The sequence below is a fragment of the Roseisalinus antarcticus genome (assembly GCF_900172355.1).
Classification (GTDB): Bacteria; Pseudomonadota; Alphaproteobacteria; order Rhodobacterales; family Rhodobacteraceae; genus Oceanicola; species Oceanicola antarcticus_A.
In genome coordinates this window covers 166,886-224,556 of record NZ_FWFZ01000005.1, presented here as the reverse complement: position 1 = coordinate 224,556, position 57,671 = coordinate 166,886, and the positions used below count along the sequence as shown (strand labels likewise).

Sequence of the window (57,671 nt, the reverse complement as noted above, 5' to 3'; positions counted from 1 at the left end):
GATCGTGATGGCCGAGCACGCCCGGAAACTCATCGGCGATGCGGGCGATGCCGCGCAGGGTCTCGGGGTCGGCCGCGCGATCCATCAGCGCGTCCCAGGCCGCCCGCCCGATGCGGACCGCGCCGAGGACCATCAGCATCGCGGCGACCAGCGCCACGACGGAATCGATCTGCGCAAGGCCCAGCCGGGCCGAGGCCAGCAGCGCGATCAGCGCCCCCATGTTGGGCAGCAGGTCGCCGAGGTAGTGCAGGGAATCCGCCGCGACCACGCGGCTGCCCGTGCGCCGCGCCACGTGCCGCTGCCAGAGCACGAGGATCAGCGTCAGGACCACCGAAAAGAGGATCACCGCGATCCCCGCACCCTCCGACGTCAGTGGCGCGGGCGTGTCGGACAGCAGGCGGCGCACGGCGGTGACGGTGATCACCCCGGCCGAGACCAGGATGAACGCGGCCTGGCTGAGGGCTGCCAGATCCTCCGCAGAGGTATGGCCGAAAGCGTGGTCGTCATCCGCGGGCTTGGCGGCATAGGCGATGGCCGCGAGGCCCCCCGCCGACATCATCAGGTCCAGCGCGGAATCGGTGAGCGTCGCGGCAATCGCCAGCGACCCGGTCTGATCCAGCGCCCAGAGCTTGGCCGCGACCAGAACGAGCGCCACCGTCACGGAAAGCACTCCGGCGGACAGGTTCAGGTGGTAATGTTCGGGCCGGCTCATGGCGTTGCGCATAGCCGAAGCTCGCGGTCCTCGGCAAGCGCTCGCCGCGCGGCGCGGTCCCGCGGGCCGGTGTCAGTCGAAGACCTCGTCCGGCTCCACCCCCCAGTAATTGCCCTTCGGCGCCCAGCCGCGATAGCCGTCGGCCACCAGACGGCACCAGTCTTCGGTGCATTCGTCGACCCGGGCCACGACCCCGCGCTCCAGCCGCGCGATCTCGGTGGTCCGGCTGTCGGGGCGGGCATGCAGGCTCAGGGTCTCGGCATCGACGATCACGGTGCGGTTGCCGGAGAGCAGCGTGTAGTAGACCCAGCCCCCCACGCCGTCCCGGTCCACCACCCGGCGCCAGTTGTCGTATTCCGCCGTCACCCGAAGGGGCATGCCGCGGCGCATCAGCACCCAGTCGATGCGCTGGCTGAACGACGGGCCGCGCCGCAGGTTGCCGGGGGAGGATTTCAGCGAGACGTAGCGCGGGATGGGGAGTTCCGTGACGGGCCCGACCTCTTGCGGTGACGCGGCCGTTGCACAGATAAGCAGAAGCCCGACGATCTTGACTAGACGGATCATGGTTGTTGCCTGCCCTTGGCTGACATTGCGCATTATGGCTGCGCAATTTTGTTGCGCGGTTCTTGTAGACCGCCCTTTTGCCAGTCAAGGTGCCAGAGATACCTCGGCAGAGGAAGCGAGGGAGCGCAGACCATGCCCACCAAACGATTGAGTGTTGTCGTCACGCGACGATTGCCCGAAGCGGTCGAGACACGCATGAAGGAGCTGTTCAACGTCGAGTTGAACGAAGAAGATGTGCCTATGGATCGGGAGGCGCTGGCCGATGCGATGCGACGGGCCGATGTGCTGGTGCCGACGATCACCGACCGGATCGATGCCGGCCTGCTGGGCCAGGCGGGAGAGCGGCTGAAGCTGATCGCGAACTACGGCTCCGGGGTCGATCACATCGACGTCGCCACGGCGCGGCAGCGCGGGGTCCTGGTGTCGAACACGCCGGGCGTCCTGACCGAGGATACCGCCGACATGGCCATGGCCCTGATCCTCGCGGTGACGCGGCGGATCCCCGAGGGGCTTGCCGTGATGCAGAGCGGCGACTGGCCCGGCTGGTCGCCGACGGCGATGCTGGGCGGACGGATCGCGGGGCGCCGGCTGGGCATCCTGGGCATGGGACGGATCGGCCAGGCCGTGGCCCGCCGCGCGGCCGCCTTCGGCATGCAGGTGCATTACCACAATCGCCGTCGCCTGCGCACCGAGATCGAGGATGCGCTTGAGGCGACGTATTGGGAAAGCCTCGACCAGATGGTCGCGCGCATGGATGTGCTGTCGATCAATTGCCCGCACACGCCGTCGACGTTTCACCTGATGAACGCGCGGCGGCTCAAGCTGATGAAACCCTCCGCCGTGATCGTCAACACCTCGCGCGGGGAGGTGATCGACGAGAACGCCCTGACGCGGATGCTGAGGGCGGGCGAGGTCGCGGGCGCGGGTCTCGACGTCTACGAAAACGGGGCGGATCTGAACCCGCGCCTGCGCGAACTGCCGAATGTCGTGCTGCTTCCGCACATGGGCTCGGCCACGCGCGAGGGGCGCATCGAAATGGGGGAAAAGGTCCTGATCAACATCAAGACCTTCGATGACGGGCACAGGCCACCGGACCTCGTCGTGCCGGCGATGATCTGACCGCGGGCCCTTTGGGGCACGCGAAGGGCGGTGCATTTTCGCAACACGGGCCTTGCGAACTGGCCCGTCTCCAGGCGCGGCGCCGTATCAGGCGTTGTTTCGCATCGGTCCCTGCCAACGCACCGAGGCGCGGCCCTAGCGCGGGCCGGTCGCCTGCAGATCCGGCACGAAGACCGGCGACATGTAGTTGCGGCTGGAGACGACATCGCCAGATGTCGCACACCCCGCAAGGAGCGTGGCGCCGCAGAGCGCGGCGAAAATCAATCGGGACATACTGCTCATCCTCGTGTGTGCCCCGGTTTTCCGGGGTCATTTGAAAACACTAGCAGAATCCGGTCCGCCTGACCAGCGGGCGTGAATCCGTGCCGGAGGCCCACCGTCCCGCCCCGGCCTGCCGACTTTCTTTGGGGGCGATGTCGGTTTTCGGTGCCGAGGCGTCGGGTCATTGTGGCGGCGGCGGGCCGAATTGCGCGATGGAGGGGCGTCAGCCGCAGGGAGTCGCGCACCATGAAGACCCAAGTCAAAGCCCTTGTCGTTGGCGGCGGCGCCGTCGGCACTTCGATCGCCTATCACCTTGCCCGGCACGGCTGGACCGACGTGATGCTGCTTGAGCGCGACGAGCTGACCAGCGGCTCGACCTGGCACGCGGCGGGGCTTCTGCCCTATTTCAACATGTCCTATGCCACGACCCACATCCACGACTACTCGATCAAGTTCTACAAGACGCTGGAGGCCGAGACCGGGCTGAACGCCGGTTTCTCGGTCGTGGGCAACCTGCGCATGGCCCAGAGCCGGGCGCGGATGGACGAATACATGCTCTATGCCGCGACCGCCGAGACCTGCGGGGTGCCCTACGAGTGGATGACGCCCGATCAGATCAAGGTGCGCTGGCCGCTGGTGCGCACCGACGATCTGGAGGGCGCGATCTATCATCCGACCGACGGCTATATCAATCCGGCCGATGTCACGATGGCGATGGCCAAGGGCGCCCGTCAGCGCGGCGTGACGATCGAGCGCAAGTGGCAGGTGGACGGCTACCGCTGGGACGGCACGGTCTGGCATGTGACCTGCACCAAGATGGTCGAGAAGGGCGGCAACCTTGTGCCGTCGGACGAGCAGGTGGTGATCTCGGCCGAGCATGTCGTCACCGCGACCGGCAACCACGCGCAGCGCACTGCGGGCCTGCTGGGCATCAAGATCCCGGCGATTCCGGTGGAGCACCAGTTCATCGTGACCGAGCCCGACCCGGCACTGGTCGCCTATCGCAAGGACCATGGCGAGCATCCCGTCCTGCGCGATGCCGACGCCAAGTGGTACGTGCGCGAAGAGCGCGGCGGCTGGATCCTCGGCCCCTACGAGCGCAATGCGCCCGCGCGGTTCGAATATGCCGTGCCAGACAGTTTCCGCGCCGACCTCTTTCCGCTCGATCTGGACCGGATCGAAGAGGAATACATGTCGATGATCCACCGGATTCCGTCGTCGGAAGAGGTGGGGCTGAAGGACGATTACAACGGGCCGATCTGCTATACGCCCGACGGTAACCCGCTGCTGGGGCCGGCGCCGGGGCTTCGGAACATGTGGCTGGCCGAGGGCTTTTCCTTCGGCATCACGGCTGCCGGTGGCGCCGGGCATTACCTCGCGCAGGTCATGGTCGGGGGCGAGGCCGAGATCGACATGGCCTCGCTTGATCCGCGGCGCTACGGCAGCTGGATGACGACGGAATATGCCGCCCGCAAGAACGAGGAGGCCTATGAGCACGTCTACATCCTGCACCATCCCGACGAGGAGCGGCCCGCCTGCCGGCCCCTGCGGACCTCGCCGGCCTATGACCGGCAAAAGGCGCGAGGGGCGCAGTTTGGCCACGTGAACGGGTGGGAACGGCCGAATTACTTCGGCCCCGTCGATGCGCCCGAGAGCTACGACCACGATGCGCGGTCGTTCCGGCGGGGCGGCTGGTGGCAGCATGCGGTGGACGAGGCGAGGGCGGTGCGCGAGACGGCGGGGCTGATCGACGCGACCGCGTTCACCAAGCATCGGCTGACCGGGCCGGGCGCGACGGCTTTCCTGGACTGGTTTACCTGCAACAGGCTGCCGAAGATCGGCCGTATCAATCTGACCTATGCGCTGACCGCCGCCGGGACGACGCGGACGGAATACACCATCGTGCGCAATGGCGAGAACGACTATTACCTCGTCTCGGCCGGCGCCTGGCACGCCTATGACGAGGATTTCCTCTATCGCGCGATCTGGGACAAGGAAGACGAATTCGGCCGGATCAACGAAGAGGATGTCACCACCCGGTGGGGGGTCTTTGCGCTGGCGGGGCCGAAGTCGCGCGACATCCTTAAGACGCTGATCCGCGATGCAGAGCCCGAGACGGCGCTGTCGAACAAGCGGTTCCCCTGGCTGTCGGCGCGGCAGATCGAGCTGGGGATGGTGCCGGTGAATGCCATCCGGGTCGCCTATACCGGCGAGCTGGGGTGGGAGCTGCACCACCCGATCGAGATGCAGAACCACCTCTTTGACCGGCTGATGGAGGCGGGCGAGCCGCTGGGCATGAAGCTGGTCGGTGCGCGGGCGCAGAACTGGCTGCGGCAGGAGAAGAGCTATCGCGCGTTCGGCAACGAGCTGGGCCGGGATGCCACGCCGCTGGAGGCGGATCTGCCGCGCTTCGTGGACCTGTCGAAGGACTTTCACGGCAAGGCGGAGATGGAGGCCATCGGCATCCGGTCGAAATGCGTGACGCTGCTGATCGACGGGCCCGAGGATGCCGATCCCTGGGGGCGTGAGGCGCTTTATGCTGGGGACCGGCGGGTGGGGCGGCTGACCTCGGGCGGCTATTCGGTGGCCTTCGGCAAGTCCATCGGGATGGGGTATGTGGCACCCGATCTAGCGGTACCCGGCACTGCGCTTCAGGTGAAGATGTTCGACACGCTCTGGCCCGCGACGATCGTCGAGGACAGTCCTTACGATCCTGCCAATGCCCGGATCCGGGCGGATGGCTGAGGCCGTCGGACGACGCTCGTCCCGGCCCTGACGGGCCGGAACATCGCCCCGCCCGCCGTCCCAAAGCAAGGGCGCGGCCTGGGGACAAAGGCCTGCTCGGCGCCACATTCTTTCCCGGCCAGCGACATTCTTTGGCGCGGGACTGCCGTTAACCAATTGGGCAATCCTGCTGGGGAGCGGCGGTCGCATGGCCTTTGTTTCGGAGATTCACTACAGGACCTCGGTCGCCGATGGGGCCGGGGTGCCGGACTACGTTGAAGTCACGGTGTCTGCCGCCGAGATGTCGCGTCTGGCGGATTTCCGGGTGGCTACCTACCAGGCGGACGGTTCCCTGGCGCAGATCGTGGAGCTATCGTCGGTCACCTCGGTGGAGGATCCCGCGACCGGCTTTCATGTGTTCGAGGTGCCGGTCCGCGTGACCGAAGCCGATTTCGGCGGTTCGACGAATGAGGCCGAGGCGGTCGCCCTGGTGGACGGGGGCGCAAGGGCGCCGGTGCTGAGTTTCCATGATATCGGCGTGGGCACCTCCGGGACAACGGCGCTCGACGGTCCGGCGGCGGGCGCGACATCTGTCAAGATCCCGCCCGCTTCTGGGGACACGATCCAGTTCGACGCCTATGGCAACCGCCTGGACGGGCCGATGACGCGCGACAGTTCCGTGATCTGTCTGACCGAAGGCACCTTGATCGAGACCCCTGGCGGAGAGCGGCCGATCGAGACCCTCTGGATTGGAGATCTGGTCCGGACAGTCGATAACGGGGACCAGCCGATCCGGATGATCCACGCGCGGCGGCTGTTCGGAACCGCGTTCCGCAGAGCCCGCCATCTGTGGCCGGTGCGCATCGGAAAGGGAGCGATGGAGTTCGGCCTGCCGCGGCGGGACCTATGGGTCTCGCCGCAGCATCGGATGCTGTTCAGCCATATCCGCATCGGGCTGATGTTCGAGGAGGACGCCGTGCTGGTCAGGGCCAAATCGCTGGCGGCCTCCATGGACCGGGTGCACGTGGATTCGGCGCTCGCCGAGGTGACTTATTACCACCTCGTCTTCGACCGGCATGAATTGATCCGGGCCGAGGGTGCCGCGACCGAGAGCTTTCACCCCGGAGAAGAAGGGCTGGCCTCGCTCGACGGCGCGGCATTGGCGGAGCTTTACGAGATTTTTCCGGACCTGCGCCGCGGAGTTGCCCGGCCCGAGGCGGACTACATGACCCTCCGCAGTTGGGAATTGATGGCGGCCGTTGCGTGACGCCCCAGAAAATTCGCGAATTTTCTGGCGCCTAGCGGACGGACCGCCGCGCCAGCCAGGATTGGAACGCCACAGGTGACCCGTTGAAGGCGTTCAGGTCCGTAGACCCGTCGAAGCCCGGCAGCGTGCCGGTGCCGGAGTATTGCCAGAAGGTCCACGGCCCCCCCGGATAGCGGTCAGTCGGGTGCGCCGCGGTTGAGCGGAGCCAGTATTCGTAGCCGGCAAAGCTGCCCAGATCATTGTCGTCGTAGAAATCCGGCACCGTGTAGATCACCGGTCGCGTGCCGTAATGGGCCGTCAGCATCCGCAGGAAGATCGCCATCCCGGCGCGGACCTCCGCCGCCGGTGGGCGGGCGGTGCAGGTCGGAGAGAACGGTGTCCACTCCATGTCGAGGACCGGCGGCAGGCTGCCCGGTTGCCGCGGGACGTTCCGAATGAACCAGCGGGCCTGATCCTCGGCCGGGCGGCAATGGTAATAGACGTGATAGGCGCCGCGGGGGACGCCCGCATCGGCGGCGGCATTCCAGTGCCCGGAAAAGCTGGGGTCAAGCAAGTCGCCGCCTTCGGTCGCCTTGATCCAGGCGAAGGAGACGCCGCTCTGGGCCGCGCCCCGCCAGTCCGGGTTCGGATCGTAGCGCGACGCATCCACCCCATGGACAGGCAGCCCGTATGGCCGACGCCCCGGCCAGTCATGCGGATCCTCGTCGCCCCAGCCGCGGGGTGGCCCGGCGTAGGCGCGGGGCGACACAGGGCTTGCCAGAGGCGGTGCCGATGCAGGCTCGGCCGACCGGCGGCCACAGGCCCCGACGACAAAGGGGACGGAGAGGCTCAGGAAGGTGCGGCGGGTCAAGTCGGTCACGTGGCAAACCTCTCCGGGCTCAGGCTGGAGACGACATCGACGGGCAGTGCCGGCGATCGGCCCGCCACGAGGTCGGCAAGCAGGGCGCTGGCCGCGGGGCAGGACTGGAAGCCATAGCCGCCCTGGCCTGCGCACCAGACAAAGGCGGGATCGGTCGGCGCAGGCCCGAGGACGAGGTTGCGGTCCGGGGCGAACGTCCTCAGCCCGGCCCAATTGGCCAGCATCCGGGTGACGGGCACGGTCACATGCGCCTCATACCGCGCCAGACCCTCGGCCAACACCATGTCATCGGCCCAGGCGTCCTGCGGCTCGACCGGGTCCTCCTCGGCCGGAGAGACGATCAGCGCCCCCGCGTCCGGCTTGGCATACCAGCCCTCACCGATGCCGAAGACCATCGGCCATCGCGACACGTCGTGGCCTTCCGGCGCGGGGATCCGGGCCATGGAGCGGCGCAGCGGCGTGAACCCGATCGGGGCGATCCCCGCCATTGTCGCGACGTTGTCGACCCAGGCGCCGGCCGCGTTGACCAGGATGCGTGCTGCGTGGGTCTCGCCGCCCGCGTCGACTTGCCAGCCGGCGGATGTGCGGCGGATCGCGGTGACCCCCGCGTCGGTATGGAATTCGGCGCCGTTGGACCGCGCCTCGCGTGCGAAATTCTGTAGCAAGCGGTCGGTGTCGATGTCTCGGGCGCTGTCGTGAAAACCGGCGCGGTCCACATCCGCGGCGAGGATCGGCCAGAACGCCCGCGCCTCCTCGATCGTGATCTGGTCGAGGCCCATGGTGCGGATATCTTCGGCGAAGCCTGCGGCATCCACGGCGGTTCCGATCAGCATCAGCCCGCGCGGCGACAGGACGCCGCCGTTGGCCGTCTCGTGATAGGCTTCGCTGGCCGCGTTCAGGGCGACGACCGGCGGCTGGCCGTAGTTGGCCTCGAACAGCGCGGCGGACCGGCCCGATGCGTGAAAGGCGAGCGCCGATTCGCGTTCGAGCAGGATGACAGAGCCCAGGTGCGACAACCGGGCCGCCGCGGACACGCCGGCGATGCCGCCGCCGATGACCAGGAAATCCCTCATGCTTCCTCCAGCCGGTCCGTGGCCGGCGGCGGCGCCGGCCCGAGGGCCGACAGGCGGGCATAGAGGTCCGGTGTCATGGCATATCCCTGCGCGGCGAGCGACGGTGCAAGCTGCGCCACCGACCGGGCCGAGATGATGGGCGAGGGCTGCGCGGGATGCGCGGCGGTCCAGGCCACGGCGAGTGTGGCGGGATGGGTCCCAAGCTCCGCGGCCAGGTCCGTCAGCGCCTGCGCCGCACGGCGCATCCAGTCGGTGTCGTAGCGCTGGCGATACATCTCGCTTTCGGTCAGCCGGCCCACTTCGCCGCGGGCGTATTTGCCGGTCAGAAGCCCGCCGCCGAGGGGCGAATAGGCGTGGACCGAGATGCCCTGATCCTGCGCCATCGGAAAGATCTCGACCTCGGCCTGGCGTTTGACCAGCGAATACATCGGTTGGATCGCGTCAATCCGGGTGCCCAGGGTTCGGGCGATGGACTGCGCTTTCATCACCTGCCAGGCGGCGTAGTTCGACACGCCGATATGTCGGATCAGGCCCTGATCCTGCATCTCGGCCAGAGTCGAGAATGTCTCCTCCGACGGCGTGTCACCGTCCCAGCGGTGGATATAGAGCAGGTCGACCCAGTCGATTCCGAGCTGCCTGCGGGAGGTGTCGAACTGGGCGCGGATATTGGCGCGGCCCGCCCCGCCGTCGAAGGCGACCTTTGTGGCGAGGAAGACCTCCTCGCGCTCGGGGCGGGCGAAGATGCCGGTGAGGGTCTCGCTCGCCCCGTCGGTATAGCCGACCGCGGTGTCGAAATGGGTAACGCCGGCGGCGCGGGCGGCGTCGTACATCGCGCGGCTGGCGGCCTCGTCGGCCGCGCCGCCGAATTGCATCGTGCCGAAGGTCAGTGTCGAGACGGGCGTGCCGGAGAGGGTGCGTAGGGTCTGTGTCATCGCGCGACGCTGCCACGATGCGGGATCGTGCGGAAGGGCAAAGATGGGCGCGGAGAGGCGCGGCGGCGCTCCTTCGCCTGTCCCGGCGCTGTTGCCGGGCAGGATGCGAAACGGCCCGCCCCCGGTCAGGGGCGGGCCGATCCAACGGTTGCCGAAACGCGGGCGTTTACTGCGGAATGTCGCCCGTGATGCCCTCGACATAGAAGTTCATGCCGAGAAGCGTGCCGTCATCGGCGGTCTCGCCTTCCTCCAGCCAGACCGAGCCGTCCTGCTTGTTCAGCGGCCCGGTGAAGGGATGGTACTCGCCCGCGGCGATGCTGTCCTTGAGCGCGGTCGCCGAGGCCCGGATCTCTTCCGGGATCGCGTCGGTCATCTCGCCGATGCCGACCATGCCGGGGCCGATGCCGTCCCAGGTGTCGTCACTCTCCCAGGTGCCGTCGATCACCGCCTGCACGCGGTCGATGTAGTAGGGCGCCCAGTTGTCGATGATCGACGAAATCCGGGGCATCGGCGCGAACTCGGCCATGTCGGAGGCCTGGCCGAAGGTATAGACATTGCCCGCCTCGGCCGCGGCCGCCTGGGGCGCGGTGGAGTCGGTGTGCTGCAGGATCACGTCCGCGCCCTGGTCGATCAGCGTGCGGGCGGCCTCGGCCTCCTTGGCGGGGTCGAACCACGTATAGACCCAGACGATCTTGAACTCGACGTCGGGGTTCACTTCCTGCGCGTGGATGTAGGCCGCGTTGATGCCGCGGATCACCTCGGGGATCGGGAAGGATCCGATGTAGCCGATGATGTTGCTCTCGGTCATCTGGCCGGCGATGTGGCCCTGCACAGCGCGGCCCTCGTAGAAGCGGGCGGAATAGGTGCCCACGTTGTCGGTGCGTTTGTAGCCGGTGGCGTGCTCGAACATCACGTCCGGGAACTGGCTTGCGACCTCGATGGTCTGGTCCATGTAGCCGAAGGAGGTGGTGAAGATCAGATCGGCGCCGTTGAGCGCCATCTGCTGCATCACCCGCACGGCGTCCGGGCCCTCGGGCACGCTTTCGACAAAGACTGTCTCGACGGCGTCGCCGAAATGCTCTTCGACGGCGAGGCGGCCCTGGTTGTGTTCATAGGTCCAGCCGCCGTCTCCGACGGGCCCGACGTAGACGAAGCCGACGGTCAGCGGGTCGTCCTGGGCCACGGCCATCGTGGCAAGGCCGAGGGTCGCGCTGGCAAGCAGATGTTTCAGTTTCATGCGATTTCCCTTGTTGGTGGAGGTTTGGCCTCAGGTCGAGGCATGGAAGGTCTTGCCCAGGCTGCCGGGTGCACGACCGGCAGACATGACGACAAGAACCAGAATGGTCACGAGGTAGGGCGAGGCCGACAGCCAGAACGCCTGGTCGATCCGCATGTCCGGAAAGAGCCGGTTGAGCCCCGCAAGCACGATGCCGGCGGCAACAAGAAGCTGGCCAGTGATCATTGTGCGTCTGGCGACAGGGCCGCCGCGCAGGTGGCGGAAGAGTTGCACGAGAAGCGTCACGATCCCCACGCTGATGAGGATCGCAGGAAGGATGTTGAGCAGCGACAGCCCGCCGGCCTGGATGTTGAGCTGAAGCCCGGTGATGCCGCCAAAGAGGTAGGCCCCCAGCAACAGCCTCCATGGCCGCCAGGAGGCGAAGACGACGATGGCGAGCGCGATCCATCCCGCGCCGGCTGTCATGCCTTCGGTCCATTGCGGCACGCGCACGAGGCTGAGATAGCCGCCGCCCAACCCCGCACAGGCGCCGCCGAAGGCGATGGCCGCGGTCCGCACCGCGACGACATTGTAGCCCAGCGCATGGGCCGCGGCATGGTTCTCGCCGACCGCGCGCAGGATCAGCCCGGCCCTCGTGTATTTCAGCACTGCCCAGACGGCGGCGACGAGCGCCAGCGAAATATAGACCATGAGGTCCTGCCCGAAGACGATCCGCCCCACATAGGGCAGATCCGACAGGGGGCCGAGGTCGACGCGGGGCAGAGAGGGGGCTCTTACGCCGATATAGCCCTGTCCCAGCAGCGCCGAGAGACCGAGCCCGAACAGCGTGAGCGCGAGACCGGTGGCCACCTGGTTGGACAAAAGGATCTGGGTCAGCAGGGCGAAGAGCAAGGACAGAAGGGCGCCGCCCAAGGCCGCGCCCAGAAAGCCGACCCAGGGGTTGCCGATTTCGACCGCCAGGATGAACCCGCAGACCGCGCCGGTGATCATCATGCCTTCGACGCCCAGGTTCAGGACGCCTGCCCGCTCGGCCACAAGCTCTCCAATCGACGCGAGCAGGATGGGGGTGGCCGCGACCATCAGCGACGCGATCAGAAGGACAGGGCTGAACGTTCCTAGATCCATGCGGCTGGTCCCTTGCAACTGGACGGCGGGACGACGCTCGCCTTCGGCATCGCCCCGCCCACCGTCCCTTTGTTTGCGTTCCGGCTCATTCGGCGGCGACCCGGGCAGAGGCGGGCCGCCTCCACCGCACACGGTAGTGGGTGACAACGTCCACCGCGAGCAGGAAGAACAGAAGCATCCCCTGGAACAACTGGATCGCTGCCGCCGGCATCTGCAATTGCGACTGTGCGATCTCGCCGCCGATGTAGGTCAGGGCCATCAGCCCTCCCGCCAGCATGATTCCGATCGGATGCAGCCGCCCAAGAAATGCAACGATGATCGCCGTGAACCCGTACCCTGCATTGAAATCGATGCTGATCTGCCCCGCGGGGCCGGTGACCTCGAACATCCCCGCCAGCCCCGCCAGGGCTCCCGAGACGCCGAGACTGACCAGCACCAGCCGGGCGGGGTTGACGCCGGAAAATGCCGCGGCCCGGGGGCTCTGCCCCGTAAGCCGGATCTGGAACCCGAGCACATGGCGCGACATCGTCACATAGGTCCCGATCACCGCGAGAAAGGCGACGACCACCCCCCAGTGCATGCCGGAGCCCGCCACGATCTCCAGGTTCTGCGAAGAGCTCCATTGCGCCAGGTTCCGACTGCCTGGAAAGCCGAAGCCCTCGGGGTTCTTCAGCGCTCCCAGCGCCATGGACGCCAGCAATTGCTCGGCTACATAGACCAGCATCAGCGAGACCAGGATTTCGTTGGTCCCGAACCGTACCTTCAGGATCCCAGGGATCATCGCCCACAGAAACCCGCCGAACGCGCCCGCCAGCACCATGAGCGGAAAGATCAGCCATCGCGCTTCCATCGGGTAGAGCGCCAGCCCCGCCGCGGCCGCGAAGATCGCCCCGACGATGTATTGGCCCTCGGCGCCGATGTTCCAGATGCCGGCCCGAAACCCGTAGGACAGACCGATGGCGATCAGCACCAGAGGCGCCCCCTTCACCAGCAGTTGCGGCCGATAGAAGAACGCGAATTCGGAAAACAGCGGATCCCAGAAGATCGTCCGGATCGCCACGAAGGGATCCTTGCCCAGCGCCATGAACAGCAGCCCGCCAAAGACCATCGTCAGCAACACCGCGATCACCGGCGTCGCATAGCTCCAGACCTCCGAGGGCCTCTGCCGCTTCTCCAGCTTCAGCATGTCGCCCCGCCCTTCATCTTGGCGGAAAAACTCCCGCCGGAGGCTCCCTCATTCGGCAACATGCGCGACCTCCATATCATGGGCGCCGCCCAGCATCAGGCCGATCTCGTCCACGGTCAGCCCCGGCGCGGGCCGCGGCTCGGACAGCCGGCCCTCGTTCAGGGCCGCGAACCGGTCCGAGATTTCCATCAGCTCATCGAGGTCCTGGCTGATCACGATCACCGCCGCCCCGTTCGAGGCAAGATCCAGAAGCGCCTGCCGGATCGCGGCCGCCGCCGAAGCGTCGACGCCCCAGGTCGGCTGGTTCACGATCAACACCTCGGGCCGCTGCAGGATTTCGCGGCCGATGACAAATTTCTGCAGGTTGCCGCCCGACAAGGACATCGCGGTGTTGTCCGCCCCCGGGGTGCGCACGTCGAAGCGTTCGATCACGCGTTCCGCGAAGGTCTTGGCCCGGCCCCAGTTCAGAAAGCCCCGCCGCGAGAGGCCTTCGCGCACCCGCCCCGTCAGGATCGCATTCTCGGTCAGGCTCATTTCGGGCGCCGCCGCATGGCCGTTGCGTTCCTCGGGCGCGGCCAGCAGACCAAGCGCACGGCGCAGGTCCGGCCCCTCGGCCCCGACATCGCGCCCCTCGAAAAAGATCATGCCGGGCGCCACCCGCAGCTCTCCCGAAAGGGCGTCCAGCAATTCGTCCTGGCCGTTTCCCGCCACCCCGCCGATCCCCAGGACCTCTCCGCGACGCACATCCAGCCGGATCTCCTTCAGCGAGGTCCCGAAGGCCCGCGGTGACGGTGCTGACAGCGATTCGAGCCGCAGCGCCACCTCTCCGGGCGCTGCGGCCTCGCGCTCGGGCACGTGCAGGGTGCCGCCGACCATCATCTCCGCCATTTGCCGCGCCGAGGTCTCGCGCGGGTCGCAGGTGCCGACATTGCGCCCCAGCCGCAGGATCGTCGCGGTCTCGCAAAGCGCCCGGATCTCCTCCAGCTTGTGCGAGATATATAGGATCGCCGTCCCCTCGGCGGACAGCTTGCGCAGGGTCTCGAACAGGATCGTCACCTCCTGCGGCGTCAGTACCGAGGTCGGCTCGTCCATGATCAGAAGCTTCGGATCCTGCAGCAGGCAGCGAATGATCTCGACCCTCTGGCGCTCGCCCGCCGAAAGGTCGCCGACCACGCGGAACGGGTCGAGCGGCAGCCCGTAGGTCTCCGACACCTCTTCGATCCGTGCGGCAAGGTCGCGTTGGCTCGGCGGGTTTTCCATTCCCAGGGCGATGTTCTCGGCCACGTTGAGCGCGTCGAACAACGAGAAATGCTGGAACACCATCGCGACGCCCGACGTCCGCGCCGCCCGCGGCTCGGCGGGCTCGAACCTGGCGCCGTTCAGCACCATCCGGCCGCGATCGGGCTTCACCAGGCCGTAGATCGTCTTGACCAGCGTCGACTTGCCAGCGCCGTTTTCCCCCAAGAGCGCGTGGATTTCCCCGCGGCCGATGGTGAACGACACGTCCTCATTGGCGACCACGCCGGGATAGGCCTTGGTCAACCCCTCGAGGGCAAGCAACACGTCTCTCATCCGGTTCTGTCTCCGTGATCCCTGTCCGCCGACCGCAGTAGCGCGGCCGCAACCCCCACCGCAATCGCCTGGGGGTGTTTGCCCAGCATAGGGTCGCCTATCGGGCAGGCAATGCGCAATATCTGAGCATTCGAATGACCGAGCGCGGCGAGCCGAGACCGGAACCGCGCCCATTTGGTGGCCGAGCCGATCAGCCCGCAAGAGGCAAATCCGTGCGACAGAAGCGCGTGACAAAGGCGCAGGTCAATCTCGTGCGAATAGGTCAGGATCAGGTGATGCGCGTCCCGGGGTGCATGGGGCACCAGCCGCTCCGGCGCCACCGCGATCAGCCGCGTCTCTCCGTGATCTGCCTCCGGAAACCGGTCCGCCGCGGTATCCACGAGGGTCAGCGCGTGATGGGGAAGGGGCGCGAGGGTCGCCACGATAGCGCGCCCCACATGGCCAGCGCCCCAGATCCACAAGGGCGTGCGCTCCGGCGCGGGCAGATCCTCCGCCCGCGTGAAGGCCAGCGTGACGGAGCCACCGCAGCATTGCCTCAGGCCGGGGCCAAGCGGCAGCGTCCGCTCCAGCGCCGTCTGCCCCTGGGCGAGCATCTCGCGGGCGATCCGCATCGCCTCCCATTCCAGGGCTCCGCCGCCGATCGTGCCTTCGATCGTCTCTTGGCGCACCAACATGGCGGTGCCCGCCTCGCGCGGGACGGAGCCTGCGGTGCGCGATACGGTGACGCGGACGGCGGTCATCCCCGCGCCCGCCCCACCGCGGCCAGAACCTCCTCTGCCGTCGCGGGTGCGTTAAGGGCCGGATCGTCGGGCCCGCAGGCCGCGCAGGCGTCCATCAGCGCCAGCCACGCCGAGATGCCCAGCATGAACGGCGGCTCGCCCACAGCCTTGGACCGATAGATCGTGTCCTCCCGGTTCTCGCCGTCGAACAGGCTCACGTTGAAGATGTCGGGCCGGTCCGAACAGGCCGGGATCTTGTAGGTCGACGGCGCATGGGTCCGCAGCCGGCCCGCGTCGTCCCAGACCAGCTCCTCCGTCGTCAGCCAGCCGGCGCCCTGGACGTAGGCGCCCTCGATCTGGCCGGTGTCCAGCGCGGGGTTCAGCGACGCGCCGCAATCGTGCAGGATATCGGTCCGCAGAATGCGGTTCTCGCCGGTCAGCGTGTCGATGACAACCTCGGTCACCGCGGCACCGTAGGAGAAATAGAGGAAGGGCCGCCCCTTTCCGGCGACACGGTCCCATGACAGCTTGGGCGTGCGATAGAACCCGGTCGCCGACAGGCTGACCCGGTTCTGATAGACAAGCGCGGCGGCCTCGGCAAAGGACATGGACTGCGCCCCCACTATGACCTGCCCGTCCTCGAAGCGCACCTCCGAGGGGTCGGACTGGTGCAGCTCGGCCAGGCACGCGGCCATGCGGTCGCGGATCGTGTCACAGGCGATCCTGGTGGCCATCCCGTTCAGATCCGACCCCGAAGAGGCCGCCGTGGCCGAGGTGTTGGGCACCTTGGCGGTGTCGGTCGCGGTGATCTTCACCATCTCCAGCGGAATGCCGAACCGGGCCGCCGCGACCTGCGCCACCTTCTGGAACAGACCCTGGCCCATCTCCGTGCCGCCATGGTTCAGATGCACCGACCCGTCCTGGTAGACATGGACCAGGGCCCCGGCCTGGTTCAGGTGCGTCAGGGTAAAGGAAATCCCGAACTTCACCGGCGAATAGGCGATGCCGCGCTTCAGCAGAGGATTGTGCGCGTTCCACTCCGCCACCGCCGCCTTCCGCGCGGCGTAGTCGCTGGAGGCCAGAAGCGCATCCGTCATCTCGTGCAAGATGAAATCGGTCACCCGCATGCCGTAATGCGTGGCGTTCTCGGCTTCTTCCTGCGCGGGGGAATGCGCCCCGCCAAAGGCCCGCGCCCGCCCGGTCCCCGACGACACCTTGACCGCCCCGCGCGAGGCGAGGTCCGTCTCGGGAAGCCGCCCTCCCGGCTTCATTGCCTCGTCAATATCCCCGCCGGAGGCACCCGCCGTCCGGGCCGCCGCTCGGTAGAAGTTGAGGCGCCGCAGCGCCGCCGGGTCCGTCCCGAGGTCCCGCGCGACCGCATCCATCACCCGCTCGATCCCGACCATTCCCTGCGGCCCGCCAAAACCGCGATAGGCGGTGGCCGACTGGGTATTGGTCTTCAGCCGGTGCGAGGTCACCCGCATCGCCGGCAGAAGATAGGCATTGTCCGCATGCAGCATCGCCCGGTCGGCCACGGGCAGGGACAGGTCCATGGACCATCCGCAGCGGGCGTATTGAACGAAGTCCACCCCGTGCAGCCGGCCGCTCTCGTCGAAGCCCACGTCGTACTCGATCCGGAAATCGTGCCGCTTGCCGGTGATGATCATGTCGTCGTCGCGGTCATAGCGCATCTTGCAGGGCTTGCCCGTCCGCTGCGCCGCCACGGCACAGGCCACCGCCAGCGCGTTGCCCTGGCTTTCCTTGCCGCCGAAGCCGCCGCCCATCCGGCGGCTCTCGACCCGGACCGCGTGCATCGGCACGCCCAGCGCCTCGGCGACCTTGTGCTGGATCTCGGTCGGGTGCTGGGTCGAGCTCGACACCAGCATGTCGCCGCCCTCCTGCGGCAGCGCCAGGGCCGCCTGGCCCTCGAGGTAGAAATGTTCTTGCCCGCCCAGCTCCAGCCGCCCGGTCAGCCTGCGGGGCGCCCCGGACAGCGCCGCGGCGACGTCGCCCCGGGACCAGACGACGGGCCCGCCCTCGAATCGGCTGTCTTCGGCCAGGGCCTCGTCCACGGTCAGGATCGGCGTCTCTTCGGCGATCTCCACCGCGCCGAGACGGGCGGCGGCCCGCGCCGCCAGATGACTGCGGGCAACCACCAGAAAGATCGGCTGGCCCACATAATTCACGGTCCCGTCCGACAGCAAAGGCTCGTCGTGGACCGAGGGCGAGACGTCGTTGGCGAAGGGCAGGTCCCCGGCGGTCAGGACCGCAATGACACCGGGGGCCGACCGCACCGCGTCAAGATCCAGCGCGGTGATCCGCCCTCGCGCGACCGTGGACAGCCCAAAGGCCAGATGCAGGCAATCGGCCGGCATCGGCACATCGTCGATATACCGCGCGGTCCCGGCGACATGCAGCGACGCGGCGTCATGGGGCAGGGGCTTTGCAACGCTCATGGCCGCACCTCCAGAACCGACACCGTCTCGCCGGCGAGATCCCGATGATACCTTTGCAACAGCCCCTGAGCGACCTCCAGCCGATAGGCCGCCGAGGCGCGCATGTCCGACATCGGTGTGAAATCCTGCGCCATCATAGGCGCCGCAGCGGCGATGGTCTCGGCCGTCCAGGGCTGTCCCACGAGGGCGGCTTCGACATGGGCGGCCCGCTTGGGCACGCCGGCCATTCCGCCGAAGGCGATCCGCGCCGCCGCCACCAGGCCTGCCTCGACCGTGACGTTGAAACAGCCGCAGAGAGCCGAGATGTCCTGGTCGAACCGCTTGGAGATCTTGTAGCAGCGCAGCGCCTCCGCCCCGAGCGGCATGGTCACGGCCTCGACGAACTCGCCCGGCTGCCGGTCCTGCTTGCCGTAGTCGAGGAAGAAATCCTCGATCGGCAGGTCCCGCCGCACGTCGCCGCGCCGAAGGTGCAGCACCGCATCCAGCGCTATCAGGGCCGGCGGGTTGTCCCCGATGGGCGAGCCGTTGGCGATGTTGCCGCCGATGGTGGCCGCGTTGCGCACCTGGTCCGAACCGTAGCGCCGGATCAGCTCGGCATAGGACGGGTAATGCGGCGCCACCAGCTGCAGCAGATCGGACATGGGCACTCCGGCCCCGATCCGAAGCCCGCCGGGCACCTCGTCGACGTGTCGGAGGTCGGCGCAGCGATTGAGAAAGGCGACATCGCCAAGCTCGCGGAACTCCTTTGTGACCCACAGGCCCACATCGGTCGCCCCGGCGATCAGCGTGGCGTCGGGATGGGCCAGATACCAGGCCGCCAGCTCCTTCACCGTCTCGGGCGCGACCGGCCCTGACGCCGATGCGCCGCCGCCCTTGGCCACCAGATCCGCGTCGCCTGTCATCCACTGCGGCACCGGGGCCGTGGCCGAGGCCTCGGCGGCCCGCACGATCGGGGCATAGCCGGTGCAACGGCAGAGATTGCCCGCGACCACGTCGTCGTGATCCCGCCGCCCGTTGAGATGCCCGACCGCCATGGAGACGATGAACCCCGGCGTGCAGAACCCGCACTGGCTGCCGTGCAGCGCGACCATGTTCTCCTGGACGGGATGTATCTCGCCCGCGGGCCCCGAGATCCCCTCGACCGTGCGGACCGCCTTGCCCTCGAGCTGTGGCAGGAACAGGATGCAAGCATTCAGCGCCCGCGATCCGGCCGTGTCGGTGACCATGACCGAACAGGCGCCGCAATCGCCCTCGTTGCAGCCCTCCTTGGTGCCTTTCAGCCCCTGCTCTTCGCGCAGCCAGTCAAGCAGGGTCAGCGTCGGGCCGCCCTCTGCCGAGACCGGCTTGCCATTCAGCCAGAAAGAAACTGTCATCCGAAGGACCCAACCGCGTTACATGTCTCTACGGGATCGGCGCGCCGTCGATGCGGTGTAGGCCGCGCGCCCCCGGTTTGAGATGCGATGAAACCGGGCAGTTGCCGGTTTTGCAAGCCCGGGTTGCGTCGCACCTGGCGTTCCGCGGTGGTCCGAGGTCCCGTTGCGCCCGATCCGACCGCCGCCGCACCGGGGCGCGCCGGGTTTTCGGGCGGTTTGACTTCCGCGCAAGGGCCCCCGGCGGACCGACGACATCTTGGCGCTTCACCCTTGTCGCGCCCCGACATACGGTAGGCGCATGACCCAGAGCCCCCGATTCATCCACCTGCGCACCCATACCGAATACTCGCTGCTCGAAGGCGCGGTTCCGGTCAAGAAACTGTCCGATCTGGCCGCCGGCATGGACATGCCGGCCGTCGCCGTGACCGACAGCAACAACATGTTCTGCGCGCTCGAGTTTTCCGAATATGCCACCAAGGCGGGCGTGCAGCCGATCATCGGGTGCCAGATCGACCTCGCCTATATCCCGCCCGAGCCGGGCAAGCGCCCCGAGGCGCCCGCGCCGGTCGTGCTTCTGGCGCAGGACGACGCCGGATACCAGAATTTGATGAAGCTGAATTCCTGCGCCTATCTCGACGGGCGCGGAGAATGGCCGCAGGTAATGCTGGAAGAGCTCGCTGCCCATGCGGCGGGCGTGATCTGCCTGACCGGCGGCCCCGATGGCCCGGTCGGCCGGCTGTTGCGCGGCGGTCAGCGGCCGAAGGCGCAGGCGCTGATGGAACGTCTGGCGGCGATCTTCGGCGACCGCCTCTATGTCGAGCTTCAGCGCCACCCCGGCGACGATGGCCTGCCCGAGGCAGAACGCCTGTCGGAACGGGGCCACGTGGAGATGGCCTATGCCATGGGCCTGCCGCTGGTCGCGACCAACGACGTCTATTTCCCGAAATCGGCCCTCTACGAGGCCCACGACGCGCTGATCTGCATCGCCGAGGGCGCCTATGTCGACCAGCAGGAACCGCGCCGCCGGTTGACGCCGCAGCATTACTTCAAATCGCCGCAGGAAATGGCCACGCTGTTCGCCGACCTGCCCGAGGCGCTGGAGAACACCGTCGAGATCGCCCGCCGCTGTGCGGTCAAATCGGTCAAGCGCGACCCGATCCTGCCCCGGTTCGCCGATGACGAGGTGGAGGAACTGCGCCGGCAGGCCAACGCCGGCCTGCAGGACCGGCTGGCTGTCATTCCGCATGCGGCCAGCGTCGAGGACTATCAGAAGCGCCTCGATTTCGAATTGGACATCATCGAGGGCATGGGCTTTCCGGGCTACTTCCTGATCGTGGCCGATTTCATCAAATGGGCCAAGGATCACGACATCCCCGTCGGGCCGGGCCGGGGGTCTGGCGCGGGGTCTCTCGTGGCCTATGCGCTGACGATCACCGACCTGGATCCGCTGCGCTACGCCCTGCTGTTCGAACGGTTCCTGAACCCCGAGCGGGTGTCGATGCCCGATTTCGACATCGACTTCTGCATGGACCGCCGCGAGGAGGTCATCACCTACGTGCAGCGGAAATACGGCCGCGACCGGGTGGCGCAGATCATCACCTTCGGGGCGCTCTTGTCGAAAGCGGCCGTCAGGGACGTCGGCCGTGTGCTGCAGTTGCCATACGGTCAGGTCGACAAGCTGTCGAAGATGATCCCTGTCGAGGGCGTCAAGCCGGTCAGCATCGAGAAGGCGTTGGCGGACGAACCGCGCCTGCGCGATGCCGCCAAGAACGAAGAAGTCGTGCAGCGGCTTCTGACCTACGGCCAGCAGGTCGAGGGCCTGCTGCGCAACGCCTCGACCCACGCCGCGGGCGTGGTGATCGGCGACCGGCCGCTGGACGAGCTTGTGCCGCTCTACCAGGATCCCCGGTCCGAGATGCCCGCCACCCAGTTCAACATGAAATGGGTGGAACAGGCCGGGTTGGTGAAGTTCGACTTTCTCGGCCTCAAGACGCTGACCGTGATCCAGAACGCGGTGGACCTGATCCTGAAATCCGGCCGCAACCTGCACGAGGCCGCCGACGGCACGCAGCTTTATCAGCCCGCGCCCGGCGGCGAGAATCAGATGAACCTGATCCCGCTGGATGACGAGCCGACCTACGACCTCTATTCCGCCGCGCGGACGGTCGCCGTGTTCCAGGTGGAAAGCTCGGGGATGATGGACGCGCTGCGGCGGATGAAACCGACCTGCATCGAGGATATCGTGGCGCTGGTCGCGCTCTACCGGCCCGGCCCGATGGAGAACATCCCGAAATATTGCGAGGTCAAGAACGGCATCTCCGATCGTGACATGCTGCACCCTTCGGTGGATCACATCCTGGACGAGACCCAGGGCATCATCGTCTACCAGGAACAGGTGATGCAGATCGCGCAGGAGATGGCGGGCTATTCTCTCGGCGGCGCAGACCTGCTGCGCCGGGCCATGGGCAAGAAGATCCAGGCCGCGATGGACGCCGAAAAGCCCAAGTTCCTCGAGGGCAGCGCGAAGAACGGCGTCGAAAAGAAGAAGGCGCAAGAGGTCTGGGACCTTCTCGACAAGTTCGCCAACTACGGCTTCAACAAGTCCCACGCGGCGGCCTACGCGGTCGTCAGCTACCAGACGGCGTGGCTCAAGACGAACCACCCGGTGGAGTTCATGGCCGGGGTCATGAACTGCGACCTGCACCTGACCGACAAGCTTGGCGTCTATTTCCAGGAGGTCAAGAAAGGCCTCGGCCTGCCCTGGGCGCCGCCTTGCGTGAACCGCTCGGACGCGACCTTCGATGTTCAGGACGGCACTCTGGTCTACGCGCTGGGCGCGCTCAAGAATGTCGGCGTCGAGGCCATGCGCCTGATCGTCGAGGCCCGCGCCGCGGAGGGCGCCGCCCGCCCCTTCCGCAATTTGTTCGACTTCGCCCGCCGCGTCGACCTCAAGCGGGTGGGCAAGCGCAGCCTCGAGATGCTCGCCCGCGCCGGGGCCTTCGACGAGCTCGACCCGAACCGCCGCCGCGTGTTCGAGAGCCTCGACGGGCTGACCAACTACTCCGCCGCGATCCACGAGCAACGCGCGAGCAACCAATCCTCGCTCTTTGGCGATGCGGGCGACGACCTGCCAGAGCCGCGCCTGTCTTCGGTGCCCGACTGGCTGCCCGCCGAACGGCTGGCCGAAGAGTTCAAGGCGGTCGGCTTCTACCTTTCCGGCCACCCGCTTGACGATTACCTCGGCCCCCTGCGGCGCAAGCAGGTCATGACCCTGGACGAGGTGATGGCCAGGGCCGAACGGGGCGCGGCGATCGTCAAGATGGCGGGCACCGTGGCCTCCAAGCAAGAGCGCAAGTCGGCGCGGGGCAACCGATTTGCCTTCGTCGCGCTGTCGGATCCGACGGGCCAGTACGAGGTCACCATGTTCTCGGACACGCTGGAGGCCGGGCGCGATTTCCTCGAAAGCGGCTCGCAGGTGGTTCTGCAGGTCGAGGCGACGATGGAATCCGACCAGCTCAAGCTGCTGGCCCGTTCTGTCTCGCCGATCGACGTGGTCGTCGCCGAGGCCGGCAGCACGGGCTTCAAGGTCTATGTCGAGGCGGCCGAAGCCGTTGCCTCGGTGGCGGCCGTGCTTGAAAATGCCCGGGCGGACGGGACGCGGGGCGGGCGGGGCCCAATCCTGTTTTGCCTGATGGATCCAAGCTTGCCGGGCGAGGTGGAGCTGGACCTCGGCGGCGAGTTCCCGGTCACCCCGCAGATCAAGGGGGCGCTGCGCTCACTGCCCGGTGTGCTCGAGGTGCACGAGGTCTGAAAGCGCCCCCCGGCCGCGCACGTTGCGCCGGAGACTCGGTCGCTGGCGAACAAATGCCGACCGTGGGTCACCCGTTTACCCACAGGCGGCGCTGCGATACACGGGGCGAAACCGGGCCGGGGACAGGACCGAACAGATGCGATACACACTAATTCTAGCGGCCTTCGTGGGGCTGGCAGGCTGCGGCGATCCGTTTCGCGGCATAGATCGGCTGAGCGACACGGACATCGGCGGCGGCCCGCAGGCGAGCATTTCGGCCAGCAGCGGCGAGGCGCCGATGCTGGCCGAGGTCGGCGACCAGCTTGGCGCGGTCGAGCAGGCCGCTGTCGATGCCGCCGCACAGCGTACCGACGCGCGGCCCCCGCGCGGCCTGCTGGCCATGCTCGGGTTCGACCGCAATGGCGGGGCACGTCCGGCGAACCGGTCCGCGCCCGTGGTCGAGGCCAGCGCGGATGTCACACCTCCGCCGGCGGCTGCGGCACCGCGGCCTGGCGGCGGCCTCTTCGGCCTTGCCCCCGCCCGTCGCTCGGGACCTGATGCGATGGACGTGGAACCCGGGACCGTGATGCCTTACGGCACAATCGCGCGGGCCTGCAACGTCCCGCAGCGGCGCCTCGGGACCCGGATCGCCCGGGTGTCCGGCTTTCAGATCTATGACACGATCCCCAATTCGACGGCGCCGCGGCCCCATTACATCACCGGGTTCGCCGACGGCTGCCCCCGGACCTTTACCGGGGCGCTGGTCCTGACCGGTGACGTGGGCACCTACGAGGCGGTGCATTACGAGACCGAGAACGCTCGGCTCGAGACCAACGAGACCGACATCGCCTATGAGGCGATCAAGTCGCGCGTCTGCCGGGTCCGGAGCGGCCAGCCCTGTGGCTCTCAGATCGACCGGCTGGATCGCAACACGACCTTCGTGACCGTCTATGACCGGTTCGGCGGGGGCGATCGGTGGGTCGAGATCCTGCTGCACGACCGCGCGGTGGCGGCGATAGATTTCAAGGGATAACGCCCGGCGGATCTACCAGACCCGGCCTATTTACCAGTGCGGCGGCTTCTGGTCGGCTAGCGGTATGCTGCCGGGTTGATCCGCTTCTCGGCCGGCCTCGCGTTCCATCAGCAAGGCCACCCGACGGGTCAGCACGTCGATCTCGCGGGCCTGCCGGGCGACCACATCGGACAGGTCGGCCAGGTCGCGCTCCAGGTGGGCGATGCGTTCCTGGGTGTCTTGGCTCTCATCGTTCATGCGGGCCTGATAGCGGGTTCGACGGCGCGGGCCAATGGCCCTTGAATGGCCCTTCGCGGTGCGTTGCCCTTCGGGCGGACGCGGGCTAAACGGCGCAGTGAGCGGCAGTCGAGGAAGACCATGGCCAAGGACAAGAAACAGCCCCGCCCGAAGGCCGAAACGCCCAAAGGGTTCACCGATTATTTCGGCCAGCAGGTCGCCGAGCGCACCGAGATGCTCTCGAGGATCGCCGCAGTCTATCACCGCTACGGCTTCGACGCGCTGGAGACCTCGGCGGTGGAGACGGTGGAGGCACTGGGCAAGTTCCTGCCCGACGTGGACCGCCCGAACGAGGGCGTCTTCGCCTGGCAAGAGGACGCCGAGGGCGAAAAACCCGGCGACTGGCTGGCGCTGCGCTACGACATGACGGCACCCTTGGCCCGCGTCTATGCCCAGCACCGCAACGACCTGCCCACCCCCTACCGCCGCTACACCTTCGGCCCCGTCTGGCGCAACGAGAAGCCCGGCCCGGGCCGCTTCCGCCAGTTCTACCAATGCGACGCCGACACGGTGGGGACCGCGTCGATGGCCGCAGATGCCGAAATCTGCGCCATGCTGGCGGATGCGCTGGAGGAGGTGGGGATCGCGCGGGGGGACTACGTGATCCGCATCAACAACCGGAAGGTTTTGAATGCAGTGCTTGAGGCAATTGGTGTCGATAACATTTTTGAAGACGAGCGACGCGAGCATGTTCGCGGAATTACTTTGAGGTCCATAGATAAGCTTGACCGCTTGGGTTGGGAGGGCGTGGAGCAGCTACTTACCACTGGACGAAAGGACGAAAGTGGCGATTTCACAGCTGGCGCGGGCTTTAGGCAACATGCTGTTGACACGATAAAGGCAGTTTTTGTTGACGCTAGGGACTCAAGTAATCTTGAAGCGGCCAGAGATTATGCTCGGAGCGTCGGTGATCGATCTTGGTGGACCGACGACGACAGGTTGGTACTCTACAATATCTATACCGTTCTGGGGAACACATCGGCCGGCATCGATGCTATGCAAGAGCTTATCCAAATCGTTGATCTGTGTCGCAAGCAAGGCTACGGCCCCGACCGCATCGTCATCGACCCCTCCGTCGTGCGCGGGCTCGGCTACTACACCGGACCCGTCTACGAGGCCGAGCTGACCTTCGAGATCAAGGACGAGAAGGGGCGGCCGCGGCAATTCGGCTCCGTCGCGGGCGGGGGGCGGTATGATGACCTCGTGAAGCGGTTTACCGGCCAATCCGTGCCTGCCACCGGCATTTCCATCGGGGTGGACCGGCTGCTGGCAGCACTTCGGATGCGGCGGCAGGGGCAGGCGCAGGCGGACGGCCCCGTGGTCGTCACCGTCATGGATCGCGACCGGATGGCCGACTATATGGCGATGGTGGCGGAGCTTCGCGGCGCGGGCATCCGGGCGGAGGTCTACCTCGGCAATCCGAAGAACTTCGGCAACCAGCTCAAATACGCAGACAAGCGCGGCTCTCCGGTCGCGGTGATCGAAGGTGCGGACGAAAAGTCCAAGGGTGTGGTCCAGATCAAGGACCTGGTCCTGGGCTTGCAGATCGCCGAGAACGCGACGCTCGAGGAATGGAAGGACCGCCCCTCGCAATACGAGGTGCCGCGGTCCGAGCTGGTGGCGCGGGTGCGCGGCATTCTGGACGGTCTGGCGTGATCCAGTCAGAGGTGAAACGCGCCGCGCGGGACCGGGCCACGCTGCTGCTGGGGCTGTTCCAGTCCGGCGGCGCCATGCCGGTCGAAACCGGGTTGTTGCAGCCCGCCGAGACACTGCTCGACCTTTACGGCGAGGATATCCGGGGCCGCGCCTTCGTCACCTCCGACCCGCTTCGGGGAGAGATGATGCTGCGCCCGGATTTCACGGTTCCGGTGGTCCAGATGCACATGGCGGGCGGGGCCGACCCGGCGCGTTACACCTATGCGGGCGAGGTCTTCCGCAAGCAGGAGGCCGACCCCGCGCGGCCGATCGAATACCTGCAGGTCGGGCTGGAGCTGTTCGGCGGCACCGATCCGGCCGCCGCCGATGCCGAGGTCTTTGCCGCGATGGCCGAGGTCCTGGCCCCGTTGCCGCTGCGGGCCGCGACGGGCGATATCGGGATTCTCGTCGCCGCCGTCCAGGGCCTCGACACGACCGAGGTCCGCAAGGCCGCGCTGCTGCGTCACATCTGGCGGCCCCGGCGGTTTCGGCAATTGCTCGACCGCTTCGGCGGCCGCACCCCCACGCCTCCGGGTCGGGCCATGCTGTTGAGCACCAAGGACCCGCTGGCCGACGCGGGGCCGCTTCTGGGCAAGCGCACCGAGGCGGAGATCGCAAAACGGATCGAACGCCTGCGCCAGGATGCCGAGACGCCGCCGATCTCCGAGGTGCAGCTTGCCCTGATCGACGCGATCCTGTCGCTGCGCGAGACCGCGCCCAATGTCCTCGTAGCCTTGCGCGACATGTCCGCGGACCTGCCGCTGCTCGAACCCGCGGTGGACCGGCTTGCCGCCCGCCTCGATGCCCTGGTGGCGCACGGGATCGCGGTCGACGATCTGGCATTCGAGGCCAGTTTCGGGCGCACCTCGATGGAATATTACGACGGTTTCGTCTTCGGGTTCTCATTCGACGGACGGCCCGATCTGCCGCCGGTCGCCACCGGCGGGCGCTACGATGCGCTGACACGGGTGCTTGGCCAGGGCAGGGGCATTCCGGCGGTGGGCGGCGTGATCCGCCCCGAAGTTCTGATCGCGGGAGAGACGTCATGACCCTGCGCCTCGGCGTGCCGTCCAAGGGGCGGTTGATGGAGAAGACGTTCGAGTGGTTCGGCACGCGCGGGATCGCCTTGCGCCGGGCGGGCAGCGAACGGGAATATTCCGGCCTGGTGGAGGGGATCGACGGCGTCGAGATGGTGCTTCTGTCCGCCGGCGAGATTCCCCGCGAACTCTCCGCCGGGCGCATCCACCTTGGTGTGACCGGGTCCGACATGGTGCGCGAAAAGCTGGCCAACTGGGACCAGCAGGTGCGGGAGATCGCCCCCATGGGCTTCGGCGGCGCGGATCTCGTGATCGCCGTGCCGCAGGCCTGGGTCGATGTCGAGACGCTGGATGATCTCGACGCCGTCGCCGCGCAGTTTCGCGCCGGCCACGGCCACCGGCTTCGGATCGCCACGAAATATCATCGGCTTGTCCGCGAGTTCCTGCGCGAGCACGGGGTCGCCGATTACGCGCTGATCGACAGCCAGGGCGCGACCGAGGGCACCGTCAAGAACGATTCCGCCGAGGCCGTGGCCGACATCACCTCGACCGGCGAGACCTTGCGGGCCAATTTCCTGAAGGTCCTGTCCGACGGTCTGGTCCACGCCAGCCAGGCCACGCTCTTCAAATCCCGCGCCGCGGACTGGAACGACGCGACGCGCGGAACGCTTCGCGAAATCGAGGCCCGGATCGGCGCCTGAGGCCGCCGTTGCTTCGGATCAAATCACGCCGATGGCCGCCAGCTCTGCCGCCAGTTGCGGCGGCAGCGCCTCCTCGGCCTCGCGGCCGGCCGGCAGATCCCGGGGGGCGTCTTCGCCCTTGAGATAGCGCCAGCCCTGGAACGGGCGGCGCTGGGTTGCCGTGGTGCGGATGATCTGCGGGTCCAGCACGATGGCGCAGCGCCGGATCTCGTCCGCGCCGATGTATTCGTCGAGCCGCTCGATCCGCTGGCGGCACAGCACCAGCCCCTTGATCACCCAGTAGATCGAGCCGCCGTTCAGCAATTCTGACTCGCGCTTGGGCCACATCCGCGTGACATGGCGCGGCAGACCGTCGGGCGTCTGCGCCCGGCGCGTCGCCTGCCAGGCGGCGAGGTCTTCGACCGTTTCGGTGCCGACCGACAGCTTTTGTAGATTCAGTGTACTGTTCACGTTTTCCCCCAAGATATGGTAGGATAAGCCTCTGCCTGTGATTCTGCCAGACCGCCGCCTGTCACGTTGCCGAAAGGATGCCCATGACCCGCTTTGCCGCGCCCATCGCCGATCAGATCTGGGACATGAAGTATCGCCTCAAAGAGGCCGACGGCACCCCCATCGACCAGAGTGTTGAGGACACGTGGCGCCGAATCGCCAGCGCCCTAGCCTCAGTCGAGGACGACCCCGCGGCGTGGGAAGCGAAGTTCTATGGCGCACTGGAGGATTTCCGTTTCCTGCCTGCCGGGCGGATCACGGCCGGGGCGGGCACGGAGCGGTCCGTGACGCTGTTCAACTGCTTCGTGATGGGCACGATCCCCGACACCATGGGGGGCATCTTCGACATGCTGAAAGAAGCCGCGCTGACCATGCAGCAGGGCGGGGGCATCGGTTACGACTTCTCGACGATCCGGCCCAAGGGCGCGGCGGTCCATGGCGTGGCCGCGGATGCCTCGGGCCCGTTGTCGTTCATGGATGTCTGGGATGCGATGTGCCGCACGATCATGTCCGCAGGCTCGCGCCGGGGCGCGATGATGGCGACCATGCGCTGCGATCACCCCGATATCGAGGGCTTCATCGCCGCGAAATCCGACCCCGCCCGGCTGCGCATGTTCAACATGTCGGTGCTGGTGACTGATGCCTTCATGACCGCGGTCAAGGCCGACGGCCCCTGGGATCTGGTGTTCGATGGCAAGGTCTATCGCACTTTGCAGGCACGGGAACTGTGGGATGCCGTGATGCAATCCACCTATGATTACGCCGAGCCGGGCGTCATCTTCATCGACCGCATCAACCAGATGAACAACCTCGCCTATTGCGAGACCATCGCCGCCACGAACCCCTGCGGCGAACAGCCCCTGCCGCCCTACGGCGCCTGCCTCCTGGGGTCGGTCAACCTCGCGCGGCTGGTGGCGGAGCCGTTCGCCGACGGCGCACATCTCGACGAGGCCGCCCTGGAAGACCTCGTGGGGCTGGCCGTGCGGATGATGGACAACGTGGTCGACGCCTCGCGCTTCCCGTTGCCGCAACAGGCCGCCGAGGCCGCGGCCAAGCGGCGGATCGGGCTGGGCGTGACGGGCCTGGCCGATGCCTTGCTGATGGTCGGCCTGCGCTACGGCTCGCCCGAGGCCGCGGCCCAGACCGAGGCCTGGATGAAACAGATCGCGCGGGCCGCCTATCTGACCTCGGCAGGGCTGGCGGCCGAAAAGGGCGCGTTCCCGCTGTTCGAGGCTGAGAAGTTCCTGGCCTCCGGCACGATGCAGAACATGGACGATGACGTCAGGGAGGCCATTCGTCAAAATGGCATACGAAATGCTCTTCTGACCTCGGTCGCGCCGACGGGCACGATCTCGCTCTACGCGGGCAATGTCTCCTCGGGGATCGAACCGGTCTTCGCCTATTCCTACACCCGCAAGGTGCTGCAGAAGGACGGGACGAAGACCCAGGAAGAGGTCGTGGACTACGCGGTGAACCTGTGGCGCGATCTGCACGGCGACGCGGAACTGCCCGACTATTTCGTCAACGCCCAGACGCTGGAGCCGATGGCCCATGTGCGGATGCAGGCGGCGGCGCAGAAATGGGTGGATTCGTCGATCTCCAAGACGATCAATGTCCCCGAGGATATCGGCTTCGAGGCGTTCAAGGACGTCTACATGGAGGCCTGGGACACCGGCTGCAAAGGCTGCACGACCTACCGGCCGAACGATGTGACGGGCTCGGTCCTGTCGGTGAGTGAGACTACCAAGGGGGACCCGAGTGTCGCCGAGCGGTTGGCTGACCTGATGAAGGCCAAGGACATGAACGCCGCCACAGCGTCTATGAAGGCAGGCCTGAATGCCCGCGCGGTTGCGGAGATCCTGGAAGGGCGCGTCAAGAGCCCAAAGGTAGAGACCGTTCAGAAGCTCGCATTGGCGCTTGGCGTGTCGCTGACTGACCTGGTTGGCGGGCCCGCCGAAGATGAAAGCCCGGATGTGGTGCCGTTGAAAAGCGCGGGATCTCAACGGCAGGATGGCGACGTCGTCTACATGTCAGAGCCGCTCGACCGGCCCGAGGCGCTGGAGGGCAATACCTACAAGGTCAAATGGCCGGGCAGCGAGCATGCGCTCTACATCACGCTGAACGACGTGGTGGTGAACGGCCAGCGGCGTCCCTTCGAGATATTCATCAATTCCAAGAACATGGAGCATTTCGCCTGGACCGTGGCGCTCACGCGGATGATCTCGGCGGTATTCCGGCGCGGCGGCGACGTGTCTTTCGTGGTCGAAGAGCTCAAGGCCGTGTTCGACCCGCGCGGCGGGGCCTGGATGAACGGCAAGTACATCCCCTCGATGCTGGCCGCGATCGGCGGCGTGATCGAGACGCACCTGATCGCCATCGGTTTTCTCGCCGGCGAGGGCCTAGGCCTCAAGACCGACCCGCAGGCCGAGGTCGCGGTCATCGGCCAACGCCCCCGTTCGGCCTGTTCGTCCTGCGGCTCCTACGACCTGCGCATGGTCGAAGGCTGCATGACCTGCGGCAATTGCGGATACTCCAAGTGCGGCTAGGTGTTCGGTCCCGGCTGTTGCAACGACCACCAATTCTTGGCCATTTTGGGGGTCATTTGACCATTATGACAACCAAAAGCTGGCCACAGGACGCATTCGGCGGGGAACGGGCCGCTTGGGCCGTTTCAGCGGAACAGATGCCCCTGGATGTCGACGAAGGCCTTCCTGATCTCCGCGACGGGCCCGAGGTCCACCTTCGCATCGATCGTGCCGGCGTACCGGATGCACAAGAGATTCCGGATCTTGCTCAACGATAGCTGTTCGACGCCGTGGTCGTCGCAAGCCTGTAGGACGTAGTCAAGGCCCTGACGTATCTCAAATTCGTAGCCGTCGAGGCCGTTTGACCGATCCGCGCCGGCTCGAGCGGTGACAACCAGATGAGCGAGGGTGCTCACGAGCCCTGTCGAGAACCTCGGATGCAGCGGGCCATGCCGGCACGCGCCCCGCGAGAACACGCCGGACGCGCGTGGCGTCTCGCGGGCAGGTCATCCTCGGCCGATGCCCCCTTGCTCTCGATCAGGTCGATCAGACTGATGTCTTCGAGGTGCGAGATGACCTTGGAGCCGTCGGCCCGGATGTAGTTGTCGATCGGATGCCGCATGGCGGGCTCGTAGAGCTTCATGTCCACGGCATCCCTTGTACCGATGGCTTGCTCGACCTCGTTCCGATACCCGGCGAGCTCGAGCTCGTTGAATGTGGAACGGCATGCAGGATTGACCCCCATCTTGGGGAGATCGGCGTCCAGGAGTGGCCCCCCTGTTGGTTCTGGTGAGAAGCTTTCTCGAAGGCATGAGGGAGCAGTCAGGGGATGTTGGTTGTGGAGACGATCGCGAAGATCGGGCGTGCGCATTTCGTCGAGGGCTAGTCGATCAAGCAGGTCTGCCGGGAGGTGCGGTTGTCGCGGGACACGGCGCGCAAGGTCATCGGATCGGGCGCGGCCGGGTTCGCGTATGACCGCACGACGCAGCCACGTCCGAAGATCGATCCCTGGCGGTCGGAGCTGGACGGGCCGCCGGGGGAGAATGCTCGGCGACCCAAGCGCGGACGGCTGACGCCGATGCGGATCTGCGCGGAGCTGCGCAACCGCGGCCATGACGGCGGCCATGATGCTGTCCGGCGCCATGCGTGCAGTTGGCCGAAGGCGACGCAGGAAGCCTCGGCCAGTGCCTATGTGCCGCTGGGCTTCGATCCGGGCGAGGCCTGCCACGCGCCATCGCCGAGGAGCTTGATCCCGGGACTGTCGACCAGCTGGTTCAGTGGCCCGTCGGCGCGGCGAGAAGTGACCTGAACGGCCAGGGTCTTCGGCCCGCGGCACAGGGTGGAAAAGTTGGGCACCGGCCAGTCCAGCCCCGCCAGCTTCAGCAGGCTTTCCACCATGCCAGCGGTCTGGCGAAGCGGACGCTTGAACCGGATCCTGATCCCCTCTCGGGACATCGCTGCGCGATGCCCTGCCGGGCAGTGGACAGGCAGAACTGGATGGCCGCATCGGACAACACCGCCGGGCGTCCGGGTCGAACCAGATCGTCAGGGAGCCGCGCTGCTTCAGCGCTTCGGTGTCGGCCAGCCGATTCCTGGTCAAGGCCCTCGGCGAGGTGGGTCTGCTCATGCAGACCGGCCAACATGCCGGATTTACAAGATCAGTCGCCAGCTGGACCTGCGCTACAAAGCCGGTCCAGACCCTATTGCGAGGCTGACTTGGGATGGAAGATTGAGAACGGGCGCGTCGCCGCACCCGTTCAATTCCGGCTGTTCAGATATGCTTGTGCTCTTGCATGAGACCTTTGAGGATGCACCAACACATCAACAGCAGCACGACCGTGAAGGGTAGGCCTGTCGAGATCACCATCGCCTGCAACGACCCGAGGCCACCGCCGATCAGGAGCGCGATGGCGACCAGACCTTCGAAGGTACACCAGAACACGCGCTGCGGCGCTGGCGCATCGACCTTCCCACCAGCCGTGATTGTATCGATCACGAGGCTGCCAGAGTCCGACGACGTGACGAAGAACACGATCACGAGCACGATACCTAAGGTCGAGGTGATCGAGGCCAGCGGAAGGCTTTCGAGCATCGCGAACAGCGACAGTTCCGGTACGTAGGTGTCGATCACGTTGGCCTTCACCGCGCTGGCGTCAAGATTCGCGACCATGTCGTTGATCGCCGTTCCGCCAAACACGGCCATCCAGAATACGCAGATCAGCGACGGGATGATCAGCACGCAGGTGATGAATTCACGGACGGTTCGACCACGCGAAACGCGGGCGATGAACATGCCGACAAAGGGTGACCAAGAAATCCACCAGGCCCAGTAGAACGCGGTCCAGCCTTCCCGGTAGCCGTCGTCTTCACGACCGAATGGATTGGACAATGGGATCAGCTCTTGCGCATAGGCCACCAGCGTATTGCCGAAATCGGTGACGATGCCAATCGCCCCGGCGGTGAACAGCACGAAGAGGAGGAGCAATATCGCCAGCCCCATGTTGATCTCTGACAATATCTTGACCCCGCCATCGAGACCCCGCAGGACTGAGATCAGCGCGATGAGGGTGATGCAGATGATCAGGATGACCTGAACGGTCACGCTGGTGGGAATGCCGAAGACATGCTCGAGACCGGCGTTGGCCTGTTGTGCCCCCAGACCAAGCGAAGTCGCAAGACCGAAAAGCGTGGCGAAGACCGCGACGATATCAATCGTGTGACCCCACCAGCCCCAGACACGTTCACCCAGGATCGGGTAGAAGGCCGAGCGGATCGAAAGCGGAAGTCCCTTGTTGTAGCTGAACAGCGCCAGCGCAAGCGCGACAACGGCATAGATCGCCCAAGGGTGCAGTGCCCAGTGATAAGAGGTCGCGGCCAGCGCCATGCGCTTGGCGGCTTCCACGTTTTCCGGGATCAGAGCGCCATCCTCGGTGAACGGACGCACAGCCCCCAGTGGTTCGTCGCCCCACGGTGTGCCAAAGTAATAAGCCGGCTCCAGAACGCCGAAGAACATCAGCCCGATGCCCATACCGGCGGCAAAGAGCATCGCGAACCATCCCGCATAGCCATAATCAGGTGTGGCGTCGGCGCCGCCCAAACGGACCGCCCCGTAGGGAGACACGATTAGAGCGAGGCAGAACAGAACAAAAATGTTCGCCGCCGACAGGAAGAACCCGTCAAATGTGGATGTCAGTGCCGGGCGGAGCCAGCCGAAGAAATCGGCTGCCTGCTCCGGTGCCAGAAGTGCGTAGACCACAAAAGCCACCACAGAGAGGCCCGAGATCAGAAAGACCGGGTTGTGAATGTCCAGGCCGAAGGGACCGATCTGCGCTTCGATATTGTCCTGACCGATCACGTAATCGGTATCAATGAGATGCGACGCGCCTTCTGGCGCGGGGATCCCCGTGCTTTCATCGGTGTCAGTGTTATCTGCCATATTTAGGCTTCCCCTGTTATTTCCCTTATTTGGTTCGGCGCATCAGGTGCGCACAACCAATACCGAACACTTTGCATGTGCGGCCAGTTTTCCGCCGTTGGACGGCCAGATGTAGTCCACCACGTTGGGCACATGGCTCGCCATCACGACAAGGTCGGCGCCGGTTTCACCGATCGCGCGCATCAGCGCATCGTCGACATCGGTCGTGGGGTCATGCGCGATCGTGGTGTGCGCGGACGTTTCGACGCCGTGCTTGGCAGCCTCTGAATCGGCAAACGCGTCAAGCTTCTGGCCGAACTCCTCAGGGTTATGCGCCAGTTTTCTGGGCGCAGACGACGTCACCCCCACGTAGGTGATCGGCACACCGTAGTGTTTGGCGAGGTCGGCCGCGCATTCGAGCGCACGTCCCAATTTGTCGACGTGCGCCAGATCGACCGGTGCCATTATTCGTTTGAACATTTCTCCCTCCATTCCGAGCGCGGGCGCGAAGCATGGCAGGCCACCGTACTTCCCGGTAGACGCCAGAGCGCTCAATGTTTAGATCCAAGCTTAAGAGCTGCTTGTGGGGGGCACATTACATACTCTGAGCGATTTGGCAAAAGTGGGCTGCGGACACTGACTTCAAGGCAAATTTGAAGGAACAGAACGCATTGTCCGGGATTGCCGCCGTCTGCAACGCCCCGTGAGGCAACCTTCCCAAGGTGGACGTTCATGCAGGTCGCCACGGCCAACGTGGCTGACCTGTCGGCCATGGGGTCCTCGCTCAAGATGCTCTGCTACCCAACATTGCTCTGCTACCCGACATTGCACCGCAGGCGGCTTGATATTCCCGGCTCTTTCACAATGACGGTCTGGCTGCGCCATCGGGACAATACAGAGCGATCGCAACCCTGTATCCGATCGCGCAGTGGGGCCTCCGTCATCGGCCCGCGCGACCCACGGGCCCGTTTGCGCCCCCGCCGTCGCCTCACCGACAATCCCTCTTCGCGTCAGAGCCGATAGAGATTCTTGCGGTTCATGAGCATAGCCTTGCGCTCCGGCAGGATAACGATCCTGCGAAAGCCAGATCGACACCGAAAAGCTGGCAGGTCCGGCGCTGCGAGGTATCGTCATCCCGCAATGCCCTTGGCGCCGCCACTCGCCCCTTGTTCGGTCGCCATGCTCGCTTGGACCAATGGCGCGTCATGGCTCACCGGCAGTTCCGTCCCTGCTGATACCGCAGGACGACATTGACGATCTCGTCTTCGAGCGGCTTCAGCCTCGGGCCTGGTTCGGGACTGCGGCATTCTCTGCCGTCGGCATGCCGGCCTGCTGCTCCTCAATCATCCGGCTGATCGGCGCCTTGGTGAAACGGCCTGTGCTCATTTGTCTGATCCTTCGCGGTTAAGCAGATTCCGTGTCAGACTGAAGGACCCATGGGTACAGGTCAGTGCCCACCTCCGGCAGGGTCTGCGGGCCGGCGACAGCGAGCCGGTCGTAGAAGCGGCCGCCAAGCGCGATCAGCCAGACCCCGCCGCCAACGATTACGGCGCCAAGGATCCCCCAAACGCCGCAGAGACCTTTGGCGGACCAGATGCGGGACGCGCTACGATCCGGAATGTCAGTGTTCGCGATCGGATCCTGCAGCGATCGTCGAAGGCTCACGGGTTGCGAAAACGACGAAGGCAGATGGATCGTTTCGGACGTCCGCTCGGAAAACCCGCGCCTCCGCGCAGACGGCCCGGAGCAGCCCTGCGGTCCGTGGCCGCGCCGGGTGCCCGCTCAGTCGGACGCGCCGGACGGGGGCTTGACCCGGAACACCGCGAGATAGAGCGCCGGGACGAACAGCAGCGTGATCAGCGTTCCCGCGATGATGCCACCCATCATCGCATAGGCCATCGGCCCCCAGAAGATCTGCCGCGAGATCGGGATCAACGCAAGGCTCGCCGCGGCGGCCGTCAGCAGGATCGGCCGGGCGCGGTGATCGGAGGCGACGAAAACGGCGTCCCAGGGTGCCAGGCCGTGGTCTTCCCGCTGGACCTCGATCTCGTGCACAAGGATGATCGAGTTGCGGATCAGGATGCCGATCAGCGCCAGCACGCCGAGGATGGCGACGAAGCCCAGGGGCGCCCCCGACGGCAGCAGGGCCGCCACGACGCCGATCAGCCCGAGCGGCGCGGCCGCGAAGACGACGAAGGACCGGCGGAACCCCTGCATCTGCATCATCACCAGGAACGCCATGATCAGCAGCATCACGGGCACCACGGCGGCAATCGGCGCCTAGCTCTCGGCCGAGCTTTCGACGGAGCCGCCGACCGAGATCGAAAAGCCGGGCGGCAGGTCCCGCGCGAAGGCCTCGACCTCCGGGGCCAGGTCATCCACGATCGTCGCGGGCTGGTCTTCCGTCGCAATGGCCCCGGCGACGGTGATCGTGGGCACCCGGTCTTCCTGGCGGATCAGGGGTTGTTCGGTGTCGTAGTGGAACACCGCAACCGATGAGAGCGGGATCGGTGTGCCGTCCGGAGCCGACAGCTGCAGCGTCGAGAGCCCCTCGATCGAGGAGCGGGCCTCGGCGCCTCCGCGGGCGATCATGTCAACAAGGTATGTGCTGTCGCGCAACTCGGTCACGGTGGTGCCGTCATAGATCGTCGCCAGCGCCGAGGCGATGTCGCGCGAGGTCAGGCCCAGCAGGCGCAACCGGTCCTGTATCACCTCGACCCGGACGACCCGCGCGGGCTCGTTCCAGTCCAGCAGGATGTTGGTCATGCGCGGATCGCTGGCCAGCAGGGCTGCGAAGTCGCGGGCATGGGCCCGCAGCTCGTCCAGGTCGGACCCAGTCACCCTGTATTGCACCGGCCGGCCGACGGGGGGGCCGATCTCCAGCAGCTTCACGAAGAGGTCGGTGCCGGGGAACTCGTCCCGGGCCAGCGCCTCCAGGTCGGCGCGCAGGCGGTCGCGGGCGGCCACGTCCGGCGTCTGGATCACGATCTGCCCGGTGTTGGGGCCTGGGGTCGGCACGTCGTAGGACAGGATGAACCGCGGTGCGCCGCGTCCCACGTAGCTGGTCCAGAACTGCACGTCGTCATGCTCGGCCAGCCGCGACTCCACCCGCGCGACCTCGGCCCGGGTCGCCTCGATCGAGGCATTGCGCGGCAGGGTGACGTCGACGATCAGCTCGGGCCGGTCGGAGCTGGGAAAGAACTGGTTCTCGACAAAGCGCATGCCATAGACCGAGGCACCGAACAGCACCAGCGTCACCACGATGGTCAGCCAGCGCAGGCGCATCGCCCCCAGCAGCACCTTGTGGAACCCGCGCCGGACGCGGCCCGGCCCCTTGTCCTCATGGCCCATTCTTGAGGGCAGCAGCGTCACGCCGATCAGCGGCGCGAACAGCACCGCGACGATCCACGAGACCAGCAGCGACACCGCGATGACGACGAAAAGCGAGAATGTGAACTCGCCCGCCGCCGAACTGTTCAGGCCGATCGGGATGAACCCGGCGACCGTGACCAGCGTGCCGGTCAGCATCGGAAAGGCGATCGAGGTCCAGGCGAACGAGGCGGCCTTCCCGAGGCTTTCGCCGATCTCCTGCCGCGAGATCATCGTCTCGATGGCGATCATCGCGTCGTCGACCAGCAGCCCCAGCGCGATGATGAGCGCCCCGAGCGAAATCCGCTGAAGGGTAAAGCCCCACGCGTGCATGATGACGAAGGTGATCGCCAGCACCAGCGGGATCGTGAGCGTCACTACCAGCCCGGCCCTAAGCCCCAGGCTGACGAAGCTGACGGCGAGCACGATCAGGATGGCCTCGATCAGCGCCTGGACAAAGTGACCGACGGCTTCCTCGACCACGTGGGGCTGGTCGGCTACCTGGTGGATCGAGATGCCGATCGGCAGGGACGCCTCGACCCGCTCCATCAGGTTGGAAAGCTCCTCGCCGAAATCGACGATATTCGCCCCGGAGCGCATCCCGACCGACAGGCCGATGGCGGGCTGGCCGTTGTAGAACACCAGCTCGGAGGGCGGATCTTCGTAGCCCAGCCGCACGTCCGCCACGTCGGTCAGGCGAAACAGCCGGCCGCCCACCCGCAGGTTCACGTCGGCCACGCTCTGTGCGCCGCTGAAGCCGCCGCCGGTGCGCACCAGGATGCGCTCGGGGCCTGCGTCGATCACGCCGGAGGGCAGGATCGCGTTCTGGGCCGCCAGCGTGGCCTTCACCTCCTGCTGGTTCAGCCCAAGGGCCGAGAGACGCTCGGTCGAGAACTCGATATAGACGACCTGGTCCCGGGTGCCGAAGATCTCGACCTTGCCGGCGTCGTCCAGCCCCTGAACCGCGCGGCGGGCACTTTCGACATAGTCGCGCAATTCGCGCGGGGTGAACCCGTCGGACGTGAAGGCATAGATGTTGCCGAACACGTCGCCGAAGTCGTCGTTGAAGCTGAAGCCGCCGAATTCGTTAGGAAACTCTCCCCTGATGTCCGACATCATGTTGCGGACGTCCTGCCAGATGATGGGCAGCTGGTCGGCCGCCACCGTGTCGAGCAGATCCACATAGACCACCGAAAGCCCCGCCCGCGTCAGCGATCGGGTGCCGTCCAGCGTGTCGAGATCCTCCAGCTTCTTCTCGATCCGGTCGGTCACCTGGGTCAGCGTTTCCTCGACCGAGGCGCCGGGCAGGCTGGCCTGGATCACCATTGTCTTGATCGCGAAGTTCGGGTCTTCCTCGCGGCCGATCTGGACATAGGCCAGCGCCCCGGCAAAGAGGCTCACCAGCATCAGGAACCAGACGAAGGATCTGTGCCGGAGCGCCCAGTCGGACAGGTTGAAGCTGCTCATCGGATCGCCTCCGGGCTCGTGACCGGGCCGACGCGCTGGCCCTGGGTGACGGAATGGACGCCACGGGTCAGCACTTCTTCGCCTTCGGCGAGGCCGTCCAGCACCGCGATCCGCCCGCCGCCTTCGGGGCCGAGCGTCACCGGGGTGCGGCGCAGGGTCCGGTCCGGGCCGGTGATGACCCAGACCGCCGGTGCTTCCGCATCGCCGATCACCGCGGCTCTGGGAAGGGACAGCATCCCCTGACCCTCGGGGTCGCGGGCCGCGTTCACCAGCGCACCGAGGCGGAAACTGACCGGTGCGTCACCCGGCAGGGCCAGGTGCGCGGTGCGGGTCCGGGTGGAGCGTTCGCTCATCGGGTCGATGCGGAACAGGGTCCCGGTCGTTGTCTGGCCCGGGTTGGACACCAGGCTGATGTCGAAGGCGGCGCTGTCGGGCATGGTGGTGGCGTCTTCCTCGGCCAGCCCGATCAGGACCTCGCGCGCCCCGCGGGCCGCCAGGGTCAGCACCGGGTCCCCGGCCGAGAGGGTCGCGCCGGGCTCGGCGCTGATCTCGGTGATGACACCGGCGGAGGGGGCCTTCAGCGTGGCAAAGGCGCGGGCGTCGCGGGCCCGTGCCAGGGACGCGCGGGCCTGCTCCAGGCGGGCTTCGGCGGCGGCGAGCTGATTTTCCGCGGTTTGCACGGCGACTTCGCTGTCGACCCCCCGGGACAGAAGCTCCCGCGCCCGTTCCGCCGCGGCACTTGCGGTCTGGTATTCCGCCTCGGCGATGGTCACGCCGGCCTCGGCGGCGCGCAGCTCCGCATCCAGGTCGGTGCTGTCCAGGCGGGCGAGCACGTCGCCCTCGGCCACCGTATCGCCCAGCGAGGCGGGGCGGTCGGCGAGCGTGCCGAGGATGACGAAGCCAAGCACGATCTCCTGGCTGGCAGAGACCGTCCCGATCCACGAGGACGAGATCCCTGCCGCGGGCGTTGCGATCTCCGAGATGACGGGGCGGGGCCGGACTTCGGCGTCCGCCTGCTCCCGATCTTGGGCTGCGGCGGGAAGCGCGGCGACGGACAGGGCAAGGAGCGCGGGGGCAATGCGGGTCACTGGTCGCCCTCCACGATGCGGATGTTTCGGCCGGGATAAAGCAGTTGCACTCCGCGCGTGACCACGAATTCCCCCTCCTCGACGCCGGATTGCAGGATCAACCGGCCCTCCGCATGGTGCCACAGGTCGATGGGACGCTCGGAGACCGTCATCGTCTCGGGGTCCACGACCCAGACGGCGGGCCCCGCGGCAGTGGAGGCGATGGCGGACCAGGGCAGCTCCACACGCGCACCGGCGGTCTGCGAGGTCGTCCCGCGCACCGCGTCGCCATAGGTCAGCCCGGGCACGCCGGAGCCGAGCGTGACCGTCACCTGCACGGTGCCATAGGCCGGATCGACCAGGGGCGAGATCTCGGAGACTTGCCCGGTGACCGACACGCCGGGCCGGTCGATCGGGCTCAACCGGATGGTCGGCGGGGTCGACGGGCTGACGGTGAGGGCGCCCTCAGGAACATCGAAGACGGCTTCGTATCCCTCGCCCAGCGCCAGCTCCAGCACCGGTTGCGCGGCGCCGATGACCTGCCCCGGCTCGGCCCGGCGAGAGATCACGATGGCATCCTGCGGCGCGACCAGCACGGTGTCGTCCAGCGCCGCCCTGGCCTGGTCGAGCGACGCCTCGGCCTGGGCCTTGCGGGCGGTGGCAGCGGCCAGCCGGTCGGCTGCGTTGTCGCGGGCGCTGCGGGTGATGGCGCCGCGCTCGAAGAGTTCCGACTGCCGGCTGTCCTCGTCTCGCGCATTGACGAAGTCGGCTTCGGCCGCTGCAAGCTGAGCCTCGGCGGCGCGCAGCGCCTGGGCCTCCTGCACGCTTTCGATCCGGGCGAGGACGGTGCCGCGGGCGACCTCCTCGCCGGCCTCGACCGTGATCTCGGCCAGACGCCCGCCGGTCGGAAAGGCGGCGCCCAGGCTCTCGGGGGCGCGGATCTCGCCGGTCAGGGACAGCGTGTTCCGCGACGGGGTTTCCTGCGCGGTCACCGCCGCCACGGCGAGCGGCTGGTCGGCAAGGGCGGGCGACGTCAGGGGCAGAAGCAGGCCCAGGAAAAGCGTCATTGGTCTCATGTTGGCATGTCCTTGGGGGTCACGCGGGGGACAGAGAATGTAACTTCAGGGTCGTGGGAATATTGCAGAAGGATAGGGCTGCGCCGGGTGCATGTCACGCCCTCGAAGCCCCTCCGCACCGTCAGTTCGATGCGCTGGCCAGACTATTCGCGAATAATCTGGGGCGCTCCGGATCACGGAGCGCGGGCGCCGATCAGACCGCGAGGGCGTCCTTGACCTCCTGGTAGGGGCAGGCGACCTGAACCTCTCCCTCCCGCTGGATCCGGTCCTTCGGTTCGGCGCAATCGGGTTTGGCCTTGGGGCAGCGGGTGCGAAACACGCAGCCCGACGGCGGGCTGAGCGGCGACGGCAACTCGCCCTCCAGGATCGGACGCGGCCGTGCCTTTTCAAGCACCGGGTCCGGGATCGGCACCGACGAGATCAGCGCCTGGGTATAGGGATGCCGCGGTCGCAGGGTCACCTCGCGGGCGGGGCCGGACTCCATGATCCGGCCCAGGTACATGACCACGATCCGGTCCGAGATGTGCTTCACCACGCTCAGGTCATGGGCGATGAAGATCATCGACAGCCCCATGTCCCGTTGCAGGTCGCGCAGCAGGTTCACCACCTGCGCCTGCACGGAGACGTCCAGCGCCGAGACCGGCTCGTCGCAGATCAGAAGCTTGGGCTTCATCACCAGCGCCCGCGCGATGCCGATGCGCTGGCACTGCCCGCCCGAGAATTCATGGGGGTAGCGGTTCACCAGATTGGGCAGCAAGCCCACCCGCTCCATGATGTCGCCGACGCGTTTCTTGACCTCCGCGCGGGAGGTCTCGGGGTGATGGGTCACCAGCGGCTCGGCGACGATATCGCCCACGGTCATCCGCGGGTTGAGCGCCGCCAGAGGGTCCTGGAACACCATCTGTACGTCCTTGCGGTGGCGCCGACGCTCCTGCGGCGACATGGCCGCGAGGTCCTGGCCCTCGAACAGGATCTGCCCGCCCGAGGCCGGCACCGTGCCCACCAGCGCCCGCGCGACGGTAGATTTGCCCGACCCGCTCTCGCCCACAAGGCCGACGGTCTGGCCGGGCTCCAGGTCGAACGACAGGCCGCCGACGGCGTGCAGCTTGCGCGGCGGTGTCCATGGCCAGCTTCCGGCGCTGCGGACGTCGAAGGTCACCTGCAGGTCCTTGACCGAAAGTATGGGCATCAGACGACCTCCTCGACCGGGGCGTGGCAGGACCGGCGGCGATCGTCGCCGAATCCGACGAGCCCGGGCTTGGTCCCCATGCATTCGGGCCGGGCGATCGGGCATCGCGGCGTGAACGGGCAGCCCTCGGGCAGGTGGCTCATGTCGGGCGGCTCGCCCGCGATGGTCTGAAGCGTGTCGTCGTCCCGGTCCAGGCGCGGTACGGCCGCCAGCAGGCCGTGGGTATAGGGGTGCGACGGGCTGGCGAAGACATCGGTGGTCGCGCCTTCCTCCATGATCTGGCCGCCGTACATGACCAGCGTCCGGTCGCAGGCATCCGCCACGATCCCGAGGTCATGGGTGATGAGGATGATCGCCGTCCCGAACTCGCGCCGGATCTCGGCCAGCAGCGCCATGATCTGCGCCTGCACGGTGACGTCGAGCGCGGTCGTCGGCTCGTCCGCGATCAGCAGCCGGGGGCGGCACAGCAGCGCCATCGCGATCATGATCCGCTGGCGCATCCCGCCCGAGAACTCGTGCGGATACATCGTCACCCGGGCCCGCGCATCGGGGATGCGCACCGCGTCCAGCATCTTCACGGCCTCGTTTATTGCGGCCTTTTTCGACAGGCCCTCGTGCAGCTGCAGTACCTCGGCCATCTGGTCGGAGACCTTGAGATAGGGGTTCAGCGAAGTCATCGGATCCTGGAAGATCATCCCGACCTCGCGGCTGCGCACCTTGTTCAGCGCCCTGGGCGAAAGGCTCAGCAGGTCGGTGCCGTCGAAACGCACCGTCCCCGTGGCCCGGCCGTTCCGGGCCAGCAGGCCCATCATGGCAAAGGCGGTCTGCGACTTGCCGGAGCCGCTCTCTCCGACGATGGCCAGGGATTCGCCCTTGTCGACGGTGAAGCTGACGCCGTTCACCGCGTTCACGTCCCCGTCGCCGGTCTTGAACGTGACGTTGAGGTTCTCGATGTCCAGCAGCGGCATTCAGCGGTCCTTCGGATCGAGGGCATCGCGCAGCCCGTCGCCCACGAAGAAGAAGGCAAAGAGCGTCACGAGGAAGAAGAAGAGCGGGAACGCGAGCATCCAAAGCGTGCCGTTGTTCATCTGCTCCGCGCCCTGGTTGATGAGCGCACCGAGCGAGGTCTGCGGCTCCTGGATGCCGAGGCCGAGGTAGGAGATGAAGGATTCGAAGATGATCATCTGCGGCACCAGCAGGGTGGAATAGACAATGACGATGCCCAGCAGGTTGGGCACCACGTGGCGCAGGATGATCGTGAAGGGCCGCACGCCGGTGGCGACCGCGGCCTCGACGAATTCCTTGTTCTTGATCGAGAGCGTCTGCCCCCGGGCGATCCGGCTCATGTCGAGCCACGAGATCAGACCGATGCCCAGGAACAGCATGAACATCGAGCGGCCGAAGATCACCAGCATCAGGATCAGTACGAACATGAACGGGATCGACATCAGGATGTCGACCGTCCGCATCATGATGTTGTCGACGCGCCCGCCGATATAGCCCGCCGTGGCCCCATAAAGTGTGCCGACCACCACGGCGACCAGCGCCCCCACGACGCCCACCAGCATCGAGATGCCGGTGCCCTGCACCGTGCGGGCAAAAAGGTCGCGCCCGTCGAAATCGACGCCGAAGTAGTGCCCGCTCTCGAAGGACGGGACCCCGCGATAGGCATTGGCGCCCATCAGCGAGAAATCGACGTAATCGGGCTCGTACTTGGCGAAATAGCCGCCGAAGAGGGCGAAGATCGCCACCAGCACCAGAACGATCAGCCCCAGCAGGGCCGCCCGGTTGCGCAGGAACCGGCCCCGCGCATCGGCCCAGAGGGACCGGCCCCGGATGCTGGCGAGCTGGGCCGTCTCGTCCAGAAGCTTGGCATCGCCTGACGCGAGTTTCATGCGGCCTGCTCCTCTAATACCGGATCTTCGGGTCGATCCACGCATACAGGATGTCGACCAGAAGATTGAAGGTGATCGTCAGCATGCCCACCAGGATCGTGATGCCCATGATGACGGAATAATCGCGGTTGAACGCGGAATTGACAAAGAACTGACCGATGCCGCCGGTGGAAAAGGCGATGTCCACGACGACGGATCCCGTGATCATGCCGACCACCGCCGGTCCGAGATACGAGATCACCGGCAGCAGCGTGGGCTTGAGCGCATGGCGCAACACGACGCGGCGCATCGGCAGCCCCTTGGCCCTGGCGGTGCGGATGAAGTTGGAGTTCATGACCTCCAGCATCGAGGACCGGGTGATCCGCGCGATCGAGGCCATGTAGGAGGTCGAAAGCGCGATCACCGGCATGATGACGTATTGCCACTGGCCGCCGTTCCACCCGCCGCCGGGCAGCCAGCCCAGCCAGAGGGTGAAGATCAGCACAAGGATCGGCGCCATCACGAAATTCGGCAGGGCCTGGGCGCCGATGGTGATGCCCACGGCGATGTAGTCGAGCCAGGAATTGTGCTTGAGCGCCGCCGCGATGCCCAGCGTGACACCGACCAGCACCGCTGCGATGGCCGACCAGAACCCGTAGGTCAGCGTCACCGGAAAGCCCTGGGCGATCACGTCGTTGACCGTCCGGTCGGTATACTGGAAGGACGGCCCGAAATCGAACCGGGTCACGACGCCCCAGACATAGTCGATCATCTGCTTCCAGACCGGCTGGTCGAGGCCGTATTTCGCCTCGATGTTGGCCATGACCTGGGCGGGCAGGGGGCGTTCGGAATTGAATGGCCCGCCGGGGGCCCAATACATCAGCACGAAGCTGAAGACGACAAGGATCAGGATCGTCGGGATCGCGACCGCGAGACGCTTGATGATGTAGACATACATGGGCTGAGCTGGCTCCCTGCGTGCGCTCGGACATAGCGCACACGTGCCCCCCGATCAGGGGGCACGGGCCGAACGTCTGTCAGACCTTATTCGTCGGCGACGAAGTAGAGGTCCTTGGAGTACCAGTTCTGCTGGACGTTCTCGACCGGCCAGGACGGGATCAGGGCCTCGTCCATCATGTAGTTGCCGGCGTAGTGGTAGATCGGGATCACCGGCATGTCTTCGGCGATGATCTGCTCGACCTGCTCATAGAGCGGGTTGGGATCGGACGCGGTCTTGGCCTCGGCCAGAAGCTGGTCGACCTCGGAGTTGGAGTACTTGGCGTCGTTGTAGCCCGAGTTGGTCTGCAGCAGGTCGAGGAAGGTGGAGGCTTCGTTGTAGTCGCCGCACCACGCGCCGCGGGCCAGTTCGAAGTCGCCGTTGTCGCGGGCCTCGAGGAAGGTCTGCCATTCCTGGTTGGCCAGCGTGGCCTCGACGCCCAGGGTCTGCTTCCACATCTGGCTCATGGCGACCGCGATGGAGCGGTGCGCGTCGGAGGTGTTGTAGACCATCTCGAAGGACAGCGGGTTGTCGGGGCCATAGCCGGCCTCGGCCAGAAGCTCGATCGCCTTCTCGTTGCGCTCTTGCTGGGTCATCGACGCCATCTCGACGTCCGGCACCTCGAAGTTCGCGGTGGCCGCGGGTGTGAACGTGTAGGCGGCTGGCTGGCCGCCGGCGAGCACGTTGTCGGTGATCACGTCGCGGTCGATCGCCATGGCGAGCGCCTGGCGCACACGGACGTCCTTGAACGCCTCGGGGCCGTCGTCGCGCAGGTTGAACGAATAGTAATAGTTGCACAGGCGCGGGAAGCTGACCGTCTGCTCGGGGTATTCCTCGGACAGGCGTGGGAACTGGCCCGCGGGCACTTCGGTGCGGTCGAGCTCATCGGCCAGGAACCGGGTCAGCGCCTGGTTCTCGTCGTTGATGACGAGCGCCGTGACCGATTCGATGATCGTGTTGTCCGCATCCCAGTACATGTCGTTCTTGACGCGGACGGAGCGTTCCTGCGGGATGTGCTCGCTGAGGACATAGGCGCCGTTGGAGACGATGTTCTCGGGGCGGGTCCACTGGTCGCCGAACGCCTCGATCACCGATTGCGGCACCGGGAAGGTGGTGGCGTGGGTCAGCATCTGCGGGAAGTAGGGCAGCGGCTCGGTCAGGGTCACCTCGAGGGTGTAGTCGTCGATCGCGGTCACGCCGAGGTCTTCGAGCGGCGCGTCGCCGGCCAGGACGGCGCCGACGTTCTCGAGCGCCATCAGCTCCATGTACCACGAATAGGGCGAGGCCAGTTCCGGCGAGGCGGCGCGGCGCCAGGCGTAGACGAAGTCACCCGCGGTGACCGGGTCGCCGTTGGACCACTTGGCATCTTCGCGCAGGGTGAAGGTGTAGACGAGCCCGTCGTCGGACACCGTGTGGCTGAGCGCCACGCCCGGCTCCAGCGTGTCGCCGGTCTTGCTGTCGTTGTAGAGCCCCTCGAACAGGTCGCGGACAAGCTCCGAGCCGGTGACGTCTTCGACGATGCCGGGATCGACAGAGCTGTGCTCGTCGAGAACGCGATAGACGAATTCCTGGGTTTCGGCGAGCGCTTCGCCGTTGGGGCCGGTCATCGCGTGGGCCTCGGCCCAGGCGGCGCCCGAAGTGATCAGCAAGGCGGCAGTCGAGGCCTTGAGCATCGTTGTCATTTTCATGAGATTTTTCTCCCTGGTTGTTCTTGTCTGAACAGCGTCAGTTCGCCCGCGCACGTCGGTGGCGGTTGAATGCCGGGAGTGTTCGGGGTCTGAAGGCAAAGTTCAAGCGTTCTGACATGCTGACCCTGCGACAGTTTTGATTTCGGGGGATTTGTGAACAGATCCGGCGTGCGGTTCGGGCGGGCCGGGGACGGCGTTTGCGAATCGATGCGTCCCGGTGGCGGGCATTTGGTTGCCCGGCAAGATGGAGAGATACGATGGATATGACCGGTTTGGCCCTGGAAGAGCGGTCGGGTTTGCCCGAGCCGCTGCGCGTGTTGCTCGCGGAGTATCCGCGCGAGGGGTGGGCCGCGCATCGGAATTTCCAGGGCATGGTGCAGTTCTGGCTGGAGCGTCACATGATGTTCCGCAAGTTGCTGGCCGTGATGCAGGAAGATGCCGAAAAGGTTCTGGATGCGAAGATGGGCCCCGATGAATTCGCGGCCCGATTGAGCAGGTATGGAGGGATGTTCGTCAATGAGCTTCATGGCCACCATCAGATCGAGGACGTGCACTACTTTCCGGTTCTGCAGAAGCAGGACCGCCGTGTGGCCCGCGGATTCGACATTCTCGACCATGACCACCACGCGATCGACGGACACCTCAATGCCTTTGTGGAGAGCGCGAACGGCGCCCTGAAGTCCATCGGAGAGCCGGCCAGGATGAAGGATGGTGCCGGCGGGTTTCGCGATCGGCTGCTGCGGCTCAACGGGTTTCTCGATCGGCATTTGACCGACGAGGAGGAACTCGTGGTGCCGGTCATCCTCAAATTCGGCGCGGATGCCCTGCCACATTGAGCAACCCAGAAAATTCGCGAATTTTCTTTCCGATTATTCGCGAATAATCGGGCGCCCTACAGCCACGCGTCGCGTCGGGTTCCCACGGCTTCGGAAACGGTAGAATACCCGTCCCTGGCCAGCAGGTCGTCGAGACCGTGCGCGATCGTCGCCGCCAGCCCGATGCCCTCGAAGACCAGCGCCGTGTAGAGTTGAAGGGCCGACGCGCCAGCGCGGATCTTGTCATAGGCCTGAGCGGCCGTCGAAATGCCGCCGACGCCGATGAGGGGAAGTGACGTCATCAAGGACAATTGGGCCAGAACGCGGGTAGAGCGCTCGAAGAGGGGGGCGCCGGACAGACCGCCCGATTCCGATCGGTGCCGGCTACGCAGCCCCTCGCGGGACAGGGTGGTATTGGTGGCGATGATCCCCGACAGTCCGGCCATCTCGGCGGTCCCGGCCACGTCCGCGAGTTCGGTCGGGGTGAGCTCCGGAGCGATCTTCACCAGGATCGGCAGGGGCCGCGCTAGCGCGGCATTGGCCTCCATTACCCGTGCGAGAAGGGCAGTGAGCGCAGCGCCGCCCTGAAGGTCGCGCAGCTTCTCGGTGTTCGGCGAGGAAACATTCACCGTGGCGAAGTCGGCATGTGGCCCACACCGGGTCAGCACCGCCGCGAAGTCCGCCGCCTTGTCGGCGCTGTCCTTGTTGGCGCCAAGATTGATGCCGGTGACGCCGCCGGGATGGGCCGCGAGCCTCGCAGCGATCGCCTCCATCCCGTCATTGTTGAAGCCGAACCGGTTGATCGCGGCCCGGTCCTCGGTGAGGCGGAACAGTCGCGGGCGGGCATTGCCTTTCTGCGGTCGGGGCGTGATGCCCCCCACCTCGACGAAGCCGAACCCCGTGCGCCGATAGAGTGCGTCCAGCGCGACCGCGTTCTTGTCGAACCCGGCGGCGAGGCCCACGGGGTTGCGCAGGTCCAGCCCGATCACATGCGTCCGCAGGCGGCTGCTGGTCGGCGGCGGGCAGAGCGGCACGAGGCCGGCCCGCAGGGCGGCCAGCGCGATCCCGTGGGCTGTTTCTGGCTCGAACCGTCGCAGGAACGCGAGGCTGGCGCGGTCGAGCGTCCTCACCCCATGGCCTCTGGAAAGACATGGGTGCCGTCGACAAGGGGCAGGGGGGCCGACCAGGCCACGTCGGTCAGTTTCAGGGCTCGGTAAAGATGCGGGAAGATCGCACCGCCGCGGGACGGCTCCCATCGCAGGCCGTCGAGCCCCTCTGCCTCCACGGCGACGAGGCAGAGGTCCGATTGACCGGCAAAGTGCCGTGCGGCCGTCTCCGCTGCCTGCTCGGATGTCGAGAAATGGATGAAGCCGTCGGCCAGGTCCACCGGCGCCCCGTCGGTGAGCCCGTCCGCCTTGATAGCCTGCCACTCGGCGGCGCGGAATATCTTGTATATCTGCATGGCGCAGGCATGGCCTGTGCCGCCCAATCGGTCAAGGTCGCCTGTCATCGCATCGTGACGCGGGGGCAGTAGGCCTTGCGGGAGCCAAGGGGCTTTGACTCCCCGTTTGGCCCGGACCAAAGTGAACCATCCAACCTAGGGAGTAACAACAAGATGCTTGCCCGTATCATGACATCCACCTGTGCGCTGGCGATGACCGCCGGCATGGCCTCGGCGGACTACAGCCTGACCATCCTGCACACCAATGATTTCCACGCCCGCTTCGAGCCGATTTCGGCCTTTGATTCGGGCTGTTCGTCCGAGGACAACGCGGCCGGCGAATGCTTCGGCGGGACCGCCCGGCTGGTCACCGCCATCGAGGAGGCGCGTGCGCGGTCGAACAATTCCATCCTCGTCGATGGCGGCGACCAGTTCCAGGGGACGTTGTTCTATACCTATTACAAGGGCGCGATGGCGGCCGAGTTCATGAACAAGCTGGGCTATACGGCGATGACCGTGGGCAACCACGAGTTCGACGACGGCCCCGAAGTGCTGCGCGGCTTTGCCGAAACGATCGAGTTTCCGATCCTGATGTCGAATGCCGACGTCTCGGGCGAGCCCCTGCTGGCCGACACCATCCTCAAGTCGACCATCATCGAGCAGGGCGGCGAGCAGATCGGCCTGATCGGTCTCACGCCGCAGGACACCGATGAGCTGGCCAGCCCCGGCGACAACGTGATCTTCACCGATCCGGTCGACGCGGTGCAAGGCGAGGTCGACAGTCTGACCGAGGCGGGCGTGAACAAGATCATCGTCCTGTCGCACTCCGGCTACGGGGTCGATCAGCGCGTGGCGTCCGAGACCACCGGGGTCGATGTCATCGTCGGCGGGCACACCAATACCCTGCTGGGCGACATGGACGGGGCCGCCGGCCCCTATCCCACGATGGTCGGCAGCACCGCCATCGTTTCGGCCTATGCCTATGGCAAGTTCCTGGGCGAGCTGAACGTCACCTTCGACGATGCGGGCGTGATCACCGAGGCCTCGGGTGCGCCGATCATCATGGATGGTGACGTTGCCGAGGATGAGACCACCGTCGAGCGCATCGCCGAGCTGGCCGCGCCGCTGGACGAGATCCGCAACATGGTCGTCGCCGAGACCGCGGCCCCGATCGAAGGCGACCGCTCGGTTTGCCGCGCCGTCGAGTGCGAGATGGGGACCCTCGTGGCCGATGCCATGCTCGACCGGGTGGCCGATCAGGGCGTTCAGATCGCCATTTCCAACGGCGGTGGGCTGCGGGCCTCTATCGACGGGGGCGAGGTGACCATGGGCGAAGTGCTGACGGTTCTGCCGTTCCAGAACACGCTCTCGACCTTCCAGGTGACGGGTGGGACGGTTCTGGCCGCGCTCGAGAATGGTGTGAGCCAGGTCGAGGAAGGCGCCGGGCGCTTCCCGCAGGTAGCCGGGATCTCTTTCACCGTCACGCTGTCGGCCGAGCCGGGCAGCCGGGTGTCGGATGTGATGGTCGGCGGCGAGCCGATCGACCCCGAAGCTGTCTACGGGCTGGTGTCGAACAACTACGTCCGCAACGGCGGCGACGGCTACGACATGTTCCGCAGCGCCATGAACGCCTATGACTTCGGCCCCGACCTGGCCGATGTGACGGCGGAATACCTGGCCGAGCACACGCCCTACACGCCCTATACGGACGGGCGGATCACGGTCGTCGAATAAGGCTCAGGCGGATCTCGATATGGGCAGGGGCGCGTCTTCGGGCGCGCCCTTCGCCGTTTCAGGGACCGGTCGTTTCAGGGACCGGTCATTGGGCGCCGGCGGACGACGCTCGGCTGCGCCATCGCCCCGCCCGCCGTCCCCTGGCCAGTCAGTCGAAGCAGGGCTGGACCGTGGCCGAGGTGGTCGGGGTCTCTATCCGCAATGCGCCGGAGCCGGCACGCAGGACGCGCATCACCCGGTCCGGGGCGGGGGTGCCCTCGGCGCGGCAATTGACGAGAGTGAGCGCCACGCCGTTCTCGATCCGGTCGGTCGCGGCGATGTTGCAGCCGGTCTCTCCGACATAGGCGCTTTCGGGGGCGAGCTCGACCTGCAGCTCCTGCCCGGCGCAGATCGGCGAGGGCGAATAGCGTCCGACGAATTCCCTGGCATAGACGGCGTCCGTCCGGCTGCCGCCCGCGTTGGTGCCCAGCGGCACGAGTTGCGGGCCGCCGATGCAGGCGGCGAGAACGAGCGGGGCTGTAAGGAACAGGCGGCGCATGGGCGTCTCCGGGTTGATGGGCTGACAAGGGCACCGGGATGGCGCAGACTATGACCCATGTGCGGACGCATGGCCATAACCTTGCCCCATGAGGCGATGGCGCAGATCTTCGACGCGGTGCCGTCGAACGACCTGCCGCCGGTGCCGGATTACAACGTCTGCCCGACCGTGCAGGTGCACAGCGTGACCTCGGACGGCGGGGTGCGGCGGCTGAGATCGATGCGCTGGGGGTTGTTGCCCAAGTGGTACAAGGCGCCGACGGACGGGCCGCTGCTGATCAATGCCCGCGCCGAGACGATAGCCGAGAAACCGGCGTTCCGCGCGGCTGCGCGGGAGCGCCGGTGTCTGATCCCCGCCTCGGGTTTCTATGAATGGACCAAGGACGCGGACGGCGTCCGCTATCCCTGGTACATCACCCGGGCAGACCGGGCGCCGCTGGTGATGGCCGGGGTCTGGCAGGAGTGGCAGCAGCAGGACGAGCGGCTTGCGACCTGTGCCGTCGTCACCACCGGGGCGAACGATACCCTGGGGCGGATCCACACCCGGATGCCGGTGGTGCTCGAGCCGGAGAGCTGGCCGTTGTGGCTGGGCGAGGCGGGGCATGGCGCCGCGCGGCTGATGCGGGCGGCGGAGGAGGATGTGCTGGTCTGTCACCGGGTCGACAGGGCCGTGAATTCGAACCGGGCGTCGGGGCCGCAGCTGATCGAGCCGGTCGAGGAGTGACGAGCCGGTGCGGGGAGGGCGCTGCCCTCCCTCTGCCTTGCGGCATTCACCCACCCGGGATCTTGGAAAGGCAATGAAGCGGACTTTGGGGTGTCCCGGGGGCCGTTTCGGGGCATCGGGCGCGGGGTGCAGGCCGCCGTCGGAGCCGGTTCCGGGCGGAAAAACGATGCGGGACGGGATGTTAGACTCGCGGAGGGTTCAGGCCTGACGGGGCGGCAGACTGCCCAAAAAACGGGCTAAAGCGTGCAAAGTGGCAGTCGATGTCGCTTCCCGCATTGTCATCCCGCGCGGGTCTGACATGCTTGATCCCATGCAGGACAAACCGAACTTCGACGAGATGTGGGGTCACGAAGATGGCCTCCGCGAGCCATACGACAATTTCAACGCATGGTTCGAGAATGAGGATCCGGCCCGGTTGCGGGCCAAGCAGCGCGAGGCGGAGGATGTCTTTCGCCTGACGGGGATCACCTTCAACGTCTACGGCCGGTCCGAGGCCGAGGAGCGGCTGATCCCGTTCGACATCATCCCGCGGATCATCTCGGCCAAGGAATGGCAGCGACTGAGCCGGGGGATCGAGCAGCGGGTGCGGGCCCTCAACGCCTTCCTGCACGACATCTATCACCGGCAGGAAATCGTCCGGTCGGGGCGCCTGCCGCTGGAGATGCTCAAGCAGAACGAGGCTTTCCTGCCGGCCATGTGCGGGGTCACGCCGCCGGGCGGGGTCTATACCCATATCGTCGGCATCGACCTGGTGCGGACCGGGCCGGACGAGTTCTTCGTGCTGGAGGACAATGCCCGCACGCCCTCGGGGGTCAGCTACATGCTGGAGAACCGCGAGACGATGCTGCAGATGTTCCCCGAGCTCTTCAGCAAGACCCGGGTGCAGCCCGTCTCCAACTATCCGCGGGATCTGCGGCGGTCGCTGGCGGCCTGTGCGCCCGAACGCGCCGGAGAGAACCCGCGCGTGGCTGTGCTGACGCCGGGGATCTTCAACTCGGCCTATTACGAGCATGCCTTCCTGGCCGACCAGATGGGGGTGGAGCTGGTCGAGGGCCACGACCTGCGCGTGGTCGACGGCCGGGTGGCGATGCGCACGACCCAAGGGTATGAGCCGATCGACGTGCTCTATCGCCGGGTCGACGACGATTTCCTCGACCCGCTCAACTTCAACCCGGACTCGGCGCTGGGCATTCCGGGGATCATGGACGTCTACCGTTCGGGCGGGATCACCATCGCCAACGCGCCCGGTACGGGCATCGCCGACGACAAGGCGATCTACAGCTACATGCCGGAGATCGTCGAATTCTACACTGGCGAGAAGGCGATCCTTCAGAACGTGCCCACCTGGCGCTGCAACGAGCCCGATGCGCTTCAATACGTGCTCGACAACCTCAGCGACCTGGTCGTCAAGGAGGTCCATGGCTCGGGCGGCTACGGGATGCTGATCGGGCCGACCTCGTCCAAGAAAGAGCTGGCCGCCTTCCGCAAGAAGCTGCAGGCGCGGCCCAGCAACTACATCGCGCAGCCGACGCTGTCGCTGTCGACGGTGCCGATATTCACCAAGTCGGGCCTGGCTCCGCGGCACGTGGACCTGCGGCCCTATGTGCTGGTCAGCCCGGACCGCGTGAACATCACGCCGGGCGGCCTGACCCGGGTGGCGCTGAAGAAGGGCTCGCTTGTGGTGAACTCGTCGCAGGGCGGCGGGACCAAGGACACCTGGGTGCTCGGAGACTGATATGCTGGGCAAGACCGCAAACGGACTTTACTGGATGTCGCGCTCGCTGGAGCGGGCGGAGAACACGTCGCGCCTGATCGAGGCGGGCCAGAGGCTGGCACTGACCCGGTCGGGCGACGCCGACGACGAATGGACGCCGATCCTGCAGACCGCGAGTGTCTACGACGGCTATCTCGAGAAGCATGGCGATATCACCAAGGATGACGCGGTGGACTGGATGCTGCGGGCGACCGACAACCCGTCCTCGGTGCTGTCGTCGATCAAGGCGGCGCGTCAGAACGCCCGCATGGTCCGCACCGCCATCACATACGAGATGTGGGAGGCGATCAACGGCTGCTTCATGGCCGTCAAGGACGCGCTGGCCCGCAAGGTCAGCGAGCGCGACCTGCCCGCGGTGCTGGGCATGATCCGGCAGCGCACGGCGCTGGTGCGGGGGGCGACCCATGGGACCATGCTGCGCAACGACATTTACGATTTCCTGCGGATCGGGACGTTCCTGGAACGGGCCGACAACACCGCGCGGATCCTCGACGTGAAATACTACGTGCTGCTGCCCGCCGCCTCGGCCGTGGGCTCCAACCTCGACAACGTCCAGTGGGAATCGATCCTGCGGTCGGTCTCGGCGCGGGGCGGATACCGGATGGTCCACGGCAGCCAGGTCCGCCCGCGTGAGATCGTGCAGTTCTTGATCCTCGACAACCGGATGCCGCGCAGCCTCAACTTCTGCTGTTCCAAGCTGCATGACAATCTGCGCTACCTGGCCCATGACTACGGCGGGCAGACGGTGTCCTACGAGATGGCCGAGCGGCTTGCCAGTTCGGTCAAGGCCTCCGATGTCGACGACGTCTTCGAGAACGGCCTTCACGAATACATCCAGACCTTCCTGAACACGATCGGCGGTCTGGGCCATCAAATCGAACTGGATTACCGGTTCTATGAGTAGCCCCATGCGCCTTCAGATCAGCCACATCACCCGTTATGCGTTCCAGGATCCGGTTCAATACGGGCTGGAGCAGCTGCGGCTGACGCCCAAGTCGAACCGGGCCCAGACTGTGCTGCAATGGCAGACCAGCGTCGAGGGGGGGCGCAAGGAGCTGCACTACGAGGATTACCACAACAACCGCGTGGACCTGATCAGCTTCGACCGGAACACGACCGAGCTTACGATCACCAGCCAGGGCCAGGTCGAGCTGGAAGAGACCCACGGCGTCGTCGGGCCGCACAAGGGCCCCGGGCCGCTCTGGCTCTACGAGAAGGTGACGCCGCGCACCAAGGTGGGCCCCAGGACCCGCGCCCTGATCCGCCAGGTCGACGGCGAGACTGAGCTGGAGCGTCTGCACGCGCTCTGCGAGGTGATCCACAATGCCGTGGCCTACGAGGTCGGCGCCTCCGACAGCAGCTGGACCGCCGAGGATTCCGCGGCCGCCGGCAAGGGGGTCTGCCAGGATCACGCCCATATCTTCATCGCCGGGGCCCGCGAGATGGGGTTCCCGGCGCGCTACGTCTCGGGCTTTCTGCTGATGGACGACCGGATCGAGCAGGACGCCACCCACGCCTGGGCCGAGGCCCATGTGCAGGGGCTCGGCTGGGTCGGGTTCGATGTGTCCAACAAGCAATCGCCGGACATACGTTACGTCCGTGTTGCAACTGGGCTGGACTACCAGGAAGCTGCGCCTGTAACTGGCACCCGGGTCGGCGGTAACGGAGAGTCTCTCTCGGTCGATATCGTCGTTCAGCAGCAATAAGGCGCATCGGGCGGACAGAACATGACGTATTGCGTGGGCTTGGTCCTGGATCGGGGGCTTGTCCTGATGTCCGACACCCGGACCAATGCGGGGCTCGACAACATCTCGACCTTCCGCAAGCTGACCGTTTTCAAGAAACCCGGCGACCGCGTGATCTCGATGATGACCGCGGGCAACCTGGCCACGACCCAATCGGTGATCAGCCTTCTGGAAGAGCGGACCAAGGCGCCCGAGGACCGGGAACCGTCGATCTTTGCCGCGCCGTCGATGTTCCAGGTGGCCCGGCTCGTGGCCGATACCCTGCGCGAGGTGATCGCCCGCCAGAAAGATTCCGGCCAGCGCGCCGATTCGGCCTTCAACGCGACGATCATCCTCGGCGGACAGATCGCCGACGGCCCGACCCGGCTGTTCCTGATCTACCCCGAGGGCAATTTCATCGAAGCCGGTCGCGACACCCCCTATTTCCAGATCGGCGAGACCAAGTATGGCCGGCCGATCCTGGTGCGCGCCTACGATCCGGCCATGAGCTTCGAGGCGGCGGTGAAGCTGCTGCTGGTCAGTTTCGATTCGACCATCAAGGCGAACCTGTCGGTCGGGGCGCCGCTGGACGTGCTGCTATATGAAGAAGGGACGCTCGACGCGGCGGAGCCGTTGCGCATCACCGCGAACGATCCCTATTTCCGGTCGATCTCGGACGGCTGGGGCGATGCGCTGCGGACCGCGTTCTACAGTCTGCCCGACATCGACCTGGACGCCGTCCACGACGAAACCGCGGGCTGATCGGGCGCCGAAGGACCGGGCTCGGAATAAACTTCTTTCCTTGGGCGCCTCCGTTTGGGACCATGACCCCACGCAAGACCGGGGGACGGCCATGATACGGATAGCAGGGTCGGGGTACCATCTGCCCAGTCATGTGCTGACCCGCGACGAGATCGCACAGCGCTATGGCGAGGCGAGCGCGCGCAAGGCCGACAGGTCCGGCGTGCTGTCGCGGCGCTATGCCGAGGGCGAGAGCCAGATTGCGATGGGGGTCGCGGCGGGGCAGGCGGCGCTGTCGGATGCCGGGCTGGAATGTGCCCAAGTCGACATGGTGATTTCCGCCGCCGCCGTGCCCTACCAGCCGATCCCGGGCTCGGCCGCGATCTATGCCCATGCGCTGGGGCTGGCCGACGGCGCGGTCGAGACGATGGACGTCAACACCACCTGCCTCAGCTTTCTGTCGGCATTCGATCTGGCCGCAACCTACATTGCCGCGGGCCACGTGGCGCGGGTCCTGATCGTGAGCTCCGAGGTTGCGAGCCGGGGCCTGCCCTGGGCGGACGACCCCGAGACGGCGGCGCTGTTCGGCGACGGGGCCGCGGCGGTGGTGCTGACAGCGGGGGACACGCGGATCGCCGCGCGGGCGTTCGAGACCCATGGCTCCGCCTGGACTGCCTGCCAGCTGGCCGCGGGCGGCACCCGGATCGACTATCGCGACCCGGAGGCCGAGTTCGCCGCCCACACCGTCTTTCGCATGGACGGCAAGGCGTTGTTCAAACTCAGCGCCGCCTCTCTGCCGGGGTTCGTCTCAAGCCTCATCGCCCGGGCGGGCTGGACCCCGGACGAGGTCAGCCGGGTGATCCCGCACCAGGCCAGCCCGCTGGGCCTGCGCCACGCCGCGCGGGCCTGCGGCTTTTGCGCGGGGACGTTCGTCGACATCTGCGCGGAGTTCGGGAACATGATCGCGGCCTCGATCCCCTTCGTGCTGGCCCGCGAATGCGCGGCGGGGCGGGTGCGGCCCGGGGACCGGCTGCTGATGTTGGGAACCTCGGCCGGCGTCTCGTTCGGCGGCGTGGCCCTGGAGATTGCGGCGTGACGATCCTGGTGACCGGCGCGACGGGGTTCCTGGGCGGTCGGCTGGCCCGGCGCCTGCACCGCGAGGGACGGCCGGTTCTGGCCACGGGACGTGACGGGCCCGCGCTCGCCCGGCTGGCGGAAGAGGGGATCGCCACGGCGCGGGCCGACCTCTCGCACGAGGGGCTGCCGGGGGTGACGCCCACGGCGATCATCCACTGCGCCGCCCTGTCCTCGCCC

The 57,671-nt window shown here is 66.6% G+C and carries 47 protein-coding genes and 4 pseudogenes (2 of these 51 running past the window's edge); 19 read left to right on the top strand and 32 right to left on the bottom strand.

Translation table 11 applies throughout. The annotated features are described in order from the left end of the window. Window positions 1-712, bottom strand: partial view of a cation diffusion facilitator family transporter gene (locus ROA7023_RS07240; RefSeq protein ID WP_085878373.1) — the 5' portion only. It extends 200 nt beyond the left edge of the window; the window shows 712 of its 912 coding nt (coding positions 1-712); the start codon lies at window positions 710-712; its stop codon lies off the left edge, out of view. A gap of 72 nt (window positions 713-784) precedes the next feature. Beyond that, window positions 785-1,276: an SH3 domain-containing protein gene (locus ROA7023_RS07235; protein WP_085878372.1), complete on the bottom strand. Its 492-nt coding sequence runs from the start codon at window positions 1,274-1,276 to the stop codon at window positions 785-787. 132 nt (window positions 1,277-1,408) lie between these two features. Here ROA7023_RS07235 and ROA7023_RS07230 point away from each other — a divergent pair, with 132 nt between their 5' ends. Further along, window positions 1,409-2,395 carry a 2-hydroxyacid dehydrogenase gene (locus ROA7023_RS07230; protein WP_085878339.1) on the top strand — a complete coding sequence of 329 codons (987 nt, stop codon included), beginning with the start codon at window positions 1,409-1,411 and terminating at the stop codon, window positions 2,393-2,395. 135 nt (window positions 2,396-2,530) lie between these two features. Here ROA7023_RS07230 and ROA7023_RS24370 read toward each other — a convergent pair whose 3' ends face one another. Further along, a complete protein-coding gene (locus tag ROA7023_RS24370) occupies window positions 2,531-2,668 on the bottom strand; it encodes a hypothetical protein (protein WP_159458455.1) in 138 nt (45 codons plus the stop codon). A gap of 234 nt (window positions 2,669-2,902) precedes the next feature. On the opposite strand from ROA7023_RS24370, the gene ROA7023_RS07225 reads away from it, so the two are divergent. Together ROA7023_RS07225 and ROA7023_RS07220 are read left to right on the top strand one after the other, a co-directional pair. Next, the gene (locus ROA7023_RS07225) at window positions 2,903-5,401 is read left to right on the top strand and encodes a GcvT family protein (RefSeq protein WP_085878338.1); all 2,499 of its coding nucleotides are present in this window, start codon (window positions 2,903-2,905) and stop codon (window positions 5,399-5,401) included. 187 nt (window positions 5,402-5,588) lie between these two features. After that, on the top strand, window positions 5,589-6,647 hold the full coding sequence (locus tag ROA7023_RS07220) for a Hint domain-containing protein (protein ID WP_085878337.1): 1,059 nt from the start codon (window positions 5,589-5,591) through the stop codon (window positions 6,645-6,647). Window positions 6,648-6,678: 31 nt separating this feature from the next. Here the strand turns inward: ROA7023_RS07220 and ROA7023_RS07215 are convergent, their stop codons facing one another. From ROA7023_RS07215 to xdhA, 10 genes are all read right to left on the bottom strand, one after another. Then, window positions 6,679-7,497 (bottom strand): glycoside hydrolase family 25 protein, encoded by an 819-nt coding sequence (locus ROA7023_RS07215; protein ID WP_085878371.1) that lies wholly within the window; start codon window positions 7,495-7,497, stop codon window positions 6,679-6,681. A 5-nt stretch (window positions 7,498-7,502) separates the two neighbouring features. Continuing rightward, a complete protein-coding gene (locus ROA7023_RS07210; protein ID WP_085878336.1) occupies window positions 7,503-8,579 on the bottom strand; it encodes an NAD(P)/FAD-dependent oxidoreductase in 1,077 nt (358 codons plus the stop codon). After that, window positions 8,576-9,511 (bottom strand): aldo/keto reductase, encoded by a 936-nt coding sequence (locus tag ROA7023_RS07205; RefSeq protein ID WP_085878335.1) that lies wholly within the window; start codon window positions 9,509-9,511, stop codon window positions 8,576-8,578. The genes ROA7023_RS07210 and ROA7023_RS07205 overlap by 4 nt, the downstream gene beginning before the upstream one ends. A 166-nt stretch (window positions 9,512-9,677) precedes the next feature. Beyond that, entirely contained in the window at window positions 9,678-10,748 is a 1,071-nt protein-coding gene (locus ROA7023_RS07200) for a BMP family ABC transporter substrate-binding protein (protein ID WP_085878334.1), read from the bottom strand. 30 nt (window positions 10,749-10,778) lie between these two features. Beyond that, entirely contained in the window at window positions 10,779-11,873 is a 1,095-nt protein-coding gene (locus ROA7023_RS07195; RefSeq protein ID WP_085878333.1) for an ABC transporter permease, read from the bottom strand. A gap of 85 nt (window positions 11,874-11,958) precedes the next feature. Next, window positions 11,959-13,059, bottom strand: a complete 1,101-nt coding sequence (locus ROA7023_RS07190; protein WP_085878332.1) for an ABC transporter permease — start codon at window positions 13,057-13,059, stop codon at window positions 11,959-11,961. Window positions 13,060-13,107: 48 nt separating this feature from the next. Continuing rightward, on the bottom strand, window positions 13,108-14,631 hold the full coding sequence (locus ROA7023_RS07185) for an ABC transporter ATP-binding protein (RefSeq protein WP_085878331.1): 1,524 nt from the start codon (window positions 14,629-14,631) through the stop codon (window positions 13,108-13,110). Then, a complete protein-coding gene (gene xdhC / locus ROA7023_RS07180) occupies window positions 14,628-15,371 on the bottom strand; it encodes a xanthine dehydrogenase accessory protein XdhC (RefSeq protein WP_085878330.1) in 744 nt (247 codons plus the stop codon). The genes ROA7023_RS07185 and xdhC overlap by 4 nt, the downstream gene beginning before the upstream one ends. Beyond that, a complete protein-coding gene (gene xdhB, locus ROA7023_RS07175; protein ID WP_085878329.1) occupies window positions 15,368-17,806 on the bottom strand; it encodes a xanthine dehydrogenase molybdopterin binding subunit in 2,439 nt (812 codons plus the stop codon). The genes xdhC and xdhB overlap by 4 nt, the downstream gene beginning before the upstream one ends. Further along, the gene (xdhA, locus tag ROA7023_RS07170) at window positions 17,803-19,179 is read right to left on the bottom strand and encodes a xanthine dehydrogenase small subunit (protein ID WP_085878328.1); all 1,377 of its coding nucleotides are present in this window, start codon (window positions 19,177-19,179) and stop codon (window positions 17,803-17,805) included. Before xdhA ends, xdhB begins: the two co-directional genes overlap by 4 nt. 298 nt (window positions 19,180-19,477) lie before the next feature. Here xdhA and dnaE point away from each other — a divergent pair, with 298 nt between their 5' ends. Both dnaE and ROA7023_RS07160 read left to right on the top strand, forming a co-directional pair. Next, window positions 19,478-22,990, top strand: a complete 3,513-nt coding sequence (gene dnaE, locus ROA7023_RS07165) for a DNA polymerase III subunit alpha (RefSeq protein WP_085878327.1) — start codon at window positions 19,478-19,480, stop codon at window positions 22,988-22,990. Between the two features lie 136 nt (window positions 22,991-23,126). After that, a complete protein-coding gene (locus tag ROA7023_RS07160) occupies window positions 23,127-24,002 on the top strand; it encodes a hypothetical protein (protein WP_143535459.1) in 876 nt (291 codons plus the stop codon). 30 nt (window positions 24,003-24,032) lie between these two features. On the opposite strand, the gene ROA7023_RS07155 is transcribed toward ROA7023_RS07160, so the two are convergent. Next, window positions 24,033-24,239, bottom strand: a complete 207-nt coding sequence (locus tag ROA7023_RS07155; protein ID WP_085878325.1) for a SlyX family protein — start codon at window positions 24,237-24,239, stop codon at window positions 24,033-24,035. A gap of 120 nt (window positions 24,240-24,359) precedes the next feature. On the opposite strand from ROA7023_RS07155, the gene hisS reads away from it, so the two are divergent. The 3 genes from hisS to hisG are packed head-to-tail and all read left to right on the top strand — an operon-like array spanning window position 24,360 to window position 27,711. Beyond that, window positions 24,360-25,934, top strand: coding sequence for a histidine--tRNA ligase (hisS, locus tag ROA7023_RS07150; RefSeq protein ID WP_085878324.1), 1,575 nt, complete (start codon window positions 24,360-24,362; stop codon window positions 25,932-25,934). After that, window positions 25,931-27,022: an ATP phosphoribosyltransferase regulatory subunit gene (locus ROA7023_RS07145; protein ID WP_234992065.1), complete on the top strand. Its 1,092-nt coding sequence runs from the start codon at window positions 25,931-25,933 to the stop codon at window positions 27,020-27,022. The genes hisS and ROA7023_RS07145 overlap by 4 nt, the downstream gene beginning before the upstream one ends. Beyond that, window positions 27,019-27,711: an ATP phosphoribosyltransferase gene (hisG, locus tag ROA7023_RS07140; protein ID WP_085878322.1), complete on the top strand. Its 693-nt coding sequence runs from the start codon at window positions 27,019-27,021 to the stop codon at window positions 27,709-27,711. The genes ROA7023_RS07145 and hisG overlap by 4 nt, the downstream gene beginning before the upstream one ends. Before the next feature lie 18 nt (window positions 27,712-27,729). Here hisG and ROA7023_RS07135 read toward each other — a convergent pair whose 3' ends face one another. Continuing rightward, complete coding sequence (locus ROA7023_RS07135) at window positions 27,730-28,161, bottom strand: DUF1489 family protein (protein ID WP_085878370.1); 432 nt, start codon at window positions 28,159-28,161, stop codon at window positions 27,730-27,732. An 83-nt stretch (window positions 28,162-28,244) separates the two neighbouring features. On the opposite strand from ROA7023_RS07135, the gene ROA7023_RS07130 reads away from it, so the two are divergent. After that, window positions 28,245-30,746 (top strand): adenosylcobalamin-dependent ribonucleoside-diphosphate reductase, encoded by a 2,502-nt coding sequence (locus tag ROA7023_RS07130; protein WP_085878321.1) that lies wholly within the window; start codon window positions 28,245-28,247, stop codon window positions 30,744-30,746. Between the two features lie 125 nt (window positions 30,747-30,871). Here the strand turns inward: ROA7023_RS07130 and ROA7023_RS07125 are convergent, their stop codons facing one another. Both ROA7023_RS07125 and ROA7023_RS24730 read right to left on the bottom strand, forming a co-directional pair. Next, window positions 30,872-31,141, bottom strand: a complete 270-nt coding sequence (locus ROA7023_RS07125) for a hypothetical protein (protein WP_085878320.1) — start codon at window positions 31,139-31,141, stop codon at window positions 30,872-30,874. Continuing rightward, entirely contained in the window at window positions 31,138-31,368 is a 231-nt protein-coding gene (locus ROA7023_RS24730; RefSeq protein WP_200812471.1) for a hypothetical protein, read from the bottom strand. The genes ROA7023_RS07125 and ROA7023_RS24730 overlap by 4 nt, the downstream gene beginning before the upstream one ends. A gap of 246 nt (window positions 31,369-31,614) precedes the next feature. On the opposite strand from ROA7023_RS24730, the pseudogene ROA7023_RS25000 reads away from it, so the two are divergent. Beyond that, window positions 31,615-31,947: pseudogene (locus ROA7023_RS25000) on the top strand (IS21 family transposase); the annotation flags it as partial. Here the strand turns inward: ROA7023_RS25000 and ROA7023_RS07110 are convergent. From ROA7023_RS07110 to ROA7023_RS07055, 12 genes and pseudogenes are all read right to left on the bottom strand, one after another. Further along, window positions 31,944-32,352: pseudogene (locus tag ROA7023_RS07110) on the bottom strand (transposase); the annotation flags it as partial. The pseudogenes ROA7023_RS25000 and ROA7023_RS07110 sit on opposite strands and share 4 nt — an antisense overlap. Before the next feature lie 144 nt (window positions 32,353-32,496). Next, on the bottom strand, window positions 32,497-34,161 hold the full coding sequence (locus tag ROA7023_RS07105) for a BCCT family transporter (RefSeq protein WP_085878319.1): 1,665 nt from the start codon (window positions 34,159-34,161) through the stop codon (window positions 32,497-32,499). A 42-nt stretch (window positions 34,162-34,203) separates the two neighbouring features. Continuing rightward, complete coding sequence (locus ROA7023_RS07100) at window positions 34,204-34,620, bottom strand: universal stress protein (RefSeq protein ID WP_085878318.1); 417 nt, start codon at window positions 34,618-34,620, stop codon at window positions 34,204-34,206. Between the two features lie 452 nt (window positions 34,621-35,072). Further along, window positions 35,073-35,308 (bottom strand): annotated as a pseudogene (locus ROA7023_RS25795) (IS3 family transposase); the annotation flags it as partial. A gap of 614 nt (window positions 35,309-35,922) precedes the next feature. Further along, window positions 35,923-38,916, bottom strand: a pseudogene (locus tag ROA7023_RS07090) (efflux RND transporter permease subunit). Window positions 38,917-38,972: 56 nt separating this feature from the next. Beyond that, entirely contained in the window at window positions 38,973-40,064 is a 1,092-nt protein-coding gene (locus tag ROA7023_RS07085) for an efflux RND transporter periplasmic adaptor subunit (protein ID WP_159458454.1), read from the bottom strand. Continuing rightward, window positions 40,061-41,119, bottom strand: coding sequence for an efflux RND transporter periplasmic adaptor subunit (locus tag ROA7023_RS07080; protein ID WP_085878315.1), 1,059 nt, complete (start codon window positions 41,117-41,119; stop codon window positions 40,061-40,063). Before ROA7023_RS07080 ends, ROA7023_RS07085 begins: the two co-directional genes overlap by 4 nt. 193 nt (window positions 41,120-41,312) lie before the next feature. After that, window positions 41,313-42,308, bottom strand: a complete 996-nt coding sequence (locus tag ROA7023_RS07075; protein WP_200812470.1) for an oligopeptide/dipeptide ABC transporter ATP-binding protein — start codon at window positions 42,306-42,308, stop codon at window positions 41,313-41,315. Next, the gene (locus ROA7023_RS07070) at window positions 42,308-43,276 is read right to left on the bottom strand and encodes an oligopeptide/dipeptide ABC transporter ATP-binding protein (protein WP_085878314.1); all 969 of its coding nucleotides are present in this window, start codon (window positions 43,274-43,276) and stop codon (window positions 42,308-42,310) included. Before ROA7023_RS07070 ends, ROA7023_RS07075 begins: the two co-directional genes overlap by 1 nt. Continuing rightward, window positions 43,277-44,203 (bottom strand): ABC transporter permease subunit, encoded by a 927-nt coding sequence (locus tag ROA7023_RS07065; RefSeq protein ID WP_085878313.1) that lies wholly within the window; start codon window positions 44,201-44,203, stop codon window positions 43,277-43,279. It abuts the gene before it with no gap. A 13-nt stretch (window positions 44,204-44,216) separates the two neighbouring features. Continuing rightward, the gene (oppB, locus tag ROA7023_RS07060; protein ID WP_085878312.1) at window positions 44,217-45,140 is read right to left on the bottom strand and encodes an oligopeptide ABC transporter permease OppB; all 924 of its coding nucleotides are present in this window, start codon (window positions 45,138-45,140) and stop codon (window positions 44,217-44,219) included. An 86-nt stretch (window positions 45,141-45,226) separates the two neighbouring features. Then, a complete protein-coding gene (locus ROA7023_RS07055; RefSeq protein ID WP_085878311.1) occupies window positions 45,227-46,867 on the bottom strand; it encodes a peptide ABC transporter substrate-binding protein in 1,641 nt (546 codons plus the stop codon). Window positions 46,868-47,124: 257 nt separating this feature from the next. On the opposite strand from ROA7023_RS07055, the gene ROA7023_RS07050 reads away from it, so the two are divergent. Then, the gene (locus tag ROA7023_RS07050) at window positions 47,125-47,703 is read left to right on the top strand and encodes a hemerythrin domain-containing protein (RefSeq protein WP_085878310.1); all 579 of its coding nucleotides are present in this window, start codon (window positions 47,125-47,127) and stop codon (window positions 47,701-47,703) included. 56 nt (window positions 47,704-47,759) lie between these two features. On the opposite strand, the gene ROA7023_RS07045 is transcribed toward ROA7023_RS07050, so the two are convergent. Continuing rightward, entirely contained in the window at window positions 47,760-48,812 is a 1,053-nt protein-coding gene (locus ROA7023_RS07045) for a quinone-dependent dihydroorotate dehydrogenase (protein ID WP_085878309.1), read from the bottom strand. Continuing rightward, window positions 48,809-49,144, bottom strand: a complete 336-nt coding sequence (locus ROA7023_RS07040; RefSeq protein WP_085878308.1) for a DUF952 domain-containing protein — start codon at window positions 49,142-49,144, stop codon at window positions 48,809-48,811. The genes ROA7023_RS07045 and ROA7023_RS07040 overlap by 4 nt, the downstream gene beginning before the upstream one ends. Window positions 49,145-49,297: 153 nt before the next feature. On the opposite strand from ROA7023_RS07040, the gene ROA7023_RS07035 reads away from it, so the two are divergent. Beyond that, window positions 49,298-50,857, top strand: coding sequence for a bifunctional metallophosphatase/5'-nucleotidase (locus ROA7023_RS07035; protein ID WP_085878307.1), 1,560 nt, complete (start codon window positions 49,298-49,300; stop codon window positions 50,855-50,857). A 148-nt stretch (window positions 50,858-51,005) separates the two neighbouring features. Here the strand turns inward: ROA7023_RS07035 and ROA7023_RS07030 are convergent, their stop codons facing one another. Continuing rightward, the gene (locus tag ROA7023_RS07030) at window positions 51,006-51,395 is read right to left on the bottom strand and encodes a hypothetical protein (RefSeq protein WP_085878306.1); all 390 of its coding nucleotides are present in this window, start codon (window positions 51,393-51,395) and stop codon (window positions 51,006-51,008) included. Between the two features lie 57 nt (window positions 51,396-51,452). Here ROA7023_RS07030 and ROA7023_RS07025 point away from each other — a divergent pair, with 57 nt between their 5' ends. From ROA7023_RS07025 to ROA7023_RS06995, 7 genes are all read left to right on the top strand, one after another. Further along, a complete protein-coding gene (locus ROA7023_RS07025) occupies window positions 51,453-52,118 on the top strand; it encodes an SOS response-associated peptidase (protein ID WP_085878305.1) in 666 nt (221 codons plus the stop codon). 310 nt (window positions 52,119-52,428) lie between these two features. After that, entirely contained in the window at window positions 52,429-53,853 is a 1,425-nt protein-coding gene (locus tag ROA7023_RS07020; RefSeq protein WP_085878304.1) for a circularly permuted type 2 ATP-grasp protein, read from the top strand. Between the two features lies 1 nt (window position 53,854). Then, window positions 53,855-54,796, top strand: coding sequence for an alpha-E domain-containing protein (locus ROA7023_RS07015; RefSeq protein ID WP_085878303.1), 942 nt, complete (start codon window positions 53,855-53,857; stop codon window positions 54,794-54,796). 4 nt (window positions 54,797-54,800) lie between these two features. Next, entirely contained in the window at window positions 54,801-55,598 is a 798-nt protein-coding gene (locus ROA7023_RS07010; RefSeq protein ID WP_085878302.1) for a transglutaminase family protein, read from the top strand. A 21-nt stretch (window positions 55,599-55,619) separates the two neighbouring features. Beyond that, window positions 55,620-56,378, top strand: coding sequence for a proteasome-type protease (locus tag ROA7023_RS07005; RefSeq protein WP_085878301.1), 759 nt, complete (start codon window positions 55,620-55,622; stop codon window positions 56,376-56,378). A 91-nt stretch (window positions 56,379-56,469) separates the two neighbouring features. Next, complete coding sequence (locus tag ROA7023_RS07000; RefSeq protein ID WP_085878300.1) at window positions 56,470-57,453, top strand: 3-oxoacyl-[acyl-carrier-protein] synthase III C-terminal domain-containing protein; 984 nt, start codon at window positions 56,470-56,472, stop codon at window positions 57,451-57,453. Further along, window positions 57,450-57,671: the 5' portion of an NAD-dependent epimerase/dehydratase family protein gene (locus ROA7023_RS06995; RefSeq protein WP_234992063.1), read on the top strand. The gene runs 744 nt beyond the window's last position; the window shows 222 of its 966 coding nt (coding positions 1-222); it begins with the start codon at window positions 57,450-57,452; the stop codon falls past the right edge of the window. Before ROA7023_RS07000 ends, ROA7023_RS06995 begins: the two co-directional genes overlap by 4 nt.

Coding starts and splice junctions, on each gene's coding strand:
- ROA7023_RS07235 (WP_085878372.1), bottom strand. CDS start 1,276: ATGATCCGTCTAGTCAAGATCGTCGGGCTTCTGCTTATCTGTGCAACG.
- ROA7023_RS07230 (WP_085878339.1), top strand. CDS start 1,409: ATGCCCACCAAACGATTGAGTGTTGTCGTCACGCGACGATTGCCCGAA.
- ROA7023_RS24370 (WP_159458455.1), bottom strand. CDS start 2,668: ATGTCCCGATTGATTTTCGCCGCGCTCTGCGGCGCCACGCTCCTTGCG.
- ROA7023_RS07225 (WP_085878338.1), top strand. CDS start 2,903: ATGAAGACCCAAGTCAAAGCCCTTGTCGTTGGCGGCGGCGCCGTCGGC.
- ROA7023_RS07220 (WP_085878337.1), top strand. CDS start 5,589: ATGGCCTTTGTTTCGGAGATTCACTACAGGACCTCGGTCGCCGATGGG.
- ROA7023_RS07210 (WP_085878336.1), bottom strand. CDS start 8,579: ATGAGGGATTTCCTGGTCATCGGCGGCGGCATCGCCGGCGTGTCCGCG.
- ROA7023_RS07205 (WP_085878335.1), bottom strand. CDS start 9,511: ATGACACAGACCCTACGCACCCTCTCCGGCACGCCCGTCTCGACACTG.
- ROA7023_RS07200 (WP_085878334.1), bottom strand. CDS start 10,748: ATGAAACTGAAACATCTGCTTGCCAGCGCGACCCTCGGCCTTGCCACG.
- ROA7023_RS07195 (WP_085878333.1), bottom strand. CDS start 11,873: ATGGATCTAGGAACGTTCAGCCCTGTCCTTCTGATCGCGTCGCTGATG.
- ROA7023_RS07190 (WP_085878332.1), bottom strand. CDS start 13,059: ATGCTGAAGCTGGAGAAGCGGCAGAGGCCCTCGGAGGTCTGGAGCTAT.
- ROA7023_RS07185 (WP_085878331.1), bottom strand. CDS start 14,631: ATGAGAGACGTGTTGCTTGCCCTCGAGGGGTTGACCAAGGCCTATCCC.
- xdhC (WP_085878330.1), bottom strand. CDS start 15,371: ATGACCGCCGTCCGCGTCACCGTATCGCGCACCGCAGGCTCCGTCCCG.
- xdhB (WP_085878329.1), bottom strand. CDS start 17,806: ATGAGCGTTGCAAAGCCCCTGCCCCATGACGCCGCGTCGCTGCATGTC.
- xdhA (WP_085878328.1), bottom strand. CDS start 19,179: ATGACAGTTTCTTTCTGGCTGAATGGCAAGCCGGTCTCGGCAGAGGGC.
- dnaE (WP_085878327.1), top strand. CDS start 19,478: ATGACCCAGAGCCCCCGATTCATCCACCTGCGCACCCATACCGAATAC.
- ROA7023_RS07160 (WP_143535459.1), top strand. CDS start 23,127: ATGCGATACACACTAATTCTAGCGGCCTTCGTGGGGCTGGCAGGCTGC.
- ROA7023_RS07155 (WP_085878325.1), bottom strand. CDS start 24,239: ATGAACGATGAGAGCCAAGACACCCAGGAACGCATCGCCCACCTGGAG.
- hisS (WP_085878324.1), top strand. CDS start 24,360: ATGGCCAAGGACAAGAAACAGCCCCGCCCGAAGGCCGAAACGCCCAAA.
- hisG (WP_085878322.1), top strand. CDS start 27,019: ATGACCCTGCGCCTCGGCGTGCCGTCCAAGGGGCGGTTGATGGAGAAG.
- ROA7023_RS07130 (WP_085878321.1), top strand. CDS start 28,245: ATGACCCGCTTTGCCGCGCCCATCGCCGATCAGATCTGGGACATGAAG.
- ROA7023_RS24730 (WP_200812471.1), bottom strand. CDS start 31,368: ATGAAGCTCTACGAGCCCGCCATGCGGCATCCGATCGACAACTACATC.
- ROA7023_RS07105 (WP_085878319.1), bottom strand. CDS start 34,161: ATGGCAGATAACACTGACACCGATGAAAGCACGGGGATCCCCGCGCCA.
- ROA7023_RS07100 (WP_085878318.1), bottom strand. CDS start 34,620: ATGTTCAAACGAATAATGGCACCGGTCGATCTGGCGCACGTCGACAAA.
- ROA7023_RS07080 (WP_085878315.1), bottom strand. CDS start 41,119: ATGAGACCAATGACGCTTTTCCTGGGCCTGCTTCTGCCCCTGACGTCG.
- ROA7023_RS07075 (WP_200812470.1), bottom strand. CDS start 42,308: ATGCCCATACTTTCGGTCAAGGACCTGCAGGTGACCTTCGACGTCCGC.
- ROA7023_RS07070 (WP_085878314.1), bottom strand. CDS start 43,276: ATGCCGCTGCTGGACATCGAGAACCTCAACGTCACGTTCAAGACCGGC.
- ROA7023_RS07065 (WP_085878313.1), bottom strand. CDS start 44,203: ATGAAACTCGCGTCAGGCGATGCCAAGCTTCTGGACGAGACGGCCCAG.
- oppB (WP_085878312.1), bottom strand. CDS start 45,140: ATGTATGTCTACATCATCAAGCGTCTCGCGGTCGCGATCCCGACGATC.
- ROA7023_RS07055 (WP_085878311.1), bottom strand. CDS start 46,867: ATGAAAATGACAACGATGCTCAAGGCCTCGACTGCCGCCTTGCTGATC.
- ROA7023_RS07050 (WP_085878310.1), top strand. CDS start 47,125: ATGGATATGACCGGTTTGGCCCTGGAAGAGCGGTCGGGTTTGCCCGAG.
- ROA7023_RS07040 (WP_085878308.1), bottom strand. CDS start 49,144: ATGCAGATATACAAGATATTCCGCGCCGCCGAGTGGCAGGCTATCAAG.
- ROA7023_RS07035 (WP_085878307.1), top strand. CDS start 49,298: ATGCTTGCCCGTATCATGACATCCACCTGTGCGCTGGCGATGACCGCC.
- ROA7023_RS07030 (WP_085878306.1), bottom strand. CDS start 51,395: ATGCGCCGCCTGTTCCTTACAGCCCCGCTCGTTCTCGCCGCCTGCATC.
- ROA7023_RS07025 (WP_085878305.1), top strand. CDS start 51,453: ATGTGCGGACGCATGGCCATAACCTTGCCCCATGAGGCGATGGCGCAG.
- ROA7023_RS07020 (WP_085878304.1), top strand. CDS start 52,429: ATGCAGGACAAACCGAACTTCGACGAGATGTGGGGTCACGAAGATGGC.
- ROA7023_RS07015 (WP_085878303.1), top strand. CDS start 53,855: ATGCTGGGCAAGACCGCAAACGGACTTTACTGGATGTCGCGCTCGCTG.
- ROA7023_RS07010 (WP_085878302.1), top strand. CDS start 54,801: ATGCGCCTTCAGATCAGCCACATCACCCGTTATGCGTTCCAGGATCCG.
- ROA7023_RS07005 (WP_085878301.1), top strand. CDS start 55,620: ATGACGTATTGCGTGGGCTTGGTCCTGGATCGGGGGCTTGTCCTGATG.
- ROA7023_RS07000 (WP_085878300.1), top strand. CDS start 56,470: ATGATACGGATAGCAGGGTCGGGGTACCATCTGCCCAGTCATGTGCTG.